The sequence below is a fragment of the Blautia sp. 1001283B150304_161114_C9 genome (genome assembly GCF_015668165.1).
Classification (GTDB): domain Bacteria; phylum Bacillota; class Clostridia; order Lachnospirales; family Lachnospiraceae; genus Blautia_A; species Blautia_A wexlerae.
Map to the genome: position 1 here is coordinate 1 of NZ_JADPGO010000017.1, position 57,671 is coordinate 57,671.

General features: G+C 42.9%; 45 protein-coding genes (1 of these 45 running past the window's edge). 41 read left to right on the forward strand and 4 right to left on the reverse strand.

Annotated elements, in window-relative coordinates:
* The first annotated feature begins 207 nt into the window (after positions 1-207).
* The 10 genes from I4V44_RS10075 to holA all read left to right on the forward strand — a co-directional run bounded on the left by I4V44_RS10075 (position 208) and on the right by holA (position 11,564).
* On the forward strand, positions 208-642 hold the full coding sequence (locus tag I4V44_RS10075) for a phage holin family protein (protein ID WP_020993500.1): 435 nt from the start codon (positions 208-210) through the stop codon (positions 640-642).
* 35 nt (positions 643-677) lie between these two features.
* Positions 678-1,436 carry a peptidoglycan recognition protein family protein gene (locus I4V44_RS10080; RefSeq protein ID WP_118670142.1) on the forward strand — a complete coding sequence of 253 codons (759 nt, stop codon included), beginning with the start codon at positions 678-680 and terminating at the stop codon, positions 1,434-1,436.
* A gap of 366 nt (positions 1,437-1,802) precedes the next feature.
* On the forward strand, positions 1,803-3,254 hold the full coding sequence (locus I4V44_RS10085) for a sensor histidine kinase (protein WP_118670145.1): 1,452 nt from the start codon (positions 1,803-1,805) through the stop codon (positions 3,252-3,254).
* Between the two features lie 11 nt (positions 3,255-3,265).
* Complete coding sequence (locus tag I4V44_RS10090) at positions 3,266-4,207, forward strand: GerMN domain-containing protein (protein WP_118670141.1); 942 nt, start codon at positions 3,266-3,268, stop codon at positions 4,205-4,207.
* 28 nt (positions 4,208-4,235) lie between these two features.
* Entirely contained in the window at positions 4,236-6,533 is a 2,298-nt protein-coding gene (locus I4V44_RS10095) for a DNA internalization-related competence protein ComEC/Rec2 (protein ID WP_196002676.1), read from the forward strand.
* A 177-nt stretch (positions 6,534-6,710) separates the two neighbouring features.
* Positions 6,711-8,000, forward strand: a complete 1,290-nt coding sequence (locus tag I4V44_RS10100) for an L-aspartate oxidase (RefSeq protein ID WP_118587385.1) — start codon at positions 6,711-6,713, stop codon at positions 7,998-8,000.
* Entirely contained in the window at positions 7,993-8,844 is an 852-nt protein-coding gene (gene nadC / locus I4V44_RS10105) for a carboxylating nicotinate-nucleotide diphosphorylase (RefSeq protein WP_055053023.1), read from the forward strand. Before I4V44_RS10100 ends, nadC begins: the two co-directional genes overlap by 8 nt.
* A 74-nt stretch (positions 8,845-8,918) precedes the next feature.
* Positions 8,919-9,467 carry a transcription repressor NadR gene (locus I4V44_RS10110; RefSeq protein WP_022380106.1) on the forward strand — a complete coding sequence of 183 codons (549 nt, stop codon included), beginning with the start codon at positions 8,919-8,921 and terminating at the stop codon, positions 9,465-9,467.
* Between the two features lie 19 nt (positions 9,468-9,486).
* Positions 9,487-10,404, forward strand: coding sequence for a quinolinate synthase NadA (gene nadA / locus I4V44_RS10115; RefSeq protein WP_055057603.1), 918 nt, complete (start codon positions 9,487-9,489; stop codon positions 10,402-10,404).
* 173 nt (positions 10,405-10,577) lie between these two features.
* On the forward strand, positions 10,578-11,564 hold the full coding sequence (holA, locus tag I4V44_RS10120; RefSeq protein WP_008706160.1) for a DNA polymerase III subunit delta: 987 nt from the start codon (positions 10,578-10,580) through the stop codon (positions 11,562-11,564).
* 122 nt (positions 11,565-11,686) lie between these two features.
* Here the strand turns inward: holA and rpsT are convergent, their stop codons facing one another.
* Positions 11,687-11,950 carry a 30S ribosomal protein S20 gene (rpsT, locus tag I4V44_RS10125; protein ID WP_173704305.1) on the reverse strand — a complete coding sequence of 88 codons (264 nt, stop codon included), beginning with the start codon at positions 11,948-11,950 and terminating at the stop codon, positions 11,687-11,689.
* Positions 11,951-12,167: 217 nt separating this feature from the next.
* On the opposite strand from rpsT, the gene gpr reads away from it, so the two are divergent.
* From gpr to I4V44_RS10205, 16 genes are all read left to right on the forward strand, one after another.
* Positions 12,168-13,082: a GPR endopeptidase gene (gene gpr, locus I4V44_RS10130; RefSeq protein WP_118670138.1), complete on the forward strand. Its 915-nt coding sequence runs from the start codon at positions 12,168-12,170 to the stop codon at positions 13,080-13,082.
* A 78-nt stretch (positions 13,083-13,160) separates the two neighbouring features.
* On the forward strand, positions 13,161-14,465 hold the full coding sequence (locus tag I4V44_RS10135; protein ID WP_243102712.1) for a stage II sporulation protein P: 1,305 nt from the start codon (positions 13,161-13,163) through the stop codon (positions 14,463-14,465).
* A gap of 233 nt (positions 14,466-14,698) precedes the next feature.
* A complete protein-coding gene (lepA, locus tag I4V44_RS10140; RefSeq protein ID WP_118670137.1) occupies positions 14,699-16,507 on the forward strand; it encodes a translation elongation factor 4 in 1,809 nt (602 codons plus the stop codon).
* 100 nt (positions 16,508-16,607) lie between these two features.
* Positions 16,608-16,964, forward strand: a complete 357-nt coding sequence (locus tag I4V44_RS10145; RefSeq protein WP_147419738.1) for a hypothetical protein — start codon at positions 16,608-16,610, stop codon at positions 16,962-16,964.
* An 84-nt stretch (positions 16,965-17,048) separates the two neighbouring features.
* Positions 17,049-18,191, forward strand: a complete 1,143-nt coding sequence (gene hemW, locus I4V44_RS10150; protein ID WP_118566970.1) for a radical SAM family heme chaperone HemW — start codon at positions 17,049-17,051, stop codon at positions 18,189-18,191.
* A 160-nt stretch (positions 18,192-18,351) separates the two neighbouring features.
* Positions 18,352-21,192 carry an excinuclease ABC subunit UvrA gene (gene uvrA / locus I4V44_RS10155; RefSeq protein ID WP_022380114.1) on the forward strand — a complete coding sequence of 947 codons (2,841 nt, stop codon included), beginning with the start codon at positions 18,352-18,354 and terminating at the stop codon, positions 21,190-21,192.
* 253 nt (positions 21,193-21,445) lie between these two features.
* On the forward strand, positions 21,446-22,435 hold the full coding sequence (locus tag I4V44_RS10160) for a rod shape-determining protein (RefSeq protein WP_008706145.1): 990 nt from the start codon (positions 21,446-21,448) through the stop codon (positions 22,433-22,435).
* A gap of 78 nt (positions 22,436-22,513) precedes the next feature.
* On the forward strand, positions 22,514-24,778 hold the full coding sequence (gene recD2 / locus I4V44_RS10165; protein WP_025578507.1) for an SF1B family DNA helicase RecD2: 2,265 nt from the start codon (positions 22,514-22,516) through the stop codon (positions 24,776-24,778).
* Positions 24,779-24,900: 122 nt separating this feature from the next.
* A complete protein-coding gene (locus I4V44_RS10170) occupies positions 24,901-25,605 on the forward strand; it encodes a ComF family protein (RefSeq protein WP_118670134.1) in 705 nt (234 codons plus the stop codon).
* Between the two features lie 143 nt (positions 25,606-25,748).
* Positions 25,749-26,183 carry a hypothetical protein gene (locus I4V44_RS10175; protein WP_008706141.1) on the forward strand — a complete coding sequence of 145 codons (435 nt, stop codon included), beginning with the start codon at positions 25,749-25,751 and terminating at the stop codon, positions 26,181-26,183.
* The gene (locus I4V44_RS10180) at positions 26,180-27,277 is read left to right on the forward strand and encodes a hypothetical protein (RefSeq protein ID WP_118587389.1); all 1,098 of its coding nucleotides are present in this window, start codon (positions 26,180-26,182) and stop codon (positions 27,275-27,277) included. The genes I4V44_RS10175 and I4V44_RS10180 overlap by 4 nt, the downstream gene beginning before the upstream one ends.
* A 170-nt stretch (positions 27,278-27,447) precedes the next feature.
* Positions 27,448-28,338, forward strand: coding sequence for a diadenylate cyclase CdaA (gene cdaA, locus I4V44_RS10185; RefSeq protein ID WP_008706138.1), 891 nt, complete (start codon positions 27,448-27,450; stop codon positions 28,336-28,338).
* Positions 28,313-29,635, forward strand: a complete 1,323-nt coding sequence (locus I4V44_RS10190; RefSeq protein WP_196002677.1) for a CdaR family protein — start codon at positions 28,313-28,315, stop codon at positions 29,633-29,635. The genes cdaA and I4V44_RS10190 overlap by 26 nt, the downstream gene beginning before the upstream one ends.
* A 52-nt stretch (positions 29,636-29,687) precedes the next feature.
* On the forward strand, positions 29,688-29,951 hold the full coding sequence (locus I4V44_RS10195; RefSeq protein ID WP_008706135.1) for an HPr family phosphocarrier protein: 264 nt from the start codon (positions 29,688-29,690) through the stop codon (positions 29,949-29,951).
* A 70-nt stretch (positions 29,952-30,021) separates the two neighbouring features.
* Entirely contained in the window at positions 30,022-32,622 is a 2,601-nt protein-coding gene (locus tag I4V44_RS10200; protein ID WP_243100819.1) for a L,D-transpeptidase family protein, read from the forward strand.
* 362 nt (positions 32,623-32,984) lie between these two features.
* A complete protein-coding gene (locus I4V44_RS10205) occupies positions 32,985-34,442 on the forward strand; it encodes a glycoside hydrolase family 25 protein (RefSeq protein WP_118587391.1) in 1,458 nt (485 codons plus the stop codon).
* Positions 34,443-34,533: 91 nt separating this feature from the next.
* On the opposite strand, the gene I4V44_RS10210 is transcribed toward I4V44_RS10205, so the two are convergent.
* The gene (locus I4V44_RS10210) at positions 34,534-34,872 is read right to left on the reverse strand and encodes an EamA family transporter (RefSeq protein ID WP_022380121.1); all 339 of its coding nucleotides are present in this window, start codon (positions 34,870-34,872) and stop codon (positions 34,534-34,536) included.
* Entirely contained in the window at positions 34,865-35,215 is a 351-nt protein-coding gene (locus I4V44_RS10215) for a hypothetical protein (RefSeq protein WP_008706128.1), read from the reverse strand. The genes I4V44_RS10210 and I4V44_RS10215 overlap by 8 nt, the downstream gene beginning before the upstream one ends.
* Before the next feature lie 192 nt (positions 35,216-35,407).
* On the opposite strand from I4V44_RS10215, the gene I4V44_RS10220 reads away from it, so the two are divergent.
* The 12 genes from I4V44_RS10220 (at position 35,408) to I4V44_RS10275 (ending at position 52,803) form a co-directional block, all read left to right on the forward strand.
* Positions 35,408-36,343 carry a glycosyltransferase family 2 protein gene (locus I4V44_RS10220; protein WP_008706126.1) on the forward strand — a complete coding sequence of 312 codons (936 nt, stop codon included), beginning with the start codon at positions 35,408-35,410 and terminating at the stop codon, positions 36,341-36,343.
* The gene (locus I4V44_RS10225; RefSeq protein ID WP_118574139.1) at positions 36,343-37,305 is read left to right on the forward strand and encodes a hypothetical protein; all 963 of its coding nucleotides are present in this window, start codon (positions 36,343-36,345) and stop codon (positions 37,303-37,305) included. The genes I4V44_RS10220 and I4V44_RS10225 overlap by 1 nt, the downstream gene beginning before the upstream one ends.
* A complete protein-coding gene (locus I4V44_RS10230; protein WP_243100220.1) occupies positions 37,302-38,600 on the forward strand; it encodes an ATP-grasp domain-containing protein in 1,299 nt (432 codons plus the stop codon). The genes I4V44_RS10225 and I4V44_RS10230 overlap by 4 nt, the downstream gene beginning before the upstream one ends.
* Positions 38,593-39,723 carry a dTDP-4-amino-4,6-dideoxygalactose transaminase gene (gene rffA / locus I4V44_RS10235; RefSeq protein WP_055059803.1) on the forward strand — a complete coding sequence of 377 codons (1,131 nt, stop codon included), beginning with the start codon at positions 38,593-38,595 and terminating at the stop codon, positions 39,721-39,723. The genes I4V44_RS10230 and rffA overlap by 8 nt, the downstream gene beginning before the upstream one ends.
* An 85-nt stretch (positions 39,724-39,808) precedes the next feature.
* A complete protein-coding gene (locus I4V44_RS10240; RefSeq protein ID WP_243100820.1) occupies positions 39,809-41,110 on the forward strand; it encodes a D-alanyl-D-alanine carboxypeptidase family protein in 1,302 nt (433 codons plus the stop codon).
* Between the two features lie 235 nt (positions 41,111-41,345).
* Entirely contained in the window at positions 41,346-41,900 is a 555-nt protein-coding gene (gene rfbC, locus I4V44_RS10245) for a dTDP-4-dehydrorhamnose 3,5-epimerase (RefSeq protein WP_008706119.1), read from the forward strand.
* 12 nt (positions 41,901-41,912) lie between these two features.
* On the forward strand, positions 41,913-42,728 hold the full coding sequence (locus I4V44_RS10250; RefSeq protein ID WP_008706116.1) for an ABC transporter permease: 816 nt from the start codon (positions 41,913-41,915) through the stop codon (positions 42,726-42,728).
* Positions 42,729-42,839: 111 nt separating this feature from the next.
* A complete protein-coding gene (locus I4V44_RS10255; RefSeq protein ID WP_022380237.1) occupies positions 42,840-44,120 on the forward strand; it encodes an ABC transporter ATP-binding protein in 1,281 nt (426 codons plus the stop codon).
* Positions 44,121-44,175: 55 nt separating this feature from the next.
* Complete coding sequence (locus I4V44_RS10260) at positions 44,176-46,368, forward strand: class I SAM-dependent methyltransferase (protein WP_118587393.1); 2,193 nt, start codon at positions 44,176-44,178, stop codon at positions 46,366-46,368.
* Positions 46,369-46,370: 2 nt separating this feature from the next.
* A complete protein-coding gene (locus I4V44_RS10265) occupies positions 46,371-48,878 on the forward strand; it encodes a glycosyltransferase family 2 protein (RefSeq protein ID WP_118587395.1) in 2,508 nt (835 codons plus the stop codon).
* A 1-nt stretch (position 48,879) separates the two neighbouring features.
* Positions 48,880-51,324 (forward strand): glycosyltransferase family 2 protein, encoded by a 2,445-nt coding sequence (locus tag I4V44_RS10270; protein WP_118587397.1) that lies wholly within the window; start codon positions 48,880-48,882, stop codon positions 51,322-51,324.
* Positions 51,325-51,342: 18 nt separating this feature from the next.
* The gene (locus I4V44_RS10275) at positions 51,343-52,803 is read left to right on the forward strand and encodes an ArnT family glycosyltransferase (RefSeq protein WP_243280262.1); all 1,461 of its coding nucleotides are present in this window, start codon (positions 51,343-51,345) and stop codon (positions 52,801-52,803) included.
* 106 nt (positions 52,804-52,909) lie between these two features.
* On the opposite strand, the gene I4V44_RS10280 is transcribed toward I4V44_RS10275, so the two are convergent.
* Positions 52,910-54,190, reverse strand: a complete 1,281-nt coding sequence (locus tag I4V44_RS10280) for a D-alanyl-D-alanine carboxypeptidase family protein (RefSeq protein ID WP_243100821.1) — start codon at positions 54,188-54,190, stop codon at positions 52,910-52,912.
* Positions 54,191-54,367: 177 nt separating this feature from the next.
* Here I4V44_RS10280 and I4V44_RS10285 point away from each other — a divergent pair, with 177 nt between their 5' ends.
* The 3 genes from I4V44_RS10285 to I4V44_RS10295 form a co-directional block, all read left to right on the forward strand.
* Positions 54,368-56,275 carry a glycosyltransferase family 2 protein gene (locus I4V44_RS10285; RefSeq protein ID WP_118574133.1) on the forward strand — a complete coding sequence of 636 codons (1,908 nt, stop codon included), beginning with the start codon at positions 54,368-54,370 and terminating at the stop codon, positions 56,273-56,275.
* Positions 56,257-57,213, forward strand: coding sequence for a glycosyltransferase family 2 protein (locus I4V44_RS10290; protein WP_118574131.1), 957 nt, complete (start codon positions 56,257-56,259; stop codon positions 57,211-57,213). Before I4V44_RS10285 ends, I4V44_RS10290 begins: the two co-directional genes overlap by 19 nt.
* 83 nt (positions 57,214-57,296) lie before the next feature.
* Positions 57,297-57,671: the 5' portion of an undecaprenyl-phosphate glucose phosphotransferase gene (locus I4V44_RS10295; RefSeq protein ID WP_025580307.1), read on the forward strand. The gene runs 1,029 nt beyond the window's last position; 375 of the gene's 1,404 nt are visible here — the first part of the coding sequence; it begins with the start codon at positions 57,297-57,299; its stop codon lies off the right edge, out of view.

A 57,671-nucleotide genomic window follows, 5' to 3' on the forward strand; every position in this document is an offset into this window, starting at 1 on the left:
ATATTCTGAAAGAAGGAAAAAGAATATATAAAAAATGTGCATAATAGCACAGAAAAGATCCGTAACCGGATAAAAAAGAACCGCGGGACACGCGGGGATAGCCTGTTTTAGCTTTGCCCTGAAGGGCAATCGAGCAGGAAGCCCCCACTTCAAAATCTGTAAGATTTAAGTGGCGGGAGTATGTCACGAAAAAAGAGGTGAAAAACTATGAAATACAGAATAATTACATTAATTGGTCTTGCCGGAAGTACTCTGGCAGTGTGTTTTGGAGGCTGGGATAAATTCCTGCAGACATTGCTTTTGTTTATGGCAATCGACTGGTTTACAGGAGGAATCCTTCTTCCGGCAGTATTTGGAAAAAGTCCGAAATCTGAAAATGGTGCACTGGAAAGCAGAGCTGGATGGAAAGGTTTGTGCAGAAAAGGCATGACATTGTTGTATGTTCTCATTGCTGCCCGTCTGGATGCATTGATGGGGACAGAATATCTGAGAGATGCGGTATGCATTGGATTTATTGCAAATGAAGGTCTTTCTATCATAGAGAATGCGGGACTGATGGGTCTGCCTCTTCCGGAAAGCATTTGCCAGGCAATTGATGTACTGAAACGACATTCACAAAATACGATAGAAAAACAGACTTAGAAAAGATATATGATTTCAGCAGAAAGGAGCAGATTATGAATATAAATCAGCAGTATATATCAGAAAGAAACAGTTATTCGGGACAAATACCAAGATATATTGTAATCCACAATACGGACAATTACAGCACAGGTGCAGATGCCAGGGCTCATGCAATGGCACAGTATCATGGGAATTTTGATGGATATTCAGCTCATGTGTATGTGGATGATAAATCAGCATATCAGGCAATGCCATATAGCAGAGGCGCATGGCATGTAGGGGTGAATTATGGAGGAAGATTATTTGGAACAGTGAATAACCGTAATTCTGTAGGAATTGAAATGTGTGTGCAGGCCGGTTTTGATTATGATAAGGCATTTGCAAATACAGCAGAGGTGTGCAGACAGCTTATGTCGGAATTGAATATTCCGGCAGACAGAGTAGTACAGCACTATGATGTATGCGCCAAAAACTGTCCTTCCGCTATCCGTGCAAAAAATGACTGGAACCGTTTTAAAAAGCTGATTCAGGGAAAGGAAAAAGAGAATTCACCTTCAGGTGGGAAGAAAATAACACTGACAGAAGAACTGAGAGTCATCCTTCCTGAATTATCCAGGGGATGTACGGGTACAGCTGTAAAGATGCTGCAGGTATTTTTACAGGTGCAGACAGATGGTATTTTCGGAACAGAAACAGAAAATGCGCTTCGTACATTTCAGAAAAATACGAATCAGTTAGCTGATGGAATTTGTGGCAAAAACAGTTGGACGGCAATTGCTGTACATATGAGAGAGAATACATATGTAGCATAAAAGAACTATAGCAATTTCATAAAATAATGCAATCAAGACAGTTCAGCAGAGTGTGAAGGACAAGGAAGATATCTGCAGGCGTGCTGACGCACGGCAAAGATATCTGACGCAGGACTTCACGCTATGATGGACTGGATTGTTTGCAGTAATTTATGGAATTGCTATAATATCATGCTTTGAAAAAATTAATTTGTTATCAGGGATATCATTTATAAAGTTGCAAAGTGGTGTTGCGCATTGATTGCTACAAAAAATAAATTACTTTTCACTAAGATGTAGAAAAGCCCATTTTTCTGTGATAAGATGATAAGGATTCGATAAACAATGACTGTTTTACGAACAGACAGAAAGCATGCATCAAACTGCATGACAGAAGAGAACGGAGTTGAAAAGGTGAAAAAAAGAAAAAATTTTTTCAGAAGTCTGCGTTTTCGTATTCTGGTCATCCTGATCATTCTGGGAATCGTGCCGGGGGTTATTGTAACATATACGATGCTTCATAACTATCAGAACCGGGCGGTTGCAATGCTTACAGAGACAGTGGGTGATCAGTGCGATATTTTATGTAATCTGATCATCAGGGAGAATTATCTCAATGATACAGATTCAGAGATTGTAAACAGCAAGCTGGAACTGTTTTCCAATGTGTATAACGGACGCATCCTGCTGGCTGACAGAGATTTTAAGATAGTGAGTGATACCTTCCACACAGAGGAGGGAAAGACGCTTCTCAGTTCACTGGCTGTAGCCTGTCTGAAAGGAGAAGAGACAAGCAATTATGACGCCAGAAGTAAAGTATTGGAGCTTGCAGTTCCTGTACAGAGTCCGGATGTGCAGCAGCTTCAGGGCGTGATGCTGGTAAGTGTTTCGGCTGTTGATATTGCGGAAACACTGGCAGAGATGGAACAGAGAGGCGTGATGCTGATTGGAAGTATTGTTGTTCTTTCGGTATTTCTGGCATGGCTGCTCTCTACAATACTTGTAAAACCACTTGCAAGAGTGACGAAGGCCATTGAAGACCTGACAGATGGCATGCTGGATGAAGAAATCAGTGTTCCTGACTATACGGAGACAGAGCTGATCACAGATGCATTCAACAAGATGGTCAACCGCATGAAAATTCTTGATGAATCCAGGCAGGAGTTTGTATCCAATGTGTCCCATGAACTGAAGACACCCCTGACTTCCATGAAGGTTCTGGCAGATTCTCTGGTTGGACAGCAGGGAGTCCCGGAGGAACTGTATCAGGAGTTTATGAGTGATATTACTGCTGAGATCGACAGAGAGAATAAGATCATTACAGATCTGCTCTCGCTGGTAAAGATGGATAAGAAAGCAGCAGATGTAAACATCACCCATATGGATATCAATCAGCTTCTGGAGGATATCCTCAAGCGCTTGCGTCCCATTGCAGACAGGCGCAATATCGATCTGATCCTGGATTGCTTCCGACCTGTGGATGCAGATGTAGATGAGGTGAAGTTTACTCTTGCTGTCAGCAATCTGGTGGAGAATGGCATTAAATATAATGTGGATGATGGATGGGTGCGCGTGTCACTGGATGCAGACCATAAATATTTCTATATAACAGTGGCAGATTCCGGTATGGGAATCCCTGAGGACAGTATAGAAAGAATCTTTGAGCGTTTCTATCGTGTGGACAAGTCCCATTCCAAGGAAATCGGGGGAACCGGTCTGGGACTGGCGATCACCAAGAGTTCTGTTGCAATGCACCATGGAACGATCAAAGTATTCAGTAAAGAAGGAGAGGGAACTACATTCTCTGTGCGTATTCCTCTGTCTTATATACCGTCATAGGAGGTGCCATTGTGAAAAAGAAACTTTCAATCATTATAACAGCGTTAATACTAAGCATCCTTGCGGCCGGGTGTTCTGTGGAGATACATGAAGATCCGGGTAAACAGGATGCCAAATATTATCTGTACGATATCAGCTCTGATGAAACTCAGCTTCAGAAGAAAAGCTACTCTCCGGAGGAGACAACTGCAGACTATATGCTTAAGGATATGATGCAGCGGATGAACAGCCAGCAGACAGATTCGCAGAACCGGGTCAGTCTGCTTCCTGAAGGAGTACAGATGAATTACAGTGTAGAAGAGGACGTGCTGGTGGTCAACTTTAACAGTCAGTACAGCAGCATGAGCCGCGCCAGGGAATTACTTGTGCGGGCAGGTGTTGTGAAGACTTTCCTTCAGGTTCCGGGGATTAATTCTGTGCGTTTTACAATAGAAAATGAAGATCTGACAGATTCCAGGGGACAGGCTGTGGGAAATATGACTGCAGATACCTTTGCCGAGTTCACAGGAACTGAACCGGATGCCTATTGCAGCAATACCTTTACGCTTTATTTTACTGATAAGAGTGGTCAGAAGCTGGTAAAAGAACAGCGTACTGTGCGGTATAAACGCAGTATCCCCAAAGAGAGGATCGTTCTGGAACAGTTAATGAAGGGACCGCTGGAAAAAGGGCATTACCCCACAATTCCGGAGAATACGGAGGTTCTGAATGTGACCATAGCAGACAGGATCTGCTATGTGGCATTTGACGGAGTATTTTCTTCCTATGCGCTGGATGTATCGGAGAAAATACCGGTATATTCTGTGGTAAATTCGCTGCTGGATGCGCTGGATGCAGACAAAGTGCAGATTACGGTCGGCGGGAAGGACAGGCTGGATACCTTTGGTAAGAAGATGGAGCTGTATCATTTTTATGAAAGAAATGATAAGCTGGTAGTCAAGGAAAAAGAGTGACATTCATAAACGAAGAGGAGGCACAAAAGTGAGGAGACGCCCTGTGTGTATCCTGTGCATGCTTCTGGTTGTTTTTCTGTGTGTGACAGACTGGCTGGGATTTTCCCTGATAAGGGGGAATCCACTGCCACAGTCTGTTCAGACATGGATCAGTAAGCATCCGGAATCCACCATCTGCGGGGAGGTGGTCAGGTGCCGGGAGAATGAAGATTTTCAATCTGTATATCTTAGAAATACTTATCTTATTTACAATTCTGAAAAAGTTTCCATTGATAATATAAAGGTTTATTTAAAACAAAAAAAGAATCATAGCGGTAACAGTGATGTTGATAAACTTCTGGCAGGAAGTCTTGTTCTGGTGTCCGGAAAACTGGAAGAGGTGCAAAGTCCCACGAATCCGGGAGAGTTTGACAGCAAAGCATACTATGGCTGCCAGAGGATCTACTATGTGATGAAGAAAGGAAAGATAAAGAAACAGTCGCAGAGTCATTCTGCATATGGGCAGTTCTTGATCGATGTGCAGCAGAAATTTGCAGGTATTCTGGAGAAGACCTGTGGAATGGAAGCTGGAGCATTTGAAGCAATCGTGCTGGGAGATAAAACAAATCTGGATCCGGAGTTGAAAATGCGTTATCAGATGGCAGGAATTATACATATCCTGGCGATTTCGGGGCTCCATATCAGTCTTCTTGGAATGGGACTGTATAATCTGCTGAAAAAAATCGGTCTGGGTATCTGGCCGGCAGGCCTGCTGGCGCTGGTGATCATGCTTCAGTATGGGATGATGACCGGAGGGACTGTTTCAACTATGCGGGCAGTATGTATGTTTTTACTTTCTGTAGGTGCAAAGATCGCAGGACGGATTTATGATATGCCTACAGGAATGGCGGCTGCGGCGATCCTGATCCTTATGGAAAATCCGGCGTATCTGCTTGATGGAGGTTTTCTGCTGTCTTTTGGATCGGTGATTGGGATTGGCTGTGTCTGGCCGTTAGTACAGGAGGGGATGGATGTATTAAACCGGAAAAAACGAAGTGAGGTTAATGAGAAGGGAAAAATCAGAAATAAACTTCTGATGTCATTTCTGGCATCCGGAGTTGTGCAGCTTACCACACTTCCCATAGTGCTGTGGTTTTACGGAGAAGTGTCGGTGATGGGGATTTTTCTGAATCTGCTGGTGCTTCCTACTGTGGGGATTGTACTGGGAAGCGGAACTGCCGGTGCATTACTTGGATTAGTCACTGTCAGAGGAGCGTTTCTGGCTGTTGTTCCGGGCAGGATTATTCTGAGAGGATATGAGTTCCTGACAGTGCTGCTGGGGCGACTCTCGTTTTGTACATGGATTGGCGGAAAGCCGGAAGTGTGGCAGATCGTTGGATATTATCTGCTTCTGGCAGCAGCGGTGTGGATGTACAGAGCGGGTGTGATGAAAAGTGAAAATGGTAAGATCTTTGCGTGGAAAATCCGGGCTGTATATGCAGGTATGGTATGCTTTGCAATTCTGCTGATCAGTTACAGACCGCATGAAAATTTCCGCATCGCCTGTCTGGATGTGGGACAGGGAGACGGAATTGTGGTGGAAATAGAAAACAGATGGAATATCCTGATCGACGGGGGCAGTACGAATAAGAATGAACTGGGAAAATATCAGCTGCTCCCATACTTGAAGAGCAGAGGGATTTCCAGACTGGACGGAATTTATGTTTCTCACACAGATGAAGATCATATCAGCGGGGTGCGGGAACTTCTGGAGTTTGTTGAGAAAGATCTGACTTCTCTGCGCATAGAGAATCTGATCCTGCCCAAATGGAGCGATATTCAGGAGAATAAAAATTATCGGGAGCTGACAGAGCTGGCAGAGTCAGCGGGAGTCCGGGTGCTTACTATGAAAGCAGGAGATGAGATCAGATATGGAACTGTCAGACTGAAGGTTCTGTGGCCGGAGTCCACAGCATCAGGGAAGGAAGTAAATGAAGATGCGATGGTTCTGGAAATGATAAGCAAAGATTTCAAAGGGCTTTTTACCGGAGATATCGGGATGGTGACAGAAGAAAAACTGATACAGAATGGGTGTCTTGAAGATGTGGACTTCCTGAAAACTGCTCATCACGGTTCCAGATATTCTACAGGAGCAGAGTTTCTGGAAATCGTCAGACCGGAACTGGCTGTTGTTTCCTGTTCTGCAACAAACACATACGGGCATCCGTCGCCGGATACGCTGGAACGGCTGAAGAAGAGTGGAAGCAGAGTGCTGATCACCAGAGACTGTGGGGCGGTTACAATAGTCAATGGAAAATCTGTTTCTGCCTTTAACCGAATCAAGTAAGACCCCTGTGGAGATGTGAAAAGCAATAAGCAGTAGGATTTTCAAAGTGGTTACGTTCACAGTAACTCAAAGCAAACAATGTTGTCATAATTATATACAGGTGTCTTGACACCTGTATATCCGGGGAGTATAATTGCACAGACAAACGAAAATCAGGCATGATGTGAGGAAAGAAAGATGAAAGAACATTATGATGTCATTATTGTGGGAACAGGGGCAGCCGGACTGTACTGTGCACTGAACCTTCCGGAGAAAATGAAAATCCTGCTTATCACCAAGCAGGAGGCAGACCAGTCAGATTCATTCCTGGCACAGGGCGGAATCTGTATGCTGCGCGGCGAAGATGACTATGAAAATTATTTTGAAGATACCATGCGGGCAGGACATTATGAGAATAATAAACGGGCAGTAGATCTGATGATCCGCAGCTCCAATGATATTATCAGAGATCTTCTGCGTTATCATGTGGATTTTGCAAGGGATGGCCTGGGAAATCTGGCATTTACCAGAGAGGGAGCACATTCCCAGCCAAGGATTCTTTTTCATGAGGATATTACAGGAAAAGAAATCACACAGACTCTTTTAACTGCTGCAAAAATAAAAGAAAATATTGAAATCTGTGAATATATGACTATGGTAGACCTGATCTCCAAAGACAATACAGTCTGCGGAATCATTGCAATGGACCGGAATGACCAGGCATTTCCTGTTTATTCTCAGTATGTGGTTCTTGCCTGCGGCGGAATCGGCGGGCTTTTTAAAAACTCTACCAACTTTTCGCATATTGCGGGAGATGGTGTGGGAATTGCCATGAAGCACCATGTGGAAATGGAAAATCTGGACTATATCCAGATTCATCCGACAACTCTCTATTCAAAGAAACCCGGACGGCGTTTCCTGGTTTCAGAATCAGTCAGAGGAGAAGGTGCTCTTCTGTATGATAAGAACGGACAGCGTTTTACAAACGAATTACAGCCGAGAGATCTGCTGAGCCAGAAGATTTTTGCCCAGATGGAAAAGGATGGAACAGAGTTTGTATGGGAAGATATGCGCCCTCTGGGAGAAAAAACAATTCTGGAACATTTTCCTCATATTTATGAACAATGCGTGGAAGAAGGTTTTGATCCGAGAAAAGAGCCAATCCCGGTTGTTCCGGCACAGCATTATTTTATGGGTGGAATCAAGGTAAATCTGGGAAGCAAAACTTCCATGAAGGGACTTTATGCCTGTGGAGAGACAAGCTGTAATGGTGTCCATGGAAGAAACCGTCTGGCAAGTAATTCTCTTCTGGAATCTCTGGTCTTTGCAAGAAAGGCTGCAGATGATATGATATTTGGACAGATACCGGAATATGTGCGGGCAGATGAAATTGATATGAATATGTATGAAAGCAAAGAAGAACTGCTTAATGCCTGCCACGAAACCGTATTAAAAGAAATTGAAAGGATGAAAAAAAGTCATGAATAGTATCACAATGAAAATGCAGGCAGACAAGCTGATCCGTATGGCACTTCAGGAGGACATTACCAGTGAGGATGTTTCCACGAATGCAGTGATGCGAAGCGCAGTAAAAGGAACCGTAGATCTGATCGCAAAGGAAGACGGAATCATTGCCGGACTGGATGTATATGCGAGAGTATTCCAGATCCTGGATGAGAAAACAGAGATCAGTTTCAACTTTAAAGACGGTGATGCAGTAAAGAAGGGCGATCTTCTTGGAACAGTAACAGGAGATATCCGGGTGCTTCTTTCCGGAGAGAGAGTTGCCCTGAATTATCTCCAGAGAATGAGTGGTATCGCTACTTATACAAAACAGGTTTCAAAGCTTCTGGAAGGAAGTAAGGTAACACTTCTGGACACCAGAAAGACAACTCCGAACTGTCGTGTTTTTGAAAAATATGCTGTACGCATAGGCGGCGGATGCAACCACAGATATAATCTTTCTGACGGAGTACTGCTTAAGGATAATCATATCGGAGCAGCCGGAAGCGTAGCGAAAGCAGTGGCCATGGCAAAAGAATATGCACCATTTGTCCGTAAGATCGAGATTGAAGTAGAGACTATGGAACAGGTAAAAGAAGCAGTAGAGGCAGGAGCAGATATCATTATGCTTGACAATATGACACCGGAAATGATGAAAGAAGCAGTAGAGCTTATCGCAGGCCGGGCACAGACAGAATGCTCCGGAAATATCACAAAGGAAAATATCGCCAAAATCCTGGAAACAGGTGTGGATTTTGTTTCCAGCGGTGCACTGACACATTCTGCTCCAATCCTTGACATTTCCATGAAGAATCTTCATGCAATATAATAACATGGCAGCGAAGCTGTTTTGCAGCGGATAATTTGCTATAGGATTATATCGTGGAGAAAGGATGGGAAAGTATGAATACTGCTCAGAGAAGAACTGAAATTTTAAAGCTCCTTCAGCAGGAAGAAAAACCTGTGGCTGCCAGGGCGATGGCATCACAGTTCGGAGTAAGCAGACAGGTGATCGTGCAGGATATGGCTGTGATACGTGCATCTACACCGGGAATCCTGTCAACGACCAGAGGATATGTGTTGCAGCAGGATAAAGATATTGCATGCACCAGAGAATTTAAAGTACGCCATGGGCAGGAACAGGCAGCGGAGGAACTGAATCTGATCGTGGACTGTGGCGGGCGAGTGAAAAATATCAGCATCAGCCACAGGGTTTATGGCCGTGTCACTGCAGAGATGGATATTCGTTCCAGACAGGATGTGAATGAATTTGTCCAGGCGATCAATAGCAGCCATTCCAGCGTATTAAGCAGTGCTACTTCCGGGTATCATTATCATCTGATAGAAGCATCCAGCCAGGAAAGGCTGGATCTGATCGGAGAACAGTTAAAGAAAGCAGGTTTCCTTGCACCACTTCAGCCATGGGAAAAGGAAAAACATCATAATATATAAGTAAGAAGGGATTCAGAAGATGACAATAGCAGAAATTCAGCAGGAAATCCTGCGAATGAAAAAAGAACAGGATATCTGTATTCTTGCACACGCATATCAGGGTCAGGAGATTCTGGAAGTAGCAGACTATACAGGAGATTCCTATGGCCTGAGTGTACAGGCGTCCAAAAGAGACTGCAGCGGTGTGATTATGTGCGGCGTGCGTTTTATGGCAGAAACCTGCAAGATTTTAAGCCCGAAGAAGAGAGTATGGCTTGCTAATCCTGTAGCCGGATGTCCCATGGCAGAGCAGTTGGATCTGGAAGGTCTGCGTGAATTAAAAGCACAGTATCCGGATTATGCAGTTGTCGCCTATATTAATACAACTTCAGAACTGAAAACAGAATGTGACGTATGCGTTACATCCTCATCAGCAGTTGAAATCTGTAAAAAGCTGGAGCAGGATAAGATTTTATTTATTCCGGATCCGAACCTGGGACATTATGTGGCGGAAAAGCTTCCGGAGAAAACTTTTGCATTTTATAAAGGCGGATGTCCGAGACATATCGTGGTCAGTGCAAAAGATGTAGAAAAAGCCCGCGCAGCGCATTCGGATGCACTTTTCCTGGTACACCCGGAATGCCGTCAGGAAGTAGTAGAGCAGGCTGATTATGTAGGCTCCACTACAGGAATCATGGAATTTGCAAAGAAATCCGAACATAAAGAATTTATCATCGGAACAGAAAACAGCATTGTAGAGCATCTCCAGTTTGAATGTCCTGATAAGAAATTTTACCCGGTTGCAGTACAGCTTACATGCATGAATATGAAGGTTACCACCTTAATGGACATCTACAACTGCCTGAAAGGACAGGGCGGGGAAGAAATCTTCCTTCCGGAGAATATCATGGAAGGCGCCGGAAGATGCATTCACAGAATGGTGGAGCTGGGCGGCTGAATAATAATTTGAAATTTTCTGCTGGCTATTATGTCATGGAATTGATACAATAAAAGTAACGTTACTGAGAACAGTAACAAAGTAACTGCTCTGCAGTCTGATATCTTGGTATCTGTGAATAGAACAACAGATTGCTGAACAGTTACAGACAAAACAGCCTCAGGAGTAGAAAATTGAAAAACATACAGGCAGACATTAAATCAGGAAATTTTAAACAGGTGTATCTTCTCTATGGAGAGGAAGCATATCTGAAACAACAGTATAAACAGAATCTGGTAAAGGCACTGAATCCGGATGGGGATACTATGAACTTCAATCACTATGAAGGCAAGGGGATTGATGTAAAACAGTTGATTGATCTCTGTGAAACCATGCCATTTTTCGCAGAGCGCAGAGTTGTTTTGCTGGAAGATACAGGTTTTTTCAAAAATAAGTGTGAAGAACTGGCAGATTATATGAAAGAGCTGCCGGACTATCTGTATCTGGTTTTTGCAGAAACGGAAGTAGACAAGAGAAACCGCATGTACAAAGCAGTAAAAGCCTGCGGAAGTATTGCGGAATTTATCAGACAGGATGAAAAAACTCTGATGCGCTGGGCAGCAGGGATCCTGGGGAAAGCCGGAAAAAAGATCACCCAGAGAGACATGGAACTTCTGCTGACCAAAACAGGAACTGATATGGGGAATCTCAGGATGGAGATGGAGAAGCTTATCAGTTATACAGAAGGCAGGGATGTGGTGACGGCAGAGGATATTGAAGAAATCTGCACTACCCAGACAACCAATAGAATTTTTGATATGGTGCGTGCGGTAACGGAGAAAAACCAGAAGCGTGCACTGGAACTTTATTATGATCTGCTGACATTGAAAGAACCGCCGATGAGAATCCTGTTTCTTCTTGCGAAGCAGTATCGCCAGCTGCTGTTGGCAAAACAGTTTGCAGCAGCAGGACTTGCACAGACAGAAATAGCTTCGAAACTGGGAGTTCCCGGATTTGTTGTGAGAAACATTACAACATGTGCCAGAGCTTACACCATATCTGAACTGGAACAGGCAGTAAAAGATTTTGTGGATGCGGAAGAATCAGTAAAAACAGGACGACTGGAAGATAAGCTGAGCGTAGAATTACTGATCATTAAGTACAGCAGTAAAGTAAAATAAGAAAAACGGTAACTGCCGGATATTCTGGCAGTTACAAAAGATAATAACAAAAAAGACAGCCACATGACGGTGATGGCTGTCCTTTTTAATCATAAGCTTATAATTAAAAATTCAATCTATAATTAGTCAATGCTGTTAACAGCTTTAGCTAAACGGGCAACTTTTCTTGCACAGTTGTTTTTATGATAAACACCTTTGGATGTAGCTTTGCTGATTGTGGAAACAGCATCCTTGAATGCTACTTCTGCAGCTGCCTTATCTTTATTTGCTACTGCTGCTTCAACTTTCTTCACAGAAGTTTTAACTGCAGATTTGATTGCTTTGTTTCTTGCTGCTTTTGTTCTGTTTACTAAAATTCTTTTCTTAGCAGATTTAATGTTAGCCAATTCGTACACCTCCAATTTAATTCGATAAAATATTATTATACTCCTGTCATAGAAACAGACACGGGCGCTCCTATGAACATGCTTATATATATTATCTCAAATACTCTTCCTTGTCAATACATATTTCCATAAAAAAAGCTAAAAATAGATATAAAAAGTTGTTATAAGAACGGAGTAAACAGTAACAAATATTGAATGAAGTACGGAGGGAAAAGAGATGCTGGATAATTACGGAATAAGAACGGACCTGGCACTGGAGACAACTGAGCGGTTTACAGAGGAAAACGTAGAAATCCGGGGAGTGGAGATCCACGAAGATTATAATGAAGAGAAAGATATCCGTACCACTGTGGTAAAGATCACCACAGAAAACGGTGCCCGGACAATGGGACGGCCTCAGGGAAGCTATATTACAATAGAAGCACCGGGGCTTTCTGTACATGATGAGGATTATCACAGAGAAATTTCCCTGGAAATCGCCCGTCATTTACAGAATGTGATCAATCTGGAACGTGAGCAGTCCATTCTGGTAGTAGGTCTGGGAAATTCAGCGATCACAGCCGATTCCCTGGGGCCTCATGTGGTAGAGAACCTTCATATAACGAGACATATGATAAGAGAGTATGGCCTGCAGAGTCTTGGAAAAGAAAAAATGCACCGTATCAGCGGAATTATCCCGGGAGTAATGGCACAGACAGGCATGGAGACGTCTGAGATCATACAGGGAATCGTGGCAGAGACAAAACCGGATGTAGTGGTCGCCATTGATGCACTGGCAGCAAGAAGCACCAGACGCCTGAACCGTACGATCCAGATCACAGACACAGGAATCAACCCGGGTTCCGGTGTAGGCAATCACAGAGTGGGGCTTACAGAAGAAAATCTGCAGGTAAAAGTGATCGGGATCGGAGTACCCACCGTAGTAGATGCGGCAACTATCGTCCATGATTCCATGGCACACCTTCTGGAAGCGCTGGAAGAGGCAGAACAGAAAGAATTTCTGGAAGAAATGATATCTCCTCATCTTCACACCATGTTTGTAACTCCCAAAGATGTGGATGAGACAGTAAAATACCTGAGTTTCACAATCTCAGAAGGACTGAACATGGCGTTTGAGGAAATAGGCGGCTGACCGGAAAATTGTTCCGCCAGTGTGAACCGGGTATAAATGGGAAAACATGGACATAGGATAAGTCAAGAGGTGATCCATGTGACAAACTTTCAGAAAGCGTTCTGCATTCTGCTTAGCATGTGCTTTTTTGCCACTCTGGCAGTATTGCCGGGGACATTTTTTACAGGAGAAAATGTGTACAGGCATCTGCCCCTGTACCGCTTTCTGGAAAAAAGAGCTCATATGAGTTCCTGTGAAGATATTGAAACCTATAAAAAAATAGCAGGAGAAAACGGAAAATATCTGGGAGAGCGTGCACAGTCCGAACAATTGCTGGCAGAAAAAAGCGAATCCGAAGAATTACAGACACCAGAATCTACACCGGTACCGAAAGAAACAGCAATTCCTTCGAAAACAGTAAAATCAGCGAAAATATCAGAGTCAGCGAAAATATCAGAATCAGAACAAACTTCAAAAAAATCAGACAAGACACCTAAACCGAAAAAGATAACTGCGTCACCGGAAAATCATGAAACGGACAAATCACAGAAGCCGCAAGAGTCAGCAGCGCAGAATGACCAAAATATTCAGAACAGCACAGAAACCATTGCTGCTGCAGTTCCTCATCCAATAATCGACCTGTCCCCCGAAAAACTGGCAGATTATAATTATCTTCTGGGACAATTCTATATCGTAGATTCCAACACAGAAGCAGATGCCGTACAGATTAATGCCGGGGATTTTCTGAAACAGGACTTAAAAATTACCAAAGAAACCGATACCCCTCAGATTCTGATCTATCACAGCCATTCGCAGGAAACCTTTGCAGATTCCAGAGAAGGGGAAGAATCCGACACGATTGTAGGAGTAGGAGATTATCTGACACAGCTTCTCACAGAAAACTACGGTTATCAGGTAGTCCATCTCAAAGAACAGTTTGACATGGCAGGCGGTGAACTGGACCGCAGCGCCGCTTATGATTATGCCCGCGATTATCTGGAACCCTACCTGCAGGAAAACCCGGATATCCAGGTGATCATAGACCTTCACCGGGACGGCGTCCCTGAAGACCGGCATCTTGTAACAGAGATCAATGGAAAACCCACAGCTCAGATCCTTTTTTACAATGGACTGAGTTATACGACATCCAAAGGTTCCCTGGATTATCTGCCAAATCCATACATACAGCAAAATCTGGCATTTTCCTTCCAGCTGGAATATCAGGCAGCCCAATACTATCCTCAATTTTACCGGGGAATTTACCTTGCAGGTTACCGTTACAATCTCCACCTCCGTCCCCGCTCCCTTCTTCTGGAAGCCGGAGCCCAGACAAACACAGTCCAGGAAGTAAAAAATGCCATGGAACCATTTGCCGACATTTTAGACAAGGTACTGCAAGGATAAATTCTATAGCAATTCCATAAAATAATGCAATCAAGACAGTTCAGCAGAGTGCGAAGGACAAGGAAGATACCTGCAGGCGTGTTGACGCACGGCAAAGATAATAATTACCAGGATGTTTCTGTGCGTCCCTGTAGATAAACAGATGACAAACCCTTGCTCCATATGCTATAATACAGAATTAGCAAACCCATCAATTACAGTATATAAGAAAGAACTCAGGAGGGAATTCCTTAATGATAGACCAGAGCAAAATCAGAAATTTCTGTATTATTGCACACATAGACCACGGCAAATCCACTCTTGCCGACCGAATCATCGAAATGACCGGTACCCTGACCGAACGTGAAATGCAGTCACAGGTACTGGACAACATGGAACTAGAAAGAGAACGCGGAATCACCATCAAATCTCAGGCAGTACGAATCGTATACAAAGCCAAAGACGGCGAAGAATATATCTTTAACCTGATCGACACCCCCGGCCATGTAGACTTCAACTACGAAGTATCCCGAAGCCTTGCAGCCTGTGACGGTGCAATCCTGGTAGTAGATGCAGCACAGGGAATCGAAGCCCAGACACTGGCAAATGTATACCTTGCCCTTGACCACGACCTGGATGTCCTTCCGGTCATCAACAAAATCGATCTGCCAAGTGCAGAACCGGATCGTGTGGTAAATGAAATCGAAGATGTCATCGGCCTTGAAGCCCATGACGCACCAAGGATTTCTGCCAAAACAGGACTTAATGTAGAAGAAGTCCTGGAACAGATCGTAACAAAGATCCCGGCACCTCATGGGGATGTAGATGCACCATTAAAAGCCCTGATCTTTGACTCCATTTATGATGCATACAAAGGCGTTATCGTATTCTGCCGTATTATGGATGGACGTGTGAAAAGGGGCACTCAGATCCATATGATGGCAACAGGCTTCACCACAGAAGTTGTGGAAGTCGGATATTTTGGCGCAGGACAGTTCATCCCATGCGAGGAACTGACAGCAGGTATGGTAGGCTACATTACAGCCAGCATCAAAAATCTTGGCGATACCCGTGTAGGTGATACAGTTACAGACAAAAACAGACCATGTACAGAAGCACTTCCGGGTTATAAGAAAGTAAACCCTATGGTATACTGCGGATTATATCCGGCAGACGGTGCCAAATACGGTGATCTGAGAGATGCTCTTGAGAAGCTTCAGCTCAATGATGCCTCGCTGTTCTATGAACCGGAGACATCCGTAGCCCTTGGCTTTGGTTTCCGATGCGGTTTTCTGGGATTGCTCCATCTTGAGATCATTCAGGAGCGTCTGGAAAGAGAATACAACCTTGATCTTGTGACTACAGCTCCCGGTGTTATTTACAAAGTACACAAAACTAACGGCGAAGTTATCAATCTGACAAACCCCAGCAATCTGCCGGACCCGTCAGAGATTGAATACATGGAAGAACCAATGGTAAATGCCGAGATCATGGTAACAACTGAATTTATCGGTGCAATTATGGATCTTTGCCAGGAACGAAGAGGGCAGTATCTGGGAATGGATTATATGGAAGAAACACGTGCGCTTCTGAAATATAAGTTGCCGTTAAATGAGATTATCTATGATTTCTTTGATGCCCTCAAATCCCGCTCAAGAGGCTATGCTTCTCTGGATTACGAGCTCTGCGGATATGAGCGCAGTGAGCTTGTGAAATTGGATATTTTGGTAAACAAAGAAGAGGTGGATGCTCTTTCCTTTATCGTGCATGCAGATACAGCCTATGAGAGAGGCCGTAAGATGTGTGAGAAATTAAAAGACGAGATTCCACGTCAGCTTTTTGAAATCCCGATCCAGGCAGCTGTCGGAAGCAAGATTATTGCCAGAGAGACAGTCAGAGCCATGCGTAAGGATGTACTTGCCAAATGTTACGGCGGTGATATTTCCCGTAAGAAGAAACTTCTGGAGAAACAGAAGGAAGGTAAGAAACGTATGCGTCAGGTAGGCAATGTGGAGATTCCGCAGAAAGCATTTATGAGTGTATTGAAACTGGATGATAAATAAAGTATGAATGTAACTATTCGGCAGCCTGCTGTCCACATAACTGTGAAGGTACTGAACAGCTACCTGTGAATAGTGTTCATCTCAACAGAAGGTTAAGATATTGAAGAAAATGATTAAGCGAAAAACAGTTATACTATGTATGTTATTGCTTGGAATTTCTGTCTCCGGATGTGGGAAAACCAGGGAGGCAGATGAAACGTCCTCCAAAGTGATCCAGATCAGTGTTGCACCGGAAGAGACAAGTCCCACTCCGGCACCGGATCAGGTAGATTCCGCAGCAGTTACCACCAATGGTAATCTGACAATGGTAAATACGTATCTGGCAGAGCAGGATGCAGCAGGTATCTCATCTGCGGAAAGTTCAGACAGCCAAAGTGATGCCGGCAGTACAGATAACAGTGTCGGCTCATCAGATAACAATGAGCAGGACAGCAGTACATCAGATACTGAGGAATAGGGGCAGAATGTTACTGCTTTAAGGTAAAGCAGAGGTGGCAATTTATAGATTGCAACAATTTGAAACTAACAGGAGCAGATTAAAATGGAGAGAAGGAATATCACAGATTCTCCCATGGAAATCTATGTCCACATTCCATTTTGCATAAAAAAATGTGATTACTGTGATTTCCTTTCCGGTCCGTCAGGTCCAAAGGAGCAGGCTGATTATGTAGATGCTCTGCTTGAAGAAATCAATGCAGCAGAAGAAGGAAAAGGAAGGAGTGTATCCTCTGTATTTATTGGAGGGGGCACTCCTTCTGTTTTGGATGAGAGATTCATAGGAGAAATTTTAAATCATATAAGACGAAAATTTCAGATTGCGGATCATGCTGAGATTACCATAGAAGTAAACCCGGGGACTGCAGACAGAAACAAACTGCAGGCATACAGAACATATGGAATCAACCGCCTGAGCATAGGTTTACAGTCGCCGGATGACAGAGAACTGAAGATCCTTGGAAGAATCCACAATTATGAGCAGTTTCTGGAGACTTACAGAAGTGCAAGAGAGGCAGGGTTCGACAATATCAATATTGATCTGATGAGTGCAATCCCGGATCAGACTTATGAAGGATGGATCCACAATCTTCGCACTGTTGCAGGACTGGATCCGGAACATATTTCCGCATACAGCCTGATCATTGAGGAGGGCACACCTTTTGCATCGCGGACGCTGAATTTGCCGGATGAAGATGCGGAGTACAATATGTATGAGGCAACAGCACAGATTCTGAGAGAATATGGCTTTGAGCAGTATGAGATTTCCAATTACGCAAAGAAAGGCAGAGAATGCAGGCATAACGTGGGCTATTGGATCCGACAGGATTATCTGGGGTTTGGCCTGGGAGCTTCCTCTCTTTATGGAAAGGAACGTTTTGCCAATACACAGGATATGAAAAAATATCTGGAAAACAGCAGAACTCCGGAAAAAATAAGAGAAAAAGAGCCGCCCCTCACCAGAGAGGATGAGATGGCGGAGTTCATGTTTCTGGGACTTCGTATGACCAGAGGAATCGCAAAAGCTGAGTTTGAGCGGCAGTTTGGCAGTGAAATAGATGCAATATACGGGGATGTTCTGAGAAAATATAAGTCAATGGGACTGCTTTTGGAAGAAAACGGAAGGATTTTTCTGAGCAGAGAAGGAATCCATGTAAGCAATTCCGTTATGGCGGATTTTTTGCCGTAAACGCCTTGACGAACAAATGTTCCTGTATTATACTGATGCCATGAGGATTGCGGGGCAGCGAAACTGCGCACAATCCATGAATATCATAACATACGAAAAAGGTGTAACTGTCAAGGTAAGAAACAGTTATTATTTATAAATGAGAAACAGGAGGCCCACAATGGCAGCAGATACAACGAAGAAGCACTTTATCAGGATCAGAGGTGCCAATGTTAATAATCTTAAGAATTTAAGTGTGGATATTCCCAGAGACAAGTTTGTGGTATTTACAGGACTGAGTGGCTCCGGTAAATCTTCACTGGCTTTTGATACCATCTATGCAGAGGGACAGCGCCGTTATATGGAATCTCTCTCTTCCTATGCAAGACAGTTCCTGGGACAGATGGAGAAGCCGGATGTGGAGAGCATCGAAGGTCTGCCGCCGGCCATTTCCATTGATCAGAAATCTACCAACCGCAATCCCCGTTCCACAGTAGGAACAGTGACAGAAATCTATGATTATTTCCGACTTCTGTATGCCAGAGTGGGAATCCCTCATTGTCCGAAGTGCGGAAGAGAGATTAAGAAGCAGACAGTTGACCAGATGGTAGACAGTATCATGTCTTTTCCGGAGAGAACGAAGATCCAGCTTCTGGCGCCTGTTGTGCGGGGGCGCAAGGGAACTCATGCAAAGCTTCTGGAGCAGGCAAAGAGAAGTGGATATGTACGTGTGCAGATTGACGGAAACCTGTATGAGCTTTCCGAGGAGATCAGTCTGGACAAGAATATCAAGCATAATATAGAGATTGTGGTAGACCGTCTGATCGTGAAGCCCGGGATTGAGAAAAGACTCTCAGATTCCATTGAGACAGTGCTGGATCTGGCAGAGGGCCTTCTGATGGTAGATACTATGGATGGAAATATTCACAATTTCAGCCAGAGTTTCTCCTGTCCTGACTGTGGTATCAGTGTAGATGAGATCGAACCGAGAAGCTTTTCTTTCAATAATCCTTTTGGTGCCTGCCCGGATTGTCTGGGACTTGGGTATAAAATGGAATTTGATATTGATCTGATGATCCCGGATAGATCTCTGAGTATCCTGGATGGTGCCATTGTGGTCACAGGATGGCAGTCCTGCACAAATGAGGGAAGCTTTTCCAGGGCAATCCTGGATGCTCTTGCCAGAGAATATGATTTCAGCCTGGCAACACCTTTTGAGGAGTATCCGGAGAAGATACAGGACATTCTGATCAACGGAACTAATGGACATTCTGTAAAGGTTTACTATAAAGGGCAGCGCGGAGAGGGCGTTTACGATGTGGCGTTTCCGGGGCTGATCCGAAATGTGGAGCAGCGTTACAGAGAGACAGGCTCTGATGCCATGAAGCAGGAGTATGAATCTTTCATGCGCATTACTCCATGTAAAACCTGTAAAGGTCAGAGACTGAAGAAGGAATCACTGGCTGTGACTGTGGCGGATAAGAATATTTATGAGGTCACCAATCTTTCCATAGAGAAGCTGAAAGCCTTTCTGGCGGATATGCAGCTCTCCGAGCAGCAGCAGCTTATCGGCAGACAGATTCTGAAGGAAATCAGGGCAAGGGTAAGTTTCCTGTCAGATGTAGGACTGGATTATCTTTCATTGGGACGTGCGACAGGAACTCTTTCCGGCGGCGAGGCGCAGAGAATCCGTCTGGCTACCCAGATTGGTTCCGGGCTGGTAGGAGTTGCCTATATTCTGGATGAACCGAGTATCGGACTTCACCAGAGGGATAATGACAGACTTCTTGGTTCTCTGATGAAACTGCGTGATCTTGGAAACAGCCTGATCGTTGTGGAACATGATGAAGATACCATGCGTGCCGCAGACTGTATTGTAGATATAGGTCCCGGTGCAGGGGAGCATGGCGGACAACTGGTTGCCATGGGAACTGCAGAGGATTTGATGAAGAACGAGGATTCCATCACAGGAGCTTATCTGAGCGGAAAATTAAAAATTCCGGTACCTTTGGAGAGACGGAAGCCAACCGGTTTTCTTACTGTCAAGGGGGCGGCAGAGAATAATCTCAAGAATATCGATGTGAAGATACCTCTTGGGATCATGACCTGTATCACAGGAGTTTCGGGCTCAGGTAAGAGCTCTCTGATCAATGAGATTCTTTATAAACGCCTGGCAAGAGATCTGAACCGGGCAAGAGTGATTCCGGGAAAACATAAGGATATTCTGGGAACAGACCAACTGGATAAGGTTATCAATATTGACCAGTCACCTATTGGCCGTACTCCACGTTCCAATCCTGCGACTTATACCGGGGTATTTGACCAGATCAGAGATCTTTTTGCAGCAACAGCAGATGCCAAGGCAAAAGGATATAAGAAAGGACGATTCAGTTTTAATGTAAAGGGCGGAAGATGTGAGGCATGCAGCGGTGACGGTATTATCAAAATTGAGATGCATTTCCTTCCGGACGTATATGTACCATGCGAGGTCTGCAAAGGTAAGAGATATAACAGAGAAACCCTGGAAGTAAAGTATAAGGATAAGAATATTTACGATGTGCTGAATATGACGGTGGAGGAAGCACTGACTTTTTTTGAGAATGTTCCTTCTATTAAAAGAAAGATACAGACTCTTTATGATGTAGGACTTTCCTATATCCGGCTGGGACAGCCGTCCACAGAGCTTTCCGGAGGAGAGGCACAGAGGATCAAGCTTGCCACAGAGCTGAGCAAGCGCAGCACAGGTAAGACTATCTACATTCTGGATGAGCCTACCACAGGTCTGCATTTTGCGGATGTGCATAAGTTGGTGGAGATTCTGAAACGATTATCGGAGGGCGGTAATACAGTAGTTGTGATCGAGCATAATCTGGATGTGATTAAGACCGCAGATTATATCATTGATATCGGACCGGAGGGTGGAGACAAAGGAGGTACCGTAGTTGCTCAGGGAACTCCTGAGGAGGTTGCACAGTCACCGGTTTCCTATACCGGAAAATATGTAAAGAAATATCTGAAATAATCTTGAAATCATATTGCAGGACTTTCTTTTTAAATGGAAGTTGTATATAATAGAAGAGATTATTTATAGCAATTCTCGTAAATAATATATTTTGATCCGGCTTATCAGGATGTGAAGCCCTGTTGGACTGTTTTGATCGCATTATTTTATGGAGTTGTTATAACTAAACCGGATAAGTCCCCGGTAGAGACTGTAAAAAGTAATGATCAGTTGAAGGGGATGAGGAGAACGTAAGAACAGAAAGGGGATTTCCATGCCGACAAGTGATATTGGAATTGACCTGGGAACCAGGAACAGTCTGGCTTATTCTACAGGAAAGGGGCTTGTGCTAAATGAGCCTTCAATCGTAGTTTATGATAAAAATACAGAGAAGATACGTGCGATCGGTGAAGAAGCCCGTCTGATGGAAGGGCGCATTACTTCAGATATGGAGATCATCCGTCCCATCAGACAGGGCGTGATCGTTGATTATACAGTTACAGAGAAGATGTTGAAATACTTTATATCCAGAGCAATAGGAAGAAGAGCTTTCCGCAAGCCCAGGATCAGTATCTGTGTTCCCAGTGGAATTACAGAGATTGAGAAAAAGGCAGTGGAGGAAGCAACCTATCAGGCTGGTGCCAGAGATGTCTATATGGTGGAGGAACCTATAGCTGCGGCAATCGGAGCCGGTGTGGATGTGACCAAGCCCTTTGGAAATCTGGTCGTAGACATTGGAGCCGGAACTTCGGATGTTGCGGTTATCTCTCTTGCGGGGGTTGTGGTTTCCGCTTCTGTGAAAGTTGCAGGGGACACTTTTAATCAGGCTATACTGAACTATGTGAGAAAGAATCATGGACTTTTTATCGGAGAAGATATGGCAGAGAAGATCAAAATTCAGATTGGTACGGCTATAGAGGAATCAAATCCGAGAACAATGGAAGTAAAGGGGAGAAATGTGATCACCGGTCTGCCGAAGACAGTGACACTTACCTCAGAAGAAATACGTGTGGCGTTAAAGGATGCTACAAGTCAGATTGTGGAGACTGTTCATGGAATTCTGGAAAAGACACCGCCGGAACTGGCTGCGGATATTGTAGACAGAGGAATCGTACTTACAGGCGGCGGTGCCCTTCTTCATGGGATGGATACACTGATTGAGCAGAGAACCGGAGTAAGTACACTGACTGTGCAGGATGCAATGAGCGTGGTCGCAGTGGGAACCGGTAAGTATGCAGAGGTAATGGCACGTTTTGACGGATAAAGCAGGAGGTACTGCACAGTGCAGTGCCTTTTTGCGTTGTCAGAGGCTCAAAGAAGCAGGAGGTGTGGAGAAAAGCACATGAGTGAAACTGTCACAGGATACATAGATCATGTTATTTTCAGAAATGAAGATAACGGATATACAGTTATGGTACTGAAAGGTACAAAAAAAGAGGAAGAGCTGACCTGCGTGGGAAGTTTCCCTGCGATCACACAGGGGGCATCTATTGAAGCAACCGGAGTATATATCCATCATCCGGTATATGGCAAACAGTTTCAAATCAGTTCTTTTACAGAGAAGATGCCGGAGGATACATATGGAATAGAACGTTATCTGGGTTCGGGCGCCATCAGGGGAATCGGTGCTGCACTGGCTGCCAGGATCGTGCGGAAGTTTGGAGATGACACACTCCGTATCGTAGAAGAAGAGCCGGAGCGGCTTGCAGAGGTAAAGGGGATCAGTGAGAAAAAAGCCCGGGAGATCGCTGCGCAGGTAAGTGAGAAGGCAGAGATGCGAAAAGTAATGATTTTTCTGCAGAAATATGGGATTTCCCTGAACCTGGGCGCAAAGATTTATCAGAAATATAAGGAATCTGTCTATACGATCCTTCAGGAGAATCCTTACAGACTTGCGGAAGATATTTCCGGTGTGGGATTTAAGATTGCTGATGAGATTGCTGCCAGAGTCGGTATTCACGCAGACTCAGATTACAGAATCCGCAGCGGAATGCTGTATACTCTTCTGCAGGCTTCGGGAGAAGGACATACTTATCTTCCGAGGGAACAGTTATTTACAAGATGTGCCAGACTTCTGGGAGTGGATGAATCCTATATGGAGAAACATCTTATGGATATGGTTATTGACAGGAAGCTGGTGCTGAAAGAAAAAAGCGGAGAAACTATCGTTTATCCGGCACAGTATTATTATCTGGAACTGAACACTGCCAGGATGCTTAATGAACTGAATATTGTGTGTCCTGAGGATAAAGAGCTTGTCAGGCACAGAATCGAGCTGATCGAGAAAGAGACAGGAACTGTTCTGGATGAAATGCAGAAGAAAGCAATCACTGAAGCAGCGGATCATGGACTCTTTATTCTTACAGGAGGCCCCGGTACAGGTAAAACGACAACGATCAATGCGATCATCCGCTTTTTTGAAGGAGAAGGTGCAGAGATTCGGCTGGCTGCACCTACCGGACGTGCTGCAAAGAGAATGACAGAGACTACCGGATATGAGGCGCAGACAATTCACCGTCTGCTGGAACTGAATGGAATGCCGGAAGAAGAGAGGGACGGGCATTCAGCTAAATTCGAGAGGAATGCGCAGAATCCGCTGGAGGCAGATGTGATCATTATTGATGAAATGTCTATGGTGGATATCCATCTGATGCATTCTCTTCTTCTTGCAGTGGTAGCAGGAACCAGACTGATCCTTGTGGGGGATGAGAATCAGCTTCCGAGTGTAGGCCCGGGCAATGTGCTGAGAGATATTATCCGAAGCAGATGTTTCCCTGTAGTGGAACTGACTAAGATATTCAGACAGGCATCAGAGAGTGATATTGTTGTAAATGCTCATAAGATAAATAAGGGAGAACAGGTTCAGATCAATAATAAGAGCAGGGATTTCTTTTTTCTGAAGAGATATGATGCAGATATCATTATAAGAGTAGTGATCGCGCTGATCCAGGAGAAACTGCCGCGCTATGTAGATGCCAAACCCTTTGAGATACAGGTACTGACACCTATGAGAAAGGGACTTCTGGGAGTAGAGCGGCTGAATCAGATCCTGCAGAGATACCTGAATCCGCCGGAAGACGGGAAATCCGAGAGGGCGGTTGGAGACCGGCTGTTCCGCACAGGGGACAAGGTCATGCAGATCAGAAATAATTATCAGATGGAATGGGAAATCCGGGGACGATATGGGGTTGTCATTGAGAAAGGCGTGGGAGTATTTAACGGAGACACCGGAATCCTCAGGGAAATCAATGAATTTGCTGAGACAGCAGAAGTGGAATTTGAGGATGGACGTTTTGCAATGTACTCGTTCAAACAGCTGGAGGAACTGGAACTTGCATATGCTATTACAATCCACAAGTCTCAGGGATCTGAGTATCCGGCAGTCATACTTCCATTGCTTTCCGGACCACAGATGCTTTTAAACAGGAACCTTCTTTATACCGCAGTTACCAGAGCAAGAAAATGTGTGACGGTTGTGGGAAACGAGGAGACCTTTGCAGAGATGATACGCAATGAAAAACAGCAGAAGAGATACAGTGCACTGGATGAACGGATCAGAGAACTGAGTGAGACTACAGGGGATAATAATACAGATGGTGAAGAATGATATTGCAGACTGTGATCTGATGACTGAATAATAACAGAGAAAAAATTTATTCCGATAATATGAGAAAAACAGAAATACAGAGGATAGCAAAACAAAGAGTAAAATAGTGGAAGGAAATGGAAATGAAACGGTTTCTGAACATAGTTGCTGATATTTTTTACCCGAGATGCTGTCCGGTCTGTCAGAAAATACTGGCAGATCAGCGAAGGATGATCTGTCCGGAATGCGAGAAAAAACTTCGTCCGATTGGTCATCCCAGATGTTATAAATGTGGAAAACCCATAGAAACAGGGGAATACTGCAGAGACTGTCAGAAACACAGGCATATGTATGAACAGGGAAGAGGTATTTTTGTTTATGATGGCATAATGAGAAGATCTGTTACCAGATATAAGTACTATGGATGCAGAGAATACGGTGATTTTTATGCCAGAGCAATGTATCGATATGCACAGAAAGAATTGCGGGAATGGAAGCCGGATCTGATCGTGCCGGTTCCGGTACACAGGTCGAAAGAGCGGCAGAGAGGTTTTAATCAGGCTGCATATCTGGCGGAGAAACTCGGTCATTATACCGGGATTTCCACAGATGTCAATATTGTGCAGAAAGTTTTAAAGACAAAGTCGCAGAAAAAACTGAATGCTTTGCAGAGAAGAAAAAACCTGGAAAAAGCGTTCTGCGTGACCGGGGATGTCAGGGGAAAGAATATCCTGGTGATAGATGATGTGTATACAACAGGAAGTACGATCGATGCAATGGCCGGATGCCTGAAGAGAAAAGGTGCCGGAAATGTTTATTTTCTTACGGTTTGCATAGGCAGGAGATAAGAAAAAACACTTTTCATACATAATGATATATGTTACAATTAATCTGTATGATTATATGAATGATATCAGGTTGTTGCTGAGAACAGAGTGAACAGTAATAGCGGATTATAGCAAAAGGAAAAGCATACAGTAAGGAGTAATTTATGTTAAATGAAGAGAAGATAAAAATCATGAATAAACTTGCCATGTATGAACAGGGTGAAGGAAAGAAATATCTTCCGGTCAGCAGGTACTACCGTAGTGATTATATCGGACTTGCCATGATTAAGAATTTTTTCCTTGTTACGATTGGGTATTGCCTGATTCTGGCCGGTATCGCAGCATATTTTGCTGAATATCTGATAGATAATGTTCATAAGATGAACCTTGTTTCACTGGGCGTGGAAGTTATTCTGGGGTATGTGGCAGTGCTGGTACTGTTTTCTGTCCTGACATATATCCAATATACGGTGAAATACCATAAAGCAAAGAAAAGTGTGAAAAATTATTATGAAGAACTTACACAATTAAGTAAAATCTACGGTCGCGAAGATAAAAAATCTTCAGCCAGAGGAGTTACAGGAGGATATAAAAAATGACAGCATTACTCGAATTAAAACAGCGAATAAAGAATTTATACAGCCAGTATGAGATTTATATCCTGCCTGTCTTACGTTTCGTTCTGGCAATGGTTTATTTCATATGGATCAATACCAATATGGGATATATGAAGCAGATCGATAATATATTTATTGTTCTGATCCTTGCACTGATCTGTTCCATTCTTCCTTCAGGTGTAATGATTTTTGTAGGATTTGCCCTGATGGTCGCACATGGTTATGCACTGGGGATAGAAGTTGCAGGTTTTATGCTTGTGCTGATCCTGTTTATGTCAATTCTCTTCCTGAGATTCAGTTCAGACAATAATTTAGTACTTGTATTTACACCGCTTTCCTTTGGGTTCAGTGTTCCGACGCTTCTTCCTATCGGAAGCGGACTTTTGTGCAATGCGTTTTCTGCACTTCCTGCAGGCTGCGGAGTGATTATTTACTATTTTATCCGTTTTATACGTGTACAGCATAAACTTCTGGAAAACCCGGATGTTGCCATAGCTGACAAATTAAAACTTCTGACAGATGGAATCGTGCAGAACTGGGGAATGTGGATCACAGTGATTGCCTTTATCGCAGTGATTCTGCTGGTGAATCTGATACGTACCCGCTCTTTTGACTATGCATGGAGAATTGCCATTATTGCAGGTGGAGTTGTGTATGTTCTGATGATTATTGCAGGTGGATTTTATTTTAGACTGGATATTGATGTTGTTACGCTGATCATTTATACAGTGATCTCTGTGGTGATAGGATTACTTCTTGAATTCTTTGTATTTGGTGGTGACTATACCCGTACCGAGAGACTGGAATATGAGGATGATGAATATTATTATTATGTAAAAGCAGTGCCGAAAGCCTGTGTCACAACATCTGAAAGAAGTATAAAGAAGATTAACGGAAGTTCCGCAAAGGATGAAAGACCGGCACAGGATAACGTTGTTTCTTATGCGAATCCTATTTTTCATGGTGATGAGAAAGCAGTGACGACAGATGAGGCTGCAGCACCTGTAGAGAGAAAGAAAGATATTGACAGCGTGGATTTTGAGAAGAAACTGGAAGAATCATTAAAAAATCTGTAAAAAGCAGTTTCCGGTAACGATGAGACATACGAGCCAAAATTCCATTGCCGCAGGCAATCTGGAATGAATTTTGGCTACGTTACTGTGAACGGAGTGAACAGTAACACAAAATCCACTGAAAACATTTTCAACGATAAGGTATATAAAAATGATAAGGAAAGGAGAGCCATATGCAGGATTTTTCAGGAAATTTGATAGAAACATTATCAAGACTGGCATTTCCTAAGATTGGGATTATAGATATCATACAGATTGCACTGATCGCTTTTTTTGTATATCAGTTCATGGTATGGATCAAATATACTCATGCATATACACTTCTGAAAGGAATACTGGTCGTTCTCCTCTTCATTCTGATCGCGTATATTTTCAGGATGAATACGATTCTGTGGATTTTTTCAAATCTGGCAAGTACACTGATTGTAGGTGTGATCGTTATTTTTCAGCCGGAGCTCAGAAAAGTTCTGGAACAGCTTGGACAAAAGCGGATCATGGCTTCACTGATACCTTTTGATGCAGGTAAAGAGGTGAAGGAAAGATTTACGGATAAAACCATCAGTGAGCTGGTCAAAGCATGTTTTGATATGGGAGAAGTTAAGACCGGAGCACTGATCGTAATTGAGCAGAATGAGCTGCTGACCGATTATATAAGAACAGGTATTAATCTGGATGCAATCCTTACCAGTCAGCTTCTGATCAATATATTTGAACATAACACACCACTTCATGACGGAGCTGTTATTGTAAGAGAGAACAGGATTGTGGCTGCAACATGCTATCTTCCACTGTCTGATAATATGGAACTGAGCAAACAGCTTGGAACGCGGCACAGGGCAGGTGTGGGGATCAGTGAGCAGACAGATTCTGTTACGATCATTGTATCAGAGGAAACCGGTCAGGTATCTGTAGCGCAGGGAGGAAAGCTGACCAGAGGTGTAAACAGTGCAAAACTCAGAGAAATCCTGGTCAGAGCGCAGAATAAGCAGGTTGTAGACAACAGCAAACTTCGCCATTTACTGAAAGGAAGAGTGAAGCATGAAGAAGCGAAAAATAACAGATAATATACCTCTGAAAATCATGTCTGTCGCAATAGCTGTTGTGCTATGGCTGATCGTTGTAAATATAGATAATCCGACAGGAACCAATTACTATACGCTCAATGATGTGGAACTGATCAACAAGGAATATGTGGAATCTTCAGATACCATCGGTAAGATGTGTATGCCGGAACAGAACCAGGATTCCATAAAAGTTGCGATCACTGCAACCAAGAAGATCAGAGACAAGATCAAAGTCACAGACATCTCTGCGGTAGCTGATCTTCAGCAGGCGGTAAGCCTGAATACAAATCCGGTTATGGTTCCTATTACCGTTACCTGTTCTGTACCGGGGGTATCTCCCAGTGATATCAAAGTTACTCCTCAGAATCTCAGTGTAAATCTTGATGAAAAAGAGACACAGGAGTTTGTGGTAAATGTCAGCAGAGGTGATACGAAACCGGGCAAAGATTATGAAGTAGGAAGTCTGACTGCCAGTCCGGAGAAAGTAAGGATTACAGGCCCGAAGACGCTGATCAATAAAATAGATAAGGTAAATGCTTCCATTGAACTGGATGGGAATACAGAGGATTTTACACAGGATGTAAACCTTACGATCATTGATAAGAATCAGGAGGTACTTACCGATTCTGAAATGAATTCATTGCGGATTGAGAATAATGCAAAAGTAACAGTGACTGCAAAATTATGGAAAATCCGTCAGGGAGTGCAGATATCTGCAGATTATGTAGGGACACCGGCTGAAGGATATCAGGTTGGGGCTGTGAGAACAGTGCCGGATACGATCAGTGTAGCAGGCAGTGCAGAAGGTCTTGAAAGTCTTGCGGATAATAATAATGTGATCACTATACCGGAAGACAGTATTGATATTTCCGGTGAATCCGAAGATGTGGAGAAAAAAATCAGTCTTACGAATCTTCTGCCGGATAATGTGAAACTTACCAGTGACTCCAGTGAAGATGTATGGGTAACTGTAAGTATTCTTCCGGCCGGAAGCAGAGAGTTTGAATTTCCGACTAAGAATATAGAGGTTAAGAATAAACCGAAAGATCTGCAGGTAACATTTGAGACTGCACAGATAGAAGTGCGGATCAAATCAGATAACAAAGATCTGGATGATCTGAATAATGACAAAGACATTAAGGCATCTATAGATCTGGATGGCAAAAAAGAAGGAAGTTATGAAGTCCCGGTTGAGATAGTCTTACCGGATGGTTATGAGACAGTGGAAGATGTGACTACGGAAGTAGTGATTTCATCAGGGACTGCTGTTGATGACAGTAAGGAAAACAAGGAATAAAAGAATTCTCCACTTACAGAAGGGGTAGTAACAATATAAGAGGAACAGTGAAATGGTCAGTAAAAAAGTGACAGTTAAAAATCCCACAGGTCTTCATCTGAGACCTGCGGGGATTTTGTGCAATGAGGCAATGAAATACCAGTCACAGATAACATTTGTCTACGATGGGGGCATGGCAAATGCAAAGAGTGTACTGAGTGTACTTGGTGCATGCGTAAAATGCGGAAATGAGATAGAACTTACCTGTGAAGGTGTTGATGAACAGGAAGCCCTGGATCATCTTGTTACTGCTATTGATAGCGGCCTTGGCGAGTAGAAAGCTGCTGTGCACAAACAGAGTGAACAGTAACCATAAAGTAACATGAATAAAAGAGGAGGAACTTATTGTGAAAAGAAGATTAGTTGCGGTTACATTGAGTCTTATTATGACAATGGCAACTGTCAGTGAAGCAGGTGCTGCTGCATTTACTTCACCTGATACAGCTCCGGCTGTTGCCACACAGACAGATGCAGAAGAAGTAAATGTTACAGAAGAAACTTCTGAAACAGGAACTTCTGAAACAGAAGCAGACGCTTTTTCAGATGGAGATGATGGGACAGCAGTACCATCACAGGAACAGACAGACGACGCATTTACAGCGGGAACGGATACGGCTGCTGCATTGCCGGACGAGACGCCGTCAACAGCAGATGCTACGGATGCCGTTGGAGCCACTGTAGTGAAAGCTGAGGACTGGGTAAGCACAGAGAATGGCTTTAAACTGCGCAAACCTGCAAAAAATCAGGATACAGCGAATACAGATGATCAGAAAGCAGCAACAGCAGCACTACCCGATGAGGAGATGCCGTCTGAGACTGACGGATTCTCAGGAGATCAGACAGAATCATCTGAAACAGCAGTGGCTGAAACAGATACAACAGCTGTGACAGCAGAGGTTACAGCAATGGAAACACCAGCAGCAACGGATACAGTGTCTGTAACAAATGAAGAATTTTATACAGCGGCAGACGGAATTGTAAAAATCAGCACAGAGTATAAAGGGGAAACCCATACAGGATATTATCTGTTTGATGAAGAGGGAATCCTTGTAACCGGACAGGCTGAGGTAAAAGAAAAATCTTCAGCTGATGAAGAACCGACATCAGATGCAGCTCAGTCAGCAGGAGAAGATGCCGCAGGGGAAGAAACAGAAGCCCAGGCAAATCAGTCCTATTTTACAACTGCAGATGAGGCTGTTGTTTATACCGGATGTGAAGGAGAAGCGATAACTCCATATACATCTACAGTAGGCCAGCAGGAGAAGAGTGTATGGAAATGGACAGGAACATATTTCCAGTACTACGATGAGAATGGTAATCTGGAGACAATTGCACAGCTTGAAGCGAAAGCAAAAGCAGCAGGTACATATACCGGATATTTCAAGATCAATGAGGATTATTACTGCCTTGATCCTGAAGGTAAGCCACAGACAGGAGAGATCACCCTCACAGTTAACGGCGAATCAAACCTGTATTATTTTGATCCTGCAAGCAGCGACATTCCCGGAAAAATGTTCCACAATGGATGGCTTCGTTCAGATACCACTAAGGGAGAGCGCTGGCTGTATTTTAAAAAGGGAAATGTTCCGGCAGACATCGGTAAATATTATAAGCGTGGCGTAGTTGCCACAGCTATCCCGGAGAAAGGAACCGGAGCTTACTTGCTGGATGCCAATGGATATGTTCTGAAATCAGTGATGAAGAAGGCTCAGAATGGTGCATATTACTGTACCGACAGTAACGGCCAGATTTATAGAAATAAACTTGTAAAATACGGCAATTTCAGATATTATTTTGGTTCAAACGGAAAGCGGGCAACCTGGACAAAGAGATGGGCAAAAGCAGGTGACCATTACTATTATTTTGGAAGTACTCCGGGTCGTGTTGTTGAGAAACATGGCTGGCAGAAACTTGTCAGCACCAGTGGCAAATTCCTTGGCTGGCTGTATTTTGATTCCAAAGGAAATCATTATACGGATAAGTGGACTTCCGCAGGTTATTATTTTAAGCCATCAGGAAAGCTTGCAAGCGGTTTGACAGAAATCGATGGAAAGAAATATATATTTGAATCATCTACATCCGCAGAACACAAAGGTAAAGTATATAAGAGCACAATGGTGCGCTATAAAAAGAAATGGTATATCGCATCCTCTAAGGGAAGTCTGTATAAGAGTGGATGGAGAAAATACAGCGGCAATTACTATTATCTTAAAGAATGTGTGGTTCAGACAAATCAGTTTATGAAAAAGAATGGAGTAAACGGTTATCTGGATGCAAACGGTAAATATACAAGAGGATGGGTAATTGTAAGTAATGCTAAAAATCTGGTGAGATATATTGATCCGTCAGGAAACGGATTTGCAAGAAATAAGAGTATGAGAGTTAATGGAATTCTGTATTACTTTGACAGTAACGGATACCGTATCACTGATCTGACAAACAGATACAGAGGACCGTATTCTGTTCAGGTGGACAGAGTAAACGGAGTTATGACTGTTTATGCTGATTCAGCCAGAACAATTCCTGTTAAGACGATCAGAGTATCTGTAGGTTTAGCGGGAACACCAACTCCGACCGGTAACTTTACACTGAGCAGAAGCCTGAGGTGGCAGCCTCTTATGGGACCATCCTGGGGACAGTATGGAACCCATGTAGACCGTGCCGGACAGGGAGGAATCTTTGTTCATTCTGTAGCCTGCGGCCAGGCAAACTCATATAATCTTCCGGCAGTAGAGTACAATAAGCTTGGATCTCCCGCATCACATGGATGTATCAGAACCTGTGTGGCAGATGCGAAGTGGGTTTATGAGAACTGTAATGGCGCACCGATCAGTATTATTGATGGTAAATATAAAGCAGATGATGCAATGAAAGGACCTCTTGGAAAGAAAGCACTGACTCCGTTAAGAGGAGCTGCTAATTTTGATCCTACAGATCCGGCTGTCTGATCCGGATATTTCTGCCAGGATAAATAAACATAATTGCTTATAGAAACGAAATATGCAAAACGGTTGCACAAAGCAAGAAATGTGCAGCCGTTTTTGGGTATATATCAGGGATTATCTTGCGAAAATGTAATATAGTATGTATAATATGTTAACCGAATCAAGTAAGTCCCCTACTTCAATCGCGAAAAGCAATAAGCAGTGGGTGGGGACTTGCTTGTATCAGGAGGAGTGCAAGCTCCTTCTGATAAACTGCGAAGCAGTTATTCGGTTATGAGCAAGTAGCGAAGCGGATTGCGAATATCCGCTTGATTAGTATTGTAATAAAATGGACGTTTATTAGAAGACAGGACAGGAGTAGAAAGATGAAAAGAGATTTTTTAAAAATCAGAAAAAGGCTTATTGTTGGTTGTCTGGCAGCTGCGATAGCTGTAGCGCAGCCTGTAAGCTCTGTTTTTGCAAATCCGCATTATGACAGACGTGATACAGTGGCTGAGGAGGAATTTATTTATTCTGCAAGAACTTCCGGTACAGAGTCATCAAGAAAAAAAGTGAACTCCAAAGCATGGAAAAAGATCAACGGTGTCTGCTATAACGGAAGTGGTGAAATCATTCCGGGTGCGATAACCAGAGGCATGGATGTCTCTGAATGGCAGGGCAATATTGACTGGAAACAGGTAAAGAGGTCTGATATAGATTTTGCGTTTGTCCGGATCTCCTATGGCCTGACTCACGAAGATTATACCTATGATGAGAATATGACAAATGCAGAACTTGCCGGAGTACCCACAGGCACCTATGTGTACAGTACAGCCTTATCGACAACTACCGCATTAAAGGAAGCACAACTTGCCATCAGCAAAATGCAGGGTTACAAGGTTTCCTATCCGGTCGTATATGATCTGGAGTATGCAAAAGCAAGTAAGCTTTCTGCAAAAACAGTCTCAGAGATGGCACTGACCTTCTGCAATGAAGTGCGCAGGGCCGGATATTATCCAATGGTTTACTGCAATACCAACTGGTATGATAATTACATAGACTGGTCCTTATTATCAGGAGTGGATGTATGGATCGCAAGATATGGGGACACGATTCAGGCACCTGATAAGGAACGGTACAATTATACAATATGGCAGTCCACAGACGGTAACCGGGAAAGCGGACTGAACAGTACCAGCGGACTGGTAGCAGGAATCCCTGCAGGCAATGATGTTGATATGGATTTTGGCTATGTGGACTATACAAAGAAAATTACGCCGAGATGGAAATCTCTGGATTCCTATGTTCCGGCAATGAAACCCGATACAGGCAGCAACGATGGAAGCCAGGAACAGACAGGACTTCATCAGGAAAATGGAAAATACTATTATGTCAATGAAAATGGCGAACGTGTGTCAGATCAGTGGGTAACTGTAAATGGAAAGACCTATTATATCAGTTCTGATGGTTATGCTCTGATGGGAATGAAGAAAGTAGACGGGAAATGTTACTGGTTCCATACAAAGTCCGGATATATGTTTAAAAACCGCCGCGTGACCAGATCTACCGGCGATATCTACTATTTTGGAAGCGACGGTGTACGCTGCGAGAATGGAATGTACAAAATCAGGGAAAAAAGTGGGGAACACACCTATTATTTCCAGAAAAACGGAAAAGCGTATAAGGGATGGCTGACGCTGAATGGTAAAAAATACTATTTTTACAAAGGCAGTTCCGCACTTTCCGGTACGCGTGCCGAGAACATTACACTGACCAGTTCCAACAGGATTGTATCTGTGTTTGATGGAAATGGAGTGTGTACCAGACAATATAAAAAGCGGTAAAAAATATTGAAACATATAAAAAGATCCTGCAGCTGTGGCACTGATGGAAATTCTGCAACAGCTTCGGGATCTTTTTATGAAATTGCCGTAATTAAAGCGTATAGATCAGGATACCTGCAATGATGATCAGGTTTCCCATGATTTTTCCTTTCGTGATTTTTTCCTTCAGAATGAAATGAGAGAGAAGCAGGACAAACACATAGGCGGCAGTATCAATGACAGGACCATAGCGCATATCTACTTTTGTATAACACCATGTATTGAGGAGGAGGATCAGCATATATATGGTGTATGAGAGAATCACCCGGAAATTGAGATATTCCCTGATTCGGTTTTCGTATCTGATATTTGCGCTCTGTTTCAGAAGTATCTGTGAAACAGCGGAAAAAAATGTTCCGCTCAACATGATTAAAATAAATGTTCTATTCATATCTCTGCACCGTCCATACTCCAAATAAAACCACCAGAATACCTATGATATTCTGAATGGAAAGATTTTCATGAAAGATCAGCACTGCCCATATCTGCGACCACAGAAGATAAACACTTTTATTGGCATAGGCAGTAGACAAAGAGAATTTCTTGATGACCTGCTGCCAGGTGATGGCGTAGATTCCGCAGTTGGCTACCATCAGGAACAGGAACAGGTAAAGCAGAGGACTGCTGAGACCATGTTTGTTATACTGGACAGATGCAGCTTTGGAAAAAACACTTGTCAGTGAAAACAGCAGGATATTCAGATGAAGTTGTATGTAGTCTTTGAGTTTTGACATAATACCTCCGGGCGATAATGGTATTTTACGGATTTCGTCCAATAGAGCGTGTCTGAAAGCTGTCGGACAGTAACTATTTTACATAAAAAAGCAGGGAAGTCAAGGTTTGTGCAGCAGGAATCTTGAAAAGAAATGTTGAAAATGATATGATAAAAATGATTGCAAAAAGATGAAAAGAGAAAGGAAAAGCATATGAGCTTATATTCAGTGGTTGTTCCTGTATATAATTCTGAACATACACTGGGAGAACTATATACCCGTTTGGAGAAAGTATTCCGGGAAACTCTTAAAGAAGACTTTGAACTGATCCTGGTAGATGACGGATCAAAGGACAGATCTTATGAGATCATGACGGAACTCAGAGAAAAGGATCACAGGGTACGGATCATACAGATGGCCCGTAACTTCGGACAGCATCCGGCACTTCTGTGCGGATTTGCACATGTAAAAGGAGAGTTTGTGGTAACAATGGATGATGACCTTCAGCATCAGCCGGAGGAACTTCCGAAGATGGTCAGAACCATGCAGGAGAGACCGGATGTGGATGTTATCATTGCAAGCTATGAAGGAAGAAAGCATGGTCCGATACGCAAACTGGGAACGAAATTTTCTGTATGGGCAACTTCAAAGATGCTGGGAAAAGATCCGGATCTTCAGATCACCAGTTACAGGCTGATCCGCAGATTCCTTGTGGATGCCATGGTAAAAACAAATACATATCTTCCACAGATTGGAAACCTTCTGATCAGGAGTTCTAACCGTATTATTAATGTTCCGGTTCAGCATGCAGACAGAGCTTACGGAAAAAGCGGTTATTCCTTTAAGAGACTGCTGAAAGATCTGATTTATGATATCACGACACATACTGCATTTCCCCTTCTGCTGGTGAGAAATATCGGAATTGTCAGTTTCCTGATAAGTGTAGTTCTGTCGGTCTGTTATCTGGTAAGATATTTTACACTGGGCATATCTGTGCAGGGCTGGACTTCGTTGATGCTGGTTATGCTGGCGTTTTTTGGACTGATTTTGTTATCAATCGGAATTATGGGAATCTATTTAATGAACATTCTTAATGAGGCAAAAAAAATGCCCCATTATGTAATACGTCGGGAGGATACGGACGAATAATGAAGGAAATTGGCGGATATTTTCAGCTGGAAGAGATGCCGGGAGAGGAATATTATCCTGACCTGTACAGGGTCAATCTTGGAAGAACCGCACTGCTGTGGCTTTTGAAGAGCCGCAGGTGCAGGAAAATCCTATTACCGTATTTTCTGTGTGAATCAGTGGTGCATACCTGTCAGGAAAATCAGATAGAGACAGAATTTTATCATCTGAATGAGAAACTGGAAGTTCTGTATCCGAAAGAACAGCTTCCGGAAGGGGAATATCTTTATCTGGTTAATTACTATGGTCAGCTGTCTGATTCCTGGATATCAGAGTATAAAAAGATTTACGGAAACATCATAGTGGACCATACCCATGCATTTTTTCAGAAACCATTAAAAGGGATAGATACACTGTATTCCTGCAGAAAATTCTGGGGTGTCAGCGATGGCGCATATCTGTCAACAGATGCCAGCCTGACAGAAAATAAGACTGTCGATTATTCTGCAGAGCGTATGAAACATATTTTGGGGCGTTATGAGCATAATGCCGGAACCTACTACAAAGATATGCTGGAAAATGCGGCAAAATATGACGGGATGGAGCTTCGGCAGATGTCAAAGCTTACACAGAATCTTCTGAAAGCTGTGGATTATGACAGAGCAAAGAAAAAAAGGGAAGAAAACTACCGGATTCTCGGAGAACTGCTTCCATCGGAAAGTATATTTAATCAGACTGTGCCGGAGGGACCTTTTGCATATCCGTATTTCCACGCTGATGGAATGAAACTTCGCAGACATCTTGCCGAAAAGAAGATATTTGTGCCGACTTACTGGAAAAATATAATTGAGAACTCTGAGACAAAAAGTCTGGAATATACCTGGGCTGCCAATATTCTTCCGTTGCCCTGCGATCAGCGTTACAGCGTGGAGGATATGAAATATATGGCTTCGGTTGTCAGAGAATGTGAGGAACGGATATGAAACATAAAGTGTTGATTCTGGGAACGCTCGGAGAATTTACAGAGCTGGTAAAGAAAGCAAAAGAGAAAGGTTATGAGACTGTTGTGTGCGACGGATATGCAGATGGTATTGCCAGAACGTATGCAGATAAGGCTTATACCATTCCTGTAACAGACGTAGATGCTATTGCCCTGATGTGCAGGGAAGAAGGTGTGGATGGAATCATCACATCATTTTCAGATCTGCTCCTGGAGTGTATGGTTAAAATTGCAGACAAAGCAGGACTGCCCTGTTATCTGAAACCGGAACAGCTTTCCTGGTACAGGGATAAATCGGCATGCCGGGATGTTCTGGACAAGCTTGGACTGCCGGCACCGGGATTTCGGAAAATATCTGTGGAACTGCTGAAACAGGGATCAGAAGAAGAAATACAACAGAGTATTGCAAATCTGCAGTATCCTCTGATCAGTAAACCTCTGGATAAATATGGTTCAAGAGGAATCTTTATCATTCATCATTCGGGTGAAGTCAGAAAAAAAGCCCTGCAGACAGCGGAATATACGGACTGTCAGGAAATTCTGGTTGAGGAATACAATGACGGTTATGAGTTTAACATGATGACATGGGTAATGGATGGGAAAGTCAATGTGATCAGTATTGCAGATCGTGAAAAAACGGAAATGGAAGAGGGAATGCTTCCGCTCAGCACACGAAATGTTTATCCATCCCGTTTCCTGACGGAGGTCGAAAAAAGTGCCACAGATATTCTGCAGAATTATATCCGCTATACCGGACAGACAGAAGGTGCATTATCCATGCAGTTTTTCTGGAAACCTGGCAGGGGCATTCAGGTATGTGAGATTGCAGGACGTTTCTTTGGATATGAACATGAGCTGACAGATATGGTTTATGGATTTCAGACAGAGGAACTGCTACTGGATTATCTTTATGAAAAAAAACGGATAAAGGAGATGTTTCACCGTCATGATATTCATCATCCGGTAAAATATGGGGCTGTACTGTATTTTCAGGGACGACAGCTTCAGATTGCAGATCAGACGGCAGCCTGTGAGCTTGCAAAAGAAAAATGCGTTGTAAAACCCTGGATTTTTTATAAAGAAGGCGAACGTGTGATAGAATATGGGCCGAATCCATATCTTGCATTGTATTATATAGAAACAGAAAACCGCAGGCAGCTGGAGCTGGAGACTGAGAAATTTTTCAGTGAGATGAGTATCCGGGATCCGGAGGGAAGAGAAGTTGCCTACAGAAATAAGATACCGGAATATGAGAAGGAAAAGAAAACAGATGATTGATTTTAACAGACCTGCTTTTACAGGCAGGGAATTTGATTACATACGTGATGCGGTACAGAGAGGAATGCTCTGTGGGGATGGAGAATATACGAAAAGATGTTCTCAGTGGATGATGGATAAATTTCATGTAAATCATGTAATGCTTACCACATCCTGTACCCATGCTCTGGAGATGGCAGCCCATCTTTGCGACATTAAGCCCGGTGATGAGGTGATCATGCCGTCCTATACATTTGTTTCAACCGCAGATGCCTTTGTATTAAAGGGAGCAAAGATTGTATTTGTTGATATCAGACCGGATACAATGAATATTGATGAGAAACTGATCGAGGCGGCAGTGACTGAGAAAACAAAAGTGATCGTCCCGGTCCACTATGCAGGGGTTGCCTGTGAGATGGATACCATTATGGAGATTGCAAAAAAATACAATCTGAAGGTTGTTGAAGACGCTGCGCAGGGAGTAGATGCCTGTTATAAGGGAAAAGCTCTTGGTACCATTGGAGATTTTGGGTGTTACAGTTTCCATGAGACAAAGAACTATACTATGGGAGAGGGCGGTGCAATCCTTTTTAACAGGGATGAATATCTGGAGAAGGCAGAGATCCTGAGAGAAAAGGGAACTGACAGAAGTAAGTTTTTCCGCGGACAGATTGACAAGTACCGCTGGATAGATTATGGTTCTTCCTATCTTCCAAGTGAACTGAATGCAGCATATCTTTATGCACAGCTGGAAGCAAGAGATCAGATTTTTGCCAAAAGAATGGAGATATACAATTATTATCATAAAAATCTGGCCCATCTTGCACAGGAAGGTAAGATCGAACAGCCTTATGTGCCGGAGGAATGCAGCCACAATGCCCATATGTATTATATCAAGGTGCGTGATATGCAGGTAAGAACCCGGCTGATTGCTTACCTTCGGGAAAAAGGAATCTGCAGCGTATTTCATTACGTGCCTCTTCATTCTGCACCTGCGGGACAGAAATTTGGAAGATTTTCAGGGGAAGATGTTTATACTACAAAGGAAAGTGAACGTCTGTTGAGACTGCCGATGTTTTATAATCTGGATATGGAGGATGTGAAGTATATCACAGATACCATAGCTTCTTTTGACGGATTCTGATAATCGTGTGCCGCAAGTCTGTTTCAGTAATCTGCTTGTCGGCACACCGGACGGAAAACAGAGACATATATTAAGAGGAAATATTATGAAAAAATGGAAACATTTATTAAAGGCTGTTATGGCTGTGGGAGTCATTGCAATGACTGCTGTTCAGATCTGCGCTGCTGCGGAGGGAACTGCGCAGGCTGCTGTTTCAGAGGTTACACCCGTATCCATTTCAACCAATGAGATTTCAGGCTGGCCGGCAGGTCCTGAGATTACATCTGAGACAGGGGTACTGATGGATGCAGACAGCGGAACTCTTCTGTACAGCAAGGGCGGAGATGAAATCCGTTATCCGGCAAGTATTACCAAAATCATGACACTGCTTCTGGCAGTGGAGAATTGTTCCCTGAAAGAAGATGTTGTCTTTACGGAAACAGGAACACGTGATATCAGTTGGGATTCCGGCAATATTGGAATGCAGGTGGGAGAAGTGATGAGCATGAGAGCATGCCTTTATGCACTTGTGATCCGCTCTGCAAACGAGGTCGCAGCCCAGATCGCAGAACATGTAGGTGGCACAGAGCAGCACTTTGTAGATATGATGAATGAACGTGCGGCTCAGATCGGATGCACGAACACACATTTTGTAAACGCCAGTGGTCTTCCGGATCCTGACCACTATTCTACTGCACATGACATGGCGTTGATCATGCGGGAAGGTCTGAAGAATAAGAAATTCCGCAGGATCATCGGCACTACAGATTATACGATCAAACCTACGAACATGAACAGTGAATCAAGGGTACTGCATACGCATCATCCGATGCTTGCCCCGGAGAGCAGCTATCATTATGATGGCTGTATTGGCGGCAAGACAGGATATACCAGTGAGGCAGGAAACACTCTTGTGACAGCAGCAGAGAAGAATGGAACTACCTATATTACAGTGACAATGAAGGCGGCAGACCTTGCAGTTGCCAGTACGGATTCCACAGCACTGTTCAACTATGGTTATCAGAATTTCACAAAAGCACAGGTAAATGGTGGAGAAGTATTAGTTCCAAACGGAGTGACTGTGGATAACCTGACCGTTCAGGAAAATCCACGGAATGGAAATACAGTAAATGATTACTATTATAATGATTATCTGCTGGGAAGCGTTGAAGTTCCGGAAGCTACACCTACACCGGAACCTGCAGCGGATGCCCTTTCTGATACATCCGGAGGAAATACGGATCAGGCGGATCAAAATGAGAAATCAGATACTGTCGGAGAAGAAAAAACTTCTGCAGAAATGCCAAAACTGCGAAAAATACTTCTGATCATAGGAGCGGCAATGCTTCTTCTTATTATCATTCTGAGCATTGCACTTGCAAAAAAGGAAAAAAGATATTATGGCTAAGTCTGCATACTATAGCAATCCTCTAAAATAATGCATCTTAATCCAGTCCATCAGAGTGTGAAATCCTGCGTCAGATATCTTTGCCGTGCGTCAGCACGCCTGCAGATATCTTCCTTGTCTTTCGCACGCTGCTGAACTGTCTTAAATGCATTATTTACGAGGATTGCTATGGGTGGATTTATGCGAATAGATATAACAGAAACACAGAGAAAGTTAAAGAAAAGAGGAAAATAAAATGGGAAAAATCAAAGTTACAGAATGTGGTGGAATTAAGGGATTAAAAGTGGTAGAACCTACAGTTTTCGGAGATGCCAGAGGATATTTCATGGAAACCTACAATTACAATGATTTCAAAGAAGCAGGAATTGATGTCGAATTTGTACAGGATAATCAGTCAAGCTCACATAAGGGTGTACTTCGCGGACTCCATTTCCAGATCAATTATCCACAGGATAAACTGGTACGTGTTGTAAATGGTGAGGTATTTGATGTGGCAGTAGATCTTCGTGAAGGTTCAGAAACATATGGCAAATGGTTTGGAGTCGTACTTTCTGCTGAAAACAAGAAACAGTTCTTCATTCCGAAAGGATTTGCACATGGTTTCCTTGTACTTTCCGAGCATGCGGAATTTGTTTACAAATGCTCTGATTTCTATCATCCAAATGATGAGGGCGGCCTGATCTGGAACGATCCGGATATCGGAGTTGAATGGCCGATTCCGGAAGGAATGGAATTAAGCTTTTCTGACAAAGATACCAAATGGGGAAGCTTTAAAGAGTACCGTAAATAGGAGAATGAGCGATTGAATACAATTTTTTCTTTACCGATGGATATTTATAAGAACAGACGGCTTGTTGCAAAGCTTGCAAAGAATGATTTCAAAACAAGATATGCAGGTTCTTATCTGGGAATTGTGTGGGCGTTTATCCAGCCTGTGATCACGATCCTGGTATACTGGTTTGTATTCTCTGTAGGTTTTCGTTCCGGAACAGGGGATCTGGGAGTTCCTTTTGTTCTTTATCTGGTAGCAGGTATTGTGCCATGGTTCTTTTTCCAGGATGCGCTGATAGGGGGGACAAATTCTCTGCTGGAATACAATTATCTGGTAAAAAAAGTCGTTTTTAATATCAGTGTGCTTCCGGTAGTCAAGATCATTTCTGCCATGTTTGTGCATGCATTCTTTGTGTTGTTTACAATCATCCTGTATGCAGCGTATGGGAAATTTCCTGATTTCTATTATCTGCAGATTATTTATTACAGTGTATGTGTGTTCATTCTGGTATTGGGCTTATCCTATGCCACAAGTGCAATCGTTATTTTTTTCAGAGATCTGACCCAGATCATCAACATTGTGCTTCAGGTAGGAGTCTGGCTGACTCCGATCATGTGGATCGTTGAGGCTTCACCTCTGATGGGACATCCTGTGATCATGAAGATCCTGAAACTGAATCCGATGTATTATATTGTTTCCGGATACAGAGATACATTCCTGATGAAAACCTGGTTCTGGGAACATGCAGGATGGACGGTCTATTTCTGGATATTTACAATTCTGTGTTTCCTGTTCGGAAGCTGGGTATTTAAACGTCTGCGCATTCATTTTGCAGATGTATTGTAACTAGTACAGCGAATATTAATATAGCAGAAACTTAATTTTCGCTGTACTGGTAAGCGTGAAATAAGTCAGAGGAAGATGAAAAACACAGGAACATAACAGAAAGGAAATCACGTGGAGAACAAGAAAGTAATTCAGGTGAAGGATCTCACCAAAATGTATAAATTATATGATAAGCCTTCGGACAGACTGAAAGAAGCGCTGGGGCTTACCAGAAAGAAACTTTATAAAGAGCATTATGCACTTCATGATGTAAATTTTGATATTTATGAAGGAGAATGCGTGGGAATTATCGGAACCAACGGTTCCGGTAAATCCACGATCTTAAAGATCATCACCGGTGTCCTGACTCCCACAGCAGGGGAAGTAAAGGTAGACGGACGAATTTCCGCACTGCTGGAACTGGGAGCCGGATTTAACATGGAATATTCAGGTCTTGAGAATGTATACCTGAATGGAACCATGATCGGTTTTTCAAAAGAAGAGATTGATGCCAGACTGAATGATATTCTGGAATTTGCGGACATTGGAGACTTTATCCACCAGCCTGTAAAGACTTATTCCAGCGGTATGTTCGTGCGTCTGGCTTTTGCTGTTGCGATCAATATTGATCCGGAGATCCTGGTGGTAGATGAGGCGTTGTCTGTGGGCGACGTGTTCTTTCAGGCAAAATGTTATCACAAGTTTGAGGAATTTAAGAAACAGGGAAAGACGATCCTGTTTGTAAGTCATGATCTTGGAAGCGTTTCCAAGTATTGTGACAGAGTTATTCTTTTGAACAAAGGGGTAAAGATGGATGAAGGTTCACCAAAGCAGATGGTTGACCTGTACAAACAGCTTCTGGTAGGACAGAATCCTGTAAAACAGAATGAATCTGACAGTACAGAGCAGATTGTGGCAGAGGACAGTGAAGGACTGGGAGATTTTCAGGTAAATCCCAATATGCTGGAATATGGAAGTCGTATTGCTGAGATCACAGATTTCAGAGTCATTGATGATAAAGGAAGATGTTCCAATACTGTTGAAAAGGGAAGCTGCTTCAAAATTCGTATGAAAGTCCGGTTTAATGAAGAGATTCAGGAGCCGATCATGGCATACACATTTAAAAATATTCAGGGTACGGAAATCACAGGTACCAATACCATGTATGAAAATGCAAAGATAGAACACTCCGGAAAAGGGGATATATGTACTGTAACATTTACACAGAACATGAACCTTCAGGGCGGTGAGTATCTCCTGTCATTTGGATGTACAGGGTATAAAAACGGAGATTTTACGGTATTCCACAGACTTTATGACGCATGTAACATAACAGTTATTTCCAGTAAAAATACAGTTGGATTCTATGATATGGATTCAAAGGTGGAAGTACGGTGCGAAGAACAGGTCTGAGAAAGTTATGATGACAAATATCAGTGCGAAAAAATAATCAGCGCGAGGACTATATATGGAAGAAAAAATCGGGAAAGTAATTCTGGATACCACGTGCTATCCGGGAAAAGATCTATACAGTGATGGTGCGATAGAGGATGAAATGCTTGCAATTTCCAGAGATTTTGCACCGGAAGAATTTAACAGAGTGATCAGTGAGAGAAAGAGCTGGCCAATTCTTTATCATTTTTCTCATATCAGGGAGAATATTCTGAGCTGGATTCCCTTTACAGGAGAAGAGAAGGTTCTGGAGATTGGTTCCGGATGTGGTGCTGTGACAGGAGCTCTCTGTGAAAGGGTGAAGGAAGTTACCTGCATCGAGCTTTCTATGAAAAGAAGTAAGATCAATGCATACAGACATCAGGATCAGGATAATCTTAAGATCCTTGTGGGAAACTTTCAGGAGATCGAGAAAAACCTTACTGAGAAATACGACTATATCACTTTGATCGGTGTATTTGAGTATGGAGAATCCTATATCCGGAGTGAGAATCCCTATGTGGACTTTCTCAGGATCATATCAAAGCATCTGAAGCCGGATGGAAAGATCATTCTGGCCATTGAGAACAGACTGGGACTGAAATACTGGGCCGGATGTACAGAGGACCATTTTGGAACTTTATTCGAAGGAATCCAGGGATACTCCAAAACAAAAGGAGTTAAAACTTTTTCAAGAAAAGAATTTAATGGAATTTTGGAGAAAGCAGGAAACTTAAAAGCCGACTGGTATTATCCATATCCGGATTACAAATTTCCAATGACTATTCATTCAGACAGACATCTCCCTGCAAGCGGAGAGCTGCATATGAGGGACTACAATTTTGACAGACTCCGTCTGGATCTGTTTCAGGAATCTCAGGTGTATAATACACTTTTGAGCAATGATCTTTACCCGCAGTTTGCCAATTCCTTTCTTCTTGTGATCGGAAAAGAACAGCCACAGACAGCACCGGTTTATGTGAAGTTTTCCAATGAGAGAGATCAGAAGCTCTCCATTTATACGGAAATCAGTGAAGCAGCAGATGGGCAGCTGACTGTGAAGAAAGTACCGTCGCAGAAGAAAGCGGCAGCTCATGTACGGAATCTGGGAACTATCTGCGAAGAACTGACCGGAATGTATAAAGAAGAGGAAATTGAAGTAAACCGCTGCCGGATCAAAGGTGACTGTGCGCAGCTGGAATATCTGACAGGTATCACCCTGGAAGATAAGCTGGATCATCTTCTGGAAGAAGGCAGAACAGAGGAACTGGAGAAATTATTCTTCTCTTATATACAGAAAGTAAAGAATATTCATGAGAAGAAACCCTTTGAGAAAACACCGGAATTTGTAAGGGTATTTGGAAATGTAAACCTGCGTTCTGATTTGAAATGTACAGAAATATCCAATATTGATTTTGTTCCTGCAAATATTATCCTCTCTGAGAATAAAGTATCTGTGATCGACTATGAGTGGACCTTTGCATTTCCTGTACCTTCACAGTTCCTGGTTTACAGGATGATCTTTTATTATCTGGAACTGAATGACAAACGGGGAATACTTAAAGAACGGGATTTCTATGAGAAAGCAGGAATCCTGCCTGAAGATATAGAAGTTTATGTGGAGATGGAACATAATTTCCAGCAGTATATTCTGGGTGAGCATACAGCAATGAGAAATATGTATGCCCAGATCTCTCCGGGCCGGGTGGAAGTAGAAGATTATTACAGAGAAAAGAAACAGGAATCTCTAGAAATGCTTCAGATTTTCTGGGATAACGGAAAGAGCTTTAATGAGGCTGATTCTGTGAGATATCTGTTCAGAAACGGGAAAATTCAGACGGAGTTTGAACTTCCGGAGAATACCACAATGCTTCGCCTTGATCCGGGCGAAATGTCCAAGGGACTTAAGATTGTAAAGCTGACATGGGAAGATGAAAGTCAGGTAAAGTTTCACACAGATGGCTGTGAAGTGTCCTCCGGAGAATTCTATTTTGGCGGTGACGATCCGCAGATCATAGTAGATTCTGTTCCTGAGAACAGAAAGTCCATAAAGATTGAAATGGAGATTCTGGACCGGAAAACCACAGAAAAGAAATTCTGGAAAGTATACGCAGAGCAGAAAAGGGCAATGGAGCAGATGAGTCAGGAGCTTGCGCAGAAGAAAGCTCTGGTCGATCAGGTGGAAGGCAGTAAGGCATGGAAAGTGTATCGTGCCATCAAAAGGGTTTAGTTATGGGAAATATACTTTGGAGTGTAGATAAAAAAATATACAGTGACAAAGAAGATCATACTCTGGCCATTACCGGATGGGCGATAACCAGAGATCAGTCAGAATGTGATTTCATTCTTTATGGCTCGGGAAAGGAACTCTCCGTTCCTGAACCTTCACGTTGTGAAAGAGCGGATGTTGCCAAAGATTTAAAAGAAACAAAAGATATAAAAGAAGTGGGAAATGTCGGATTCACAGTAAAGATACCGGAAATTATAAAACTTGCAGAAGAACATGAGAAACTGCAGCTTGCGCTGAGAGCAGGAGATGAAAAAGAAATCATCTGGGAAGCCACAGCTGCAGAAGTGAAGGACTTTTGTGAGGAAAGTCTTATTGAATATCATATTGATGAGGAACAGATCACACAGGAGAGTATCCTGACAGTCAGAGGCTGGGTTGTAAACCAGCTGGAGCCGGATGAGATATTTGTACAGGGTACAGATGGGAAGGTTCTGGAATGTACGATCACCAGACAAAGACGTCCGGACGTGGAAGAGGCAAAGGGGATTTCCGAAGAAGAGAAAAGAAATCTGGGATTCAGTATTACTGTCAATCTGGAGAATACAAACGATCAGAATATCTGCATCTGTTTCAGGGGAAAAAATGTACAGAAAATTTATACTGTAAATGTAAAAAAAATAAAACGGGAAAATACCGGACTGTATCAGCAGATGAAACTGCTGTCTCTGAAGAACAGGCAGAAGAATCAGGAATATATAAAGAAAAACGGTATTGGAAGATTTATCCGTTATGTGAGAAATTCCCAGCTTAAGGACGGAGATCAGGATTATGAAGACTGGCTGAAAGATCATGTCGCATTCCGAAAGGAATTAAAAAGACAGAGAACTGCTGTTTTTTCTTATTCACCGTTGATCAGTATTGTGATGGTGGTGACGGATACAGATGAACAAAGGTTAAAAAGTGTGATCGATGCTTATACAGAACAGACCTATGGTAACTGGCAGCTGTGTCTGGCAGATGCATGTGAGGGAGAGGAAACAGGAGAGTTTCTGCGGAAAAAATATAAAAAAGAGATTCGCCTTTCCTATAAGAAGGTTACGGAAAATAATGGCATTTCGGGAAATCTTAATGCATCTCTGAAACTTGCAATGGGAGAGTATGTTCTGTTTGCCGGTCAGGAGATCATACCTGAACCTGATGCACTTTTTCAGATGGTCAAAGCGATCACAGAGAAAAAAGCGGATATGATCTATACAGATGAAGATGAGATCAGCGCAGACGGAAAACATTATTCTGAGCCGGAATTCAAGCCGGATTTCAATCTGTTCAGATTAAGGGAAAATAATTATATCGGACAGTTCTGGGCAATCCGGAAGGAAATTCTGGAACAGGCCGGAAAGTTTGATCCGGAATATGATGGTGCACAGGATTATGATATGCTCTTAAGATGCAGTGAGCAGGCAGAAAATATTGTGCATATTCCAAAGATCCTCTGTCATTCCATGAAAGCAGAGAACCTGATCACAGAAGAACAGGAGAAGAAAAACTGGGAAGCAGGCAGAAAGGCACTGGAGGAGCATTACCGCAGGGCGGAGGTTTCTGCAACAGCGGAACTTGCAGACAAGAAGGGATGGTACAGAAGCCATCTGACTATTTCCGGCGAACCGATGATTTCTGTGATCATTCCAAGTAAAGATCACATTAATGATCTGGAACTGTGTATTTCATCCATAGAAGAGAAGACAACATGGAAGAATTACGAGATCATTATTGTTGAGAACAACAGTGTGGAAAAAGAAACCTTTGTATACTATGAGACACTGAAAAACAGATACCCAAATGTAAGGATCCTTACATGGAAAAAAGAATTCAATTATTCTGCGATCAATAACTTTGCAGTAAGAGAGGCGCAGGGAGAATATCTGCTGTTTCTTAACAATGATGTGGAAATCATTACAGAGAACTGGCTTGAAGAAATGCTTCAGCTTTGTCAGCAAAAAGACGTGGGAATGGTCGGTGCGAAACTGTATTATCCGGATGATACCATTCAGCATGCAGGAGTGGTAGTTGGTCTTGGTGGAGTTGCTGCCCATGTATTATGTAAACTTCCCCGGGATGCGGAAGGATATATGGGACGTCTGCGCTGTGTGCAGGAGATAAGTGCAGTCACTGCCGCCTGCATGATGGTAAAGACTTCTGTTTTTAAAGCAGTTGGAGGATTTGACGAGGAGCTGAAGGTTGCATTTAATGATATTGACCTCTGTATGAAAGTGAGAAAATATGGAGTGAAAATTATATTCACACCGTATGCAGAACTGTATCATTATGAATCCAAATCCAGAGGAATGGAAGATACACCGGAGAAACAGCTGCGTTTTTCCAGAGAAGTAAACTGTTTCCGGAGAAAATGGGAAAGAGAGCTCCTGAAAGGAGATCCCTATTATAATCCCAATCTGACATTAAACAACACAGACTGTTCTCTGAGAAAACAGGAGAAGAACGGAGATTAACATGCCTAAGGAAATATTTGAAGTAGTAAGAGAAAGATTTCATTTATCAGACAGGACACAGTATATTGTGCAGGGACACTGGCCGAAAGATGCGGTGATGGAGGCATATCTGGATCAGCACAAACTGAAGGTGTCTGTGAAAGAAAATGAAAATGTAAGTGCACTGGAACGTTTTAAAGATCCGGAGAAAATGCAGGGAATACAGATTACGGCAACTGTTCAGATACCGGAAAATCTGGAGGGGTATCATAAGCTTGTGATCTATGAGAAGTTTCCGGATAAAAAACATGTCTGGTTTTCCATCACTGCCGGTGAACTGGATAAAAAAAGAGATAAACCGCAGGTATATTTTGAAGAAGAGAGTGCAGAACAGGGAACTGTACGGATCAGAGGGTGGGCCATTGCACCGAAGCCTGTGACTGTCCGTATCTTTGATGCGGATAAAAAGCCGGTTGCCGCTGAAATCCAGAGAACAGACAGGGTGGATGTCAACCAGCTGTTTGAAGAAGCACAGGATCCGGGAAAGACAGGATTCTTCTCTGAGATCACCAACGTTTCGGGAAAATGCTTGTATGTAGTGTTTTATGCAGGCGAGAAGAAAACTGTACATGTGGTTCCTCTGAGAAAAGCTGATATTCTGGCAAGGAAATTAGACAAATATGTAGAAAAAGGAATCCGCTACTGGAAATCTCAGGGTGCGGCGGCTCTTGCTGAGAAGGTAGTGACAAAGGTTAAAAATGTACGTCAGGGACCGCCATCCTATCAGAAATGGATCAGACATCATCTGCCGGACAGGAACGAACTGGAGAAACAGAAGAAAACATCCTTTGGATACAGACCCAAGATTTCTTTTGTAGTACCGCTGTATAAGACACCGGAGAAATATCTCAGAAGACTGACAGAATCATTTCAGGAACAGACTTATTCAAACTGGGAACTTTGTTTCTCTGACGGAAGCGGCGCACAGTCACCGCTGACGGAATTGTTAAAAGAACTGACAGCGAAGGATAACAGAATTAAATACGTTTCTCATGAGGAGCCGCTTCAGATTTCAGAGAATACCAACAGTGCCATTGAAATTGCAACAGGTGATTTCATTGCCTTTGCAGACCATGATGATGAGCTGACGCCGAATGCATTATTTGAATGTGTGAAAGCAATAAATGAGAAGCCGCAGACACTGGTGATCTACACAGATGAAGATAAGATGTCTATGGATGGACATAAATTCTTTCAGCCGCATTTTAAACCGGACTATAATCCGGATTTGCTGTGTACGGTCAATTATATCTGCCATCTGTTTGTGGTATCACGAAAAGTAATTGAAAAAGTTGGCGGGCTGCGAAGTGAGTTTGACGGTGCACAGGATTATGATTTTGTGTTACGCTGTGTGGAAGCAGTAAAGGATGAAGAAATCTGTCATATTCCAAAAATCCTGTATCACTGGCGTTGCCATGAGGACTCCACAGCAGAGAATCCCGAGAGCAAGCTTTATGCCTTTGAAGCCGGAAGACGTGCAGTACAGGCTCACTATGAGAGAACAGGAATCCACGCAGAGGTTTTTAAGGGTGAATATCTGGGGCTGTACAGAACGAAGTTTATCAGAGATTATGATCCGCTGATTTCTATTATTATTCCGAATAAAGACCATATTGATGATCTGAAGAGATGTATGGAATCCATTGAACAGAAATCTACGTACAAAAATTATGAGTACATTATTGTAGAGAATAACAGTACAGATTCTGCTACTTTTGAATATTACAAAAAACTGGAGGCAGAGAATCCGAAGGTTCGCATGGTATACTGGGACGGAGTCTTTAACTATTCTGCCATTAATAACTATGGTGCATCTTTTGCAAAGGGTGAGTATCTGCTTCTGCTTAACAATGATACAGAGATCATTAATCCGGACTGTCTGGAAGAACTCCTGGGTTATTGCATGCGTAAAGATGTAGGCGCAGTGGGTGCAAGACTTTATTATGAGGATGATACGATCCAGCATGCAGGTGTTGTGATCGGTTTTGGCGGAATTGCAGGACACTGTTTTGTCCAGCAGAAGAGAGGTACCACCGGATATTGTCACAGAATTATCTGTGCACAGGATTACAGTGCGGTTACAGCTGCCTGCATGATGGTGAAGAAATCTGCATTTGATGCAGTTGGAGGACTTTCAGAGGAACTGGCTGTTGCATTTAATGATATTGATTTCTGCATGAAGCTGAGAAAGGCGGGATATCTGATCGTGTATAATCCATATGCGGAATTATACCATTATGAATCCAAATCCAGAGGTCTTGAGGATACTCCGGAAAAAGTGGCACGATTTAACAAAGAAATTGCCACCTTTGAGAAAAAATGGCCGGAGATCCTGAAGAACGGAGATCCTTATTATAACCCCAATCTTACTCTGAAGAGCCAGGACTTTTCTCTGAAAAGAATCTGAAGATGAAATTGCTATAAAATGAATGTGAAAGAAGATATGTTAAAGAAAAAGAAAGAGATCAATGAAAAAACAGAAATTTTCATTTTTGTATTTCTGGCGTTTATCCTGCTGACAACCTGGGCGATGACACAGCCTTTTAATTCAGGGCCGGATGAACAGATGAGATATTATGTTGCAGATTACATTTATAAACATCATGGAGCTCTTCCGGGGGGAGATGATCCGGCTGTCAGGAATAAAGTGTGGGGAATTTCCTATGCATATTATCCGGTTGTATCTTATATCGTGTCTGCATTATTTATGAGAATATCCCGGCTTTTTGCAGATCCGGGATACTCCATGTTCAAAATTGCACGTATGGCAGATGTACTGTTTGTCACAGGTGCAGTGTATTTTGTTGTAAAAGCTTCGGGCAAACTGTTTCCGAAAGAAAAATATTCCAGAGAAGTTAGATGGCTGTTTGCAGCACTGGCAGGATTTATGCCGCAGGCAATCTTTATGGGAACTTATGTGAATACAGACTCACTGGCACTGCTGGCAGCAGCCATGATCTTGTATGCATGGGTCTCTTATCTGAGAGAAGACTGGACATGGAAAAACTGTATACTCCTTGCAGTGGGAATGGCCGTATGTGCATTGTCTTATTATAATGCATACGGTTGGATACTCTGCAGTTTTTTCTTCTTCTGTTTTACGGTATTACTCTGCAGAGAAGAAGCTTTTTCACAGAGAGTTCGTTTCCTTTTCAGCAGAGGAGCAGTGATCGCAGCAGTTACTTTAGTTCTCTGCGGCTGGTGGTTCATCCGTAACGCAGTTTTGTATAACGGAGATTTCCTGGGAAGGAAATCCTGTGCGGAATGTGCGGAAAAATATGCTCAGAAGGATTACAGACCTTCACTGTATCCGACGCCTGCAAAGCTGGGATGGAACTGGAAAGATATTATCCTTTATCAGGATCCCGGCTGGTATCATAACTGGATTCTGACAGTGTGTGTAAGTTTCATCGGTACTTTTGGACAGATGGAAATTTATATGCCATATACGGTCAGCAAACTGTATATGCTGTTCTTTGCTGTTGGAATCATCAGTGTATTTTTTGTAAAAGAGACATTTGATCTGAGAAAAAAAATGTATGTTGCACAGCGGAAAGCAGTTGGAAATGACAGATGGAAGATTAAAACAAAGGTGATATCCCGAGAGTGGAATAAAGAAGGTATTTTCCATTTGATGATGGTATTTCTGATTATGATTCCGGTATTTCTGTTTCTGTATTATGTTTATTACAGTGATAATCAGCCACAGGGAAGATATCTTATGCCTGCATTATATCCTCTGATGTACTTTGTTACGCTGGGCTGGAATAATATTCTGACAAAAACAGTGAAAAATGAAAAGGTGCGGAGTCTGATATACAGAGTACTGACTGTACTGCTGGTGATTTCGCCATTTGCCTGCTGGGCATTTTTAATCTTGCCTTAAAAGAAATAAAGGGACTGCCGCATGAAAAGCTTTTGCGGAAGTCCCTTAAATTTATCTATTTTATCTATCAAAGAAATGGTTACTGTCTGGTATTCAGAAGTAGGCTTCAGGATTTGATCACTTTGATCATCAGGAACAGGAAAAACAGCAGGAATGCTGCCCCAATCGCCCCGATGATATAATAAGGAGCAGTTGTATGGGAAGCAGAATATGCCTGTGCTGCCTCCATATTCTTCTGACTGGTTACTGCGGCATCATTTGTCTGCTGCTCTGCGTCTTCCAGAATAGCAGTTCCTACAGGAGTTCCTCCAAAGTAATACTGGCGTGTGATCTGTCCGTCAGAAGAAGTATCTTCTGTGGTCAGATTATCTTCTGTGGCACCGTTTGGTGCAATGACTGTACCACCGGAAAGACGGTTAAAATCATCGTCTGCGATGGTAAGGGGTGCAAAATTGTCAAAACCATAATTGAGAAGCGCGATCGCTTCATTATCGGTAACACCGGATGCGCCATTTAATACAATGCATACCAGCTTCATGTTATTTTTGGAAGCTTCACATACCAGGGTACTTCCGGAAGCTTCTGTGTACCCTTCCTTACCGCCGATACAGGGTTTATAATAACCGTCGCTGGTGCTGTTTATCATGGTAAAATTGTTTGTGAGTACACGTTCACCGCCGGAAACATTTGTTGCCGGAAGTGTATAGGAAGTAGTTGCTGCAATGGTGCGGAAAGTGTCATTTGCCATAGCTGCTTCCATGATCAGAGCCATATCATGGGCGGTGATATGCTGGTTCTCGTCAGGAAGGCCGGTAGGATTGGTAAAGACAGTATTGGTGCAGCCAAGTTCCTGTGCCCGGGTATTCATTATCTGTACAAAAGCATCCACAGAACCTCCCACATGTTCAGCTACCTGCAGTGCGATATCATTGGCAGAGGCAACCATGATGGCATATAAACATTGTTCCATGGTGAAAACCTCATCTAACTGTGAGGAAATATTGGCTCCTCCGTCAGTAACACCGGAAACACCGGTTGCAGTCATGGTTACCTGTTCATCCAGACTGCTGTTCTCAAGAGCAACCAGGCAGGTCATGATCTTGACTGCGCTTGCAGGGTAAAGGGGCTGATCTGCATTTTTGGAATACAGGACTGTGTTAGTGGAAGTTTCCATTACAATTGCTGCGGCAGACGAAATATCGGAAGCCTGGGGCCATCCGTCGATACCGTTGGTGACTACGACAGACGGATCTGCTGTCTGTGCGGCGGCGTCTGTATCCTGAGCTGTTTCTTCAGCAGCAGATACCGGAAACTGTGAAAACATGGTGACAGCACCAAGTCCCAGAGCCAGCAGGGCTGCAGTGATTCTTTTTTTCTTTATCATCATGGTATATAATACTCCTGTGCATAAGAATGTTGAAAAGTAACTGTTCATTGTATGTGAACAGTTACATAAAAACGATAACATAAAAACAATAACAGTATAACACATTTCTCTCCTTTCTTGCAAAAAATATCATACAATGTTAAAATAAAAAATCATAGTAAAAATCGAGGTTATCATATGAGTAAAAAACCATCTGCAGGAGGAAAAATCCAGTGGACGAAAATGTTCAGGAAGCTTTCCCCCTATACGATCCGGAAAGGGTTCCGCTACATGAAGCATTATGGACCAAAGGAATTCTGGATCAGGCTGCATGAACGTTTTGAACCGGAAGAAGTACCATATGGTCTATGGTACCGGGCTTACATTCCGACGGAGGAAACACTGGAAACACAGAGGAAACAGAAATTTGATTATTCACCGCTGATCAGCATTGCAGTTCCGGCTTATCAGACACCTGTAGAATTTTTGAGACAGATGATAGAATCACTGATCGTTCAGACTTATTCAAACTGGGAGCTGTGTATCGTAAATGCAAGTCCTGACAATGAGGAGATGCAGAAAGTACTGGCAGAATATTCAGCCGGAGATTCCCGGGTAAGATTCTGCAATCTCAAAGAGAACCTTGGCATTGCAGAGAATACAAACCGCGCGTTTGCAATGACAAAAGGTGAATTTGTGGGGCTTCTTGACCATGATGACCTGCTGGCACCCAATGCATTATATGAGATCGTGAAAATACTGCAGGATCATCCGCAGGCAGATGCGCTTTATACAGACGAGGATAAGGTTACAACAGAACTGGACGAGCATTTTCAGCCACATCTGAAACCGGATTTTAATCTGGATCTCCTGCGTTCCAATAATTATATCTGCCACTTTTTTGTAGTGCGAAAGAGTATTGTAGAAAAGGCCGGAGGTTTCCGAAAAGAATTCGACGGAGCTCAGGATTACGATTTTATCTTCCGCTGTACGGAGAATGCCGGAGAGGTTTTACATGTTCCGGAAATCCTGTATCACTGGAGAACACACAAAGCCTCCACTGCAGATAATCCTGCCAGTAAAATGTACGCATTTGAAGCCGGCAAGAGAGCAATAGAAGCTCATCTTGAGAGAACAGGTACAAAAGGCGAGGTAAGCCATACACAGGATCTGGGCTTTTACCGGGTGAAATATCCGGTGCAGGGAAAACCTCTGGTGTCTGTTATCATACCAAACAAAGACGAGAAAGAGACTCTTCAGACCTGTCTGGAAATGCTGGAGAAGAATACCGGTTATCAGAATTTTGAAATCATAATCGTGGAGAATAACAGTACCACTGATGAGATTTTCCGATATTATAAAGAGCTTTCCGGAAACCGGAAGATCCATCTTTTGAGATGGGGAAAAGAATTTAATTATTCTGCCATCAATAACTTTGCTGCGGCGCATGCAAAGGGAGAATATCTGCTTTTCCTGAATAATGATGTAAAATCCATCAATCCGGACTGGCTGGAAGAAATGCTTGGAGTGTGTCAGCGTCCGGAAGTGGGCGGTGTCGGAGCAAAGCTCATTTATCCGGATAATACAATCCAGCATGCAGGATGTGTGATCGGAATGGGCGGTATTGCGGGGCATATGTTCGTAGATATGCCTGCGGACCGTACCGGCTATCTGCATAAGGCATCCCTTCTTCAGGATATGAGTGCAGTGACTGCCGCCTGTCTGTTGATGAAGAAAGAGGTTTTTGAGCAGGCAGGAGGATTTACAGAAGAACTGGCTGTGGCATTTAATGATGTGGATCTTTGCCTGAAAGTAAGAAAAAACGGCTATCTGATCGTATATGATCCCTATGCGAAGCTTTATCATATGGAATCAAAGACCAGAGGAGCTGAAGACAGCAAGGAGAAAGTGCGCCGTTTTCAGACGGAGATTGAATATATGCGATGTCACTGGATAGACATTCTCAAAAACGGAGATCCCTGTTATAACAAAAACCTGTCTCTTACCAAATGGAATTATTCTCTGAAGCCAATCCCGGGAATGGAGACAGAAGCAGGACAGAAAAAAGAGAAGACAGGGAGGAAATCATGCAGGAAGTATCAGTGATCATTCCGAATTTTAATGGGATGGCTTATCTGGATGGCGTACTTGCAGGTCTGGAGTGTCAGACTGTAAGCAATTTTGATGTAATTCTTGTGGATAATGGATCCAATGACGGAAGCTGTGCTTTTGTTGCTGCAAGGTATCCATGGGTCCATCTGATCGAACTGCCGGAGAATTTCGGATTCTGTAAAGCGGTCAATGAAGGGATCAGAGCATCACGCTCACCTTATGTACTGCTTTTAAACAATGATATTGAAGTAACGGAGAATTTTATAGAAGAAATGCTGTCAGCCATCAAAAGGCATCCCAAAGCTTTCTCCTGTGCTGCCAGAATGATTCAGTTTCATGACAGGGACAGGCTGGATGATGCAGGAAACTATTACTGCGCGCTTGGATGGGCTTATGCAAGAGGTAAGGGGAAAAATATCCATACCTATGAAAAGGAAGAGAAGATTTTTGCTTCCTGTGCAGGAGCTGCTATTTACAGAAAGAAGATCTTTGATGAACTGGGATATTTTGACGAAGAACATTTTGCATATCTGGAGGACATGGACGTGGGATACCGGGCCAGGATCTACGGATATGAAAACTGGTATGCACCTGATGCCATGGTATACCATGTGGGAAGCGGTACCAGCGGATCCAGATATAATCAGTTCAAGATCCGGTATTCTTCCAGAAATAATATTTATCTGATATACAAAAATATGCCGGTGTTACAGATTATTATCAATCTTCCGTTTCTTGTTGCAGGATTTGGAATCAAAATTCTGTTTTTTACGCTGAAAGGATTCGGAAGAGAGTATATTGCGGGAATTAAGAATGGATTCCAGATCAGTAAAAAAAATCATAAAATACCTTTTAAATTTCAAAATCTGTCAAACTATTTTAGGATTCAAGTTGAATTGTGGGTGAATATCTTCAGGCGTTTGTGCGGATGATAAGAAAGAAAGATAAATTTTTATTGCTTTTATAAAACAACTATTATAATATAGAAACGATAAAAAAATGAGGTGACAAAAGATTGCTAAAGGACAATGAAAAGAATTTCAGTCGTCTCCATATGATCATTGATGCAATTGTACTGGTACTGTCATATTTTCTGGCATGGCTGATCCGTTTTGTTGGTCCTATGGCAGCAACAGCAGTCAGAACCAGAAGCTTTCAGCAGTATATGCTGATGCTGGTTTTTATTGTACCGGTTTATCTGTTGTTGTATCAGGCTTTCACATTGTATACTCCCATGCGGATGCAGGGGCGTCGGCTTGTATTGGCTAATATTGTAAAGGCCAACTCGCTTGGGCTCCTTATTCTGATGTTTACATTTTACATGATAGATGAGAGCGATTTTTCCCGTTCTACTTATATTATGTTTTATGTAATCAATATTGTGCTTCAG

Excerpts from the sequence above, each read along its gene's own strand:
- I4V44_RS10075 (WP_020993500.1), top strand. The coding sequence starts at position 208 with ATGAAATACAGAATAATTACATTAATTGGTCTTGCCGGAAGTACTCTG.
- I4V44_RS10080 (WP_118670142.1), top strand. The coding sequence starts at position 678 with ATGAATATAAATCAGCAGTATATATCAGAAAGAAACAGTTATTCGGGA.
- I4V44_RS10085 (WP_118670145.1), top strand. The coding sequence starts at position 1,803 with ATGACAGAAGAGAACGGAGTTGAAAAGGTGAAAAAAAGAAAAAATTTT.
- I4V44_RS10100 (WP_118587385.1), top strand. The coding sequence starts at position 6,711 with ATGAAAGAACATTATGATGTCATTATTGTGGGAACAGGGGCAGCCGGA.
- nadC (WP_055053023.1), top strand. The coding sequence starts at position 7,993 with ATGAATAGTATCACAATGAAAATGCAGGCAGACAAGCTGATCCGTATG.
- I4V44_RS10110 (WP_022380106.1), top strand. The coding sequence starts at position 8,919 with ATGAATACTGCTCAGAGAAGAACTGAAATTTTAAAGCTCCTTCAGCAG.
- nadA (WP_055057603.1), top strand. The coding sequence starts at position 9,487 with ATGACAATAGCAGAAATTCAGCAGGAAATCCTGCGAATGAAAAAAGAA.
- gpr (WP_118670138.1), top strand. The coding sequence starts at position 12,168 with ATGCTGGATAATTACGGAATAAGAACGGACCTGGCACTGGAGACAACT.
- lepA (WP_118670137.1), top strand. The coding sequence starts at position 14,699 with ATGATAGACCAGAGCAAAATCAGAAATTTCTGTATTATTGCACACATA.
- hemW (WP_118566970.1), top strand. The coding sequence starts at position 17,049 with ATGGAGAGAAGGAATATCACAGATTCTCCCATGGAAATCTATGTCCAC.
- uvrA (WP_022380114.1), top strand. The coding sequence starts at position 18,352 with ATGGCAGCAGATACAACGAAGAAGCACTTTATCAGGATCAGAGGTGCC.
- I4V44_RS10160 (WP_008706145.1), top strand. The coding sequence starts at position 21,446 with ATGCCGACAAGTGATATTGGAATTGACCTGGGAACCAGGAACAGTCTG.
- recD2 (WP_025578507.1), top strand. The coding sequence starts at position 22,514 with ATGAGTGAAACTGTCACAGGATACATAGATCATGTTATTTTCAGAAAT.
- I4V44_RS10170 (WP_118670134.1), top strand. The coding sequence starts at position 24,901 with ATGAAACGGTTTCTGAACATAGTTGCTGATATTTTTTACCCGAGATGC.
- I4V44_RS10175 (WP_008706141.1), top strand. The coding sequence starts at position 25,749 with ATGTTAAATGAAGAGAAGATAAAAATCATGAATAAACTTGCCATGTAT.
- I4V44_RS10180 (WP_118587389.1), top strand. The coding sequence starts at position 26,180 with ATGACAGCATTACTCGAATTAAAACAGCGAATAAAGAATTTATACAGC.
- cdaA (WP_008706138.1), top strand. The coding sequence starts at position 27,448 with ATGCAGGATTTTTCAGGAAATTTGATAGAAACATTATCAAGACTGGCA.
- I4V44_RS10190 (WP_196002677.1), top strand. The coding sequence starts at position 28,313 with ATGAAGAAGCGAAAAATAACAGATAATATACCTCTGAAAATCATGTCT.
- I4V44_RS10195 (WP_008706135.1), top strand. The coding sequence starts at position 29,688 with ATGGTCAGTAAAAAAGTGACAGTTAAAAATCCCACAGGTCTTCATCTG.
- I4V44_RS10205 (WP_118587391.1), top strand. The coding sequence starts at position 32,985 with ATGAAAAGAGATTTTTTAAAAATCAGAAAAAGGCTTATTGTTGGTTGT.
- I4V44_RS10210 (WP_022380121.1), bottom strand. The coding sequence starts at position 34,872 with ATGAATAGAACATTTATTTTAATCATGTTGAGCGGAACATTTTTTTCC.
- I4V44_RS10215 (WP_008706128.1), bottom strand. The coding sequence starts at position 35,215 with ATGTCAAAACTCAAAGACTACATACAACTTCATCTGAATATCCTGCTG.
- I4V44_RS10220 (WP_008706126.1), top strand. The coding sequence starts at position 35,408 with ATGAGCTTATATTCAGTGGTTGTTCCTGTATATAATTCTGAACATACA.
- I4V44_RS10225 (WP_118574139.1), top strand. The coding sequence starts at position 36,343 with ATGAAGGAAATTGGCGGATATTTTCAGCTGGAAGAGATGCCGGGAGAG.
- I4V44_RS10230 (WP_243100220.1), top strand. The coding sequence starts at position 37,302 with ATGAAACATAAAGTGTTGATTCTGGGAACGCTCGGAGAATTTACAGAG.
- rffA (WP_055059803.1), top strand. The coding sequence starts at position 38,593 with ATGATTGATTTTAACAGACCTGCTTTTACAGGCAGGGAATTTGATTAC.
- I4V44_RS10240 (WP_243100820.1), top strand. The coding sequence starts at position 39,809 with ATGAAAAAATGGAAACATTTATTAAAGGCTGTTATGGCTGTGGGAGTC.
- rfbC (WP_008706119.1), top strand. The coding sequence starts at position 41,346 with ATGGGAAAAATCAAAGTTACAGAATGTGGTGGAATTAAGGGATTAAAA.
- I4V44_RS10260 (WP_118587393.1), top strand. The coding sequence starts at position 44,176 with ATGGAAGAAAAAATCGGGAAAGTAATTCTGGATACCACGTGCTATCCG.
- I4V44_RS10265 (WP_118587395.1), top strand. The coding sequence starts at position 46,371 with ATGGGAAATATACTTTGGAGTGTAGATAAAAAAATATACAGTGACAAA.
- I4V44_RS10270 (WP_118587397.1), top strand. The coding sequence starts at position 48,880 with ATGCCTAAGGAAATATTTGAAGTAGTAAGAGAAAGATTTCATTTATCA.
- I4V44_RS10275 (WP_243280262.1), top strand. The coding sequence starts at position 51,343 with ATGAATGTGAAAGAAGATATGTTAAAGAAAAAGAAAGAGATCAATGAA.
- I4V44_RS10280 (WP_243100821.1), bottom strand. The coding sequence starts at position 54,190 with ATGATGATAAAGAAAAAAAGAATCACTGCAGCCCTGCTGGCTCTGGGA.
- I4V44_RS10285 (WP_118574133.1), top strand. The coding sequence starts at position 54,368 with ATGAGTAAAAAACCATCTGCAGGAGGAAAAATCCAGTGGACGAAAATG.
- I4V44_RS10290 (WP_118574131.1), top strand. The coding sequence starts at position 56,257 with ATGCAGGAAGTATCAGTGATCATTCCGAATTTTAATGGGATGGCTTAT.